The organism is Robertmurraya sp. GLU-23 (genome assembly GCF_052983275.1).
The window spans coordinates 1-55,569 of record NZ_JBRKCV010000023.1; the positions used below are offsets into that span (position 1 = coordinate 1).

The 55,569-nt window shown below is 39.9% G+C and carries 69 protein-coding genes, 1 rRNA gene and 2 other annotated features (1 of these 72 only partly in view); all 70 genes read left to right on the forward strand.

Features of this window, described 5'->3' with window-relative positions; translation table 11 throughout:
* The first annotated feature begins 9 nt into the window (after positions 1 to 9).
* Positions 10 to 125 (forward strand): 5S ribosomal RNA (gene rrf / locus ACVBAX_RS23070).
* A gap of 437 nt (positions 126 to 562) precedes the next feature.
* Positions 563 to 1,024, forward strand: coding sequence for a CtsR family transcriptional regulator (locus ACVBAX_RS23075; RefSeq protein ID WP_119706241.1), 462 nt, complete (start codon positions 563 to 565; stop codon positions 1,022 to 1,024).
* 52 nt (positions 1,025 to 1,076) lie between these two features.
* The gene (locus ACVBAX_RS23080; protein WP_447119158.1) at positions 1,077 to 1,631 is read left to right on the forward strand and encodes a UvrB/UvrC motif-containing protein; all 555 of its coding nucleotides are present in this window, start codon (positions 1,077 to 1,079) and stop codon (positions 1,629 to 1,631) included.
* A 4-nt stretch (positions 1,632 to 1,635) separates the two neighbouring features.
* Positions 1,636 to 2,700, forward strand: coding sequence for a protein arginine kinase (locus ACVBAX_RS23085; protein ID WP_430776936.1), 1,065 nt, complete (start codon positions 1,636 to 1,638; stop codon positions 2,698 to 2,700).
* Positions 2,701 to 2,722: 22 nt separating this feature from the next.
* A complete protein-coding gene (gene clpC / locus ACVBAX_RS23090; protein WP_447119161.1) occupies positions 2,723 to 5,158 on the forward strand; it encodes an ATP-dependent protease ATP-binding subunit ClpC in 2,436 nt (811 codons plus the stop codon).
* Between the two features lie 134 nt (positions 5,159 to 5,292).
* On the forward strand, positions 5,293 to 6,669 hold the full coding sequence (radA, locus tag ACVBAX_RS23095; RefSeq protein WP_447119163.1) for a DNA repair protein RadA: 1,377 nt from the start codon (positions 5,293 to 5,295) through the stop codon (positions 6,667 to 6,669).
* A gap of 196 nt (positions 6,670 to 6,865) precedes the next feature.
* The gene (locus ACVBAX_RS23100) at positions 6,866 to 7,957 is read left to right on the forward strand and encodes a PIN domain-containing protein (RefSeq protein ID WP_447119165.1); all 1,092 of its coding nucleotides are present in this window, start codon (positions 6,866 to 6,868) and stop codon (positions 7,955 to 7,957) included.
* Between the two features lie 20 nt (positions 7,958 to 7,977).
* Positions 7,978 to 8,676, forward strand: coding sequence for a 2-C-methyl-D-erythritol 4-phosphate cytidylyltransferase (ispD, locus tag ACVBAX_RS23105; RefSeq protein WP_430776940.1), 699 nt, complete (start codon positions 7,978 to 7,980; stop codon positions 8,674 to 8,676).
* Between the two features lie 5 nt (positions 8,677 to 8,681).
* Complete coding sequence (gene ispF / locus ACVBAX_RS23110; RefSeq protein WP_447119167.1) at positions 8,682 to 9,164, forward strand: 2-C-methyl-D-erythritol 2,4-cyclodiphosphate synthase; 483 nt, start codon at positions 8,682 to 8,684, stop codon at positions 9,162 to 9,164.
* A 68-nt stretch (positions 9,165 to 9,232) separates the two neighbouring features.
* Positions 9,233 to 10,693: a glutamate--tRNA ligase gene (gene gltX, locus ACVBAX_RS23115; protein WP_447119169.1), complete on the forward strand. Its 1,461-nt coding sequence runs from the start codon at positions 9,233 to 9,235 to the stop codon at positions 10,691 to 10,693.
* A 43-nt stretch (positions 10,694 to 10,736) separates the two neighbouring features.
* Positions 10,737 to 10,965 (forward strand) — a binding site (T-box leader).
* A gap of 64 nt (positions 10,966 to 11,029) precedes the next feature.
* The gene (gene cysE, locus ACVBAX_RS23120; RefSeq protein ID WP_447119171.1) at positions 11,030 to 11,698 is read left to right on the forward strand and encodes a serine O-acetyltransferase; all 669 of its coding nucleotides are present in this window, start codon (positions 11,030 to 11,032) and stop codon (positions 11,696 to 11,698) included.
* Complete coding sequence (gene cysS / locus ACVBAX_RS23125; protein WP_447119173.1) at positions 11,679 to 13,076, forward strand: cysteine--tRNA ligase; 1,398 nt, start codon at positions 11,679 to 11,681, stop codon at positions 13,074 to 13,076. The genes cysE and cysS overlap by 20 nt, the downstream gene beginning before the upstream one ends.
* Before the next feature lie 4 nt (positions 13,077 to 13,080).
* A complete protein-coding gene (locus ACVBAX_RS23130) occupies positions 13,081 to 13,485 on the forward strand; it encodes a Mini-ribonuclease 3 (protein ID WP_430776944.1) in 405 nt (134 codons plus the stop codon).
* Positions 13,486 to 13,501: 16 nt separating this feature from the next.
* Positions 13,502 to 14,245 (forward strand): 23S rRNA (guanosine(2251)-2'-O)-methyltransferase RlmB, encoded by a 744-nt coding sequence (rlmB, locus tag ACVBAX_RS23135; protein WP_447119175.1) that lies wholly within the window; start codon positions 13,502 to 13,504, stop codon positions 14,243 to 14,245.
* A 1-nt stretch (position 14,246) separates the two neighbouring features.
* Positions 14,247 to 14,753, forward strand: a complete 507-nt coding sequence (locus ACVBAX_RS23140; RefSeq protein ID WP_430776946.1) for an NYN domain-containing protein — start codon at positions 14,247 to 14,249, stop codon at positions 14,751 to 14,753.
* 123 nt (positions 14,754 to 14,876) lie between these two features.
* The gene (sigH, locus tag ACVBAX_RS23145) at positions 14,877 to 15,488 is read left to right on the forward strand and encodes an RNA polymerase sporulation sigma factor SigH (protein WP_285852393.1); all 612 of its coding nucleotides are present in this window, start codon (positions 14,877 to 14,879) and stop codon (positions 15,486 to 15,488) included.
* Between the two features lie 94 nt (positions 15,489 to 15,582).
* Complete coding sequence (rpmG, locus tag ACVBAX_RS23150) at positions 15,583 to 15,726, forward strand: 50S ribosomal protein L33 (RefSeq protein ID WP_119706256.1); 144 nt, start codon at positions 15,583 to 15,585, stop codon at positions 15,724 to 15,726.
* Positions 15,727 to 15,775: 49 nt separating this feature from the next.
* Positions 15,776 to 15,955 (forward strand): preprotein translocase subunit SecE, encoded by a 180-nt coding sequence (gene secE, locus ACVBAX_RS23155; protein ID WP_066058623.1) that lies wholly within the window; start codon positions 15,776 to 15,778, stop codon positions 15,953 to 15,955.
* A gap of 167 nt (positions 15,956 to 16,122) precedes the next feature.
* Complete coding sequence (gene nusG, locus ACVBAX_RS23160) at positions 16,123 to 16,656, forward strand: transcription termination/antitermination protein NusG (protein ID WP_447119178.1); 534 nt, start codon at positions 16,123 to 16,125, stop codon at positions 16,654 to 16,656.
* Between the two features lie 173 nt (positions 16,657 to 16,829).
* Positions 16,830 to 17,255, forward strand: coding sequence for a 50S ribosomal protein L11 (rplK, locus tag ACVBAX_RS23165; protein ID WP_066058614.1), 426 nt, complete (start codon positions 16,830 to 16,832; stop codon positions 17,253 to 17,255).
* A gap of 164 nt (positions 17,256 to 17,419) precedes the next feature.
* Complete coding sequence (gene rplA, locus ACVBAX_RS23170; RefSeq protein WP_447119181.1) at positions 17,420 to 18,118, forward strand: 50S ribosomal protein L1; 699 nt, start codon at positions 17,420 to 17,422, stop codon at positions 18,116 to 18,118.
* A gap of 57 nt (positions 18,119 to 18,175) precedes the next feature.
* Positions 18,176 to 18,322 (forward strand) — a sequence feature (ribosomal protein L10 leader region).
* Between the two features lie 32 nt (positions 18,323 to 18,354).
* Positions 18,355 to 18,855: a 50S ribosomal protein L10 gene (rplJ, locus tag ACVBAX_RS23175; RefSeq protein ID WP_119706259.1), complete on the forward strand. Its 501-nt coding sequence runs from the start codon at positions 18,355 to 18,357 to the stop codon at positions 18,853 to 18,855.
* A gap of 62 nt (positions 18,856 to 18,917) precedes the next feature.
* Complete coding sequence (rplL, locus tag ACVBAX_RS23180) at positions 18,918 to 19,280, forward strand: 50S ribosomal protein L7/L12 (RefSeq protein ID WP_119706260.1); 363 nt, start codon at positions 18,918 to 18,920, stop codon at positions 19,278 to 19,280.
* A gap of 114 nt (positions 19,281 to 19,394) precedes the next feature.
* Positions 19,395 to 19,997, forward strand: a complete 603-nt coding sequence (locus tag ACVBAX_RS23185; protein ID WP_447119183.1) for a class I SAM-dependent methyltransferase — start codon at positions 19,395 to 19,397, stop codon at positions 19,995 to 19,997.
* 317 nt (positions 19,998 to 20,314) lie between these two features.
* Entirely contained in the window at positions 20,315 to 23,884 is a 3,570-nt protein-coding gene (gene rpoB / locus ACVBAX_RS23190) for a DNA-directed RNA polymerase subunit beta (RefSeq protein ID WP_447119185.1), read from the forward strand.
* 165 nt (positions 23,885 to 24,049) lie between these two features.
* On the forward strand, positions 24,050 to 27,646 hold the full coding sequence (gene rpoC / locus ACVBAX_RS23195) for a DNA-directed RNA polymerase subunit beta' (protein WP_447119187.1): 3,597 nt from the start codon (positions 24,050 to 24,052) through the stop codon (positions 27,644 to 27,646).
* 148 nt (positions 27,647 to 27,794) lie between these two features.
* Positions 27,795 to 28,043, forward strand: a complete 249-nt coding sequence (locus tag ACVBAX_RS23200; RefSeq protein WP_430776950.1) for a 50S ribosomal protein L7ae-like protein — start codon at positions 27,795 to 27,797, stop codon at positions 28,041 to 28,043.
* A 106-nt stretch (positions 28,044 to 28,149) separates the two neighbouring features.
* Positions 28,150 to 28,572 carry a 30S ribosomal protein S12 gene (gene rpsL, locus ACVBAX_RS23205; protein ID WP_066058589.1) on the forward strand — a complete coding sequence of 141 codons (423 nt, stop codon included), beginning with the start codon at positions 28,150 to 28,152 and terminating at the stop codon, positions 28,570 to 28,572.
* Between the two features lie 50 nt (positions 28,573 to 28,622).
* The gene (gene rpsG / locus ACVBAX_RS23210; protein WP_119706265.1) at positions 28,623 to 29,093 is read left to right on the forward strand and encodes a 30S ribosomal protein S7; all 471 of its coding nucleotides are present in this window, start codon (positions 28,623 to 28,625) and stop codon (positions 29,091 to 29,093) included.
* A gap of 63 nt (positions 29,094 to 29,156) precedes the next feature.
* A complete protein-coding gene (fusA, locus tag ACVBAX_RS23215; protein ID WP_430776951.1) occupies positions 29,157 to 31,235 on the forward strand; it encodes an elongation factor G in 2,079 nt (692 codons plus the stop codon).
* Positions 31,236 to 31,366: 131 nt separating this feature from the next.
* Positions 31,367 to 32,554 (forward strand): elongation factor Tu, encoded by a 1,188-nt coding sequence (gene tuf / locus ACVBAX_RS23220; RefSeq protein ID WP_430776952.1) that lies wholly within the window; start codon positions 31,367 to 31,369, stop codon positions 32,552 to 32,554.
* A 169-nt stretch (positions 32,555 to 32,723) separates the two neighbouring features.
* Positions 32,724 to 33,443 carry a phosphoadenylyl-sulfate reductase gene (locus ACVBAX_RS23225; RefSeq protein WP_430776953.1) on the forward strand — a complete coding sequence of 240 codons (720 nt, stop codon included), beginning with the start codon at positions 32,724 to 32,726 and terminating at the stop codon, positions 33,441 to 33,443.
* Positions 33,444 to 33,456: 13 nt separating this feature from the next.
* Complete coding sequence (locus tag ACVBAX_RS23230; protein WP_447119191.1) at positions 33,457 to 34,536, forward strand: anion permease; 1,080 nt, start codon at positions 33,457 to 33,459, stop codon at positions 34,534 to 34,536.
* Between the two features lie 2 nt (positions 34,537 to 34,538).
* Positions 34,539 to 35,687, forward strand: a complete 1,149-nt coding sequence (gene sat, locus ACVBAX_RS23235) for a sulfate adenylyltransferase (protein WP_447119193.1) — start codon at positions 34,539 to 34,541, stop codon at positions 35,685 to 35,687.
* A 13-nt stretch (positions 35,688 to 35,700) separates the two neighbouring features.
* Positions 35,701 to 36,300, forward strand: a complete 600-nt coding sequence (gene cysC / locus ACVBAX_RS23240) for an adenylyl-sulfate kinase (protein WP_430776956.1) — start codon at positions 35,701 to 35,703, stop codon at positions 36,298 to 36,300.
* Positions 36,301 to 36,673: 373 nt separating this feature from the next.
* Positions 36,674 to 36,982, forward strand: a complete 309-nt coding sequence (gene rpsJ, locus ACVBAX_RS23245) for a 30S ribosomal protein S10 (RefSeq protein ID WP_009336571.1) — start codon at positions 36,674 to 36,676, stop codon at positions 36,980 to 36,982.
* A gap of 39 nt (positions 36,983 to 37,021) precedes the next feature.
* The gene (gene rplC, locus ACVBAX_RS23250) at positions 37,022 to 37,648 is read left to right on the forward strand and encodes a 50S ribosomal protein L3 (protein ID WP_119706272.1); all 627 of its coding nucleotides are present in this window, start codon (positions 37,022 to 37,024) and stop codon (positions 37,646 to 37,648) included.
* A 29-nt stretch (positions 37,649 to 37,677) separates the two neighbouring features.
* On the forward strand, positions 37,678 to 38,301 hold the full coding sequence (gene rplD, locus ACVBAX_RS23255; protein WP_447119196.1) for a 50S ribosomal protein L4: 624 nt from the start codon (positions 37,678 to 37,680) through the stop codon (positions 38,299 to 38,301).
* Positions 38,301 to 38,585, forward strand: coding sequence for a 50S ribosomal protein L23 (rplW, locus tag ACVBAX_RS23260; RefSeq protein WP_066058561.1), 285 nt, complete (start codon positions 38,301 to 38,303; stop codon positions 38,583 to 38,585). Before rplD ends, rplW begins: the two co-directional genes overlap by 1 nt.
* Before the next feature lie 31 nt (positions 38,586 to 38,616).
* Positions 38,617 to 39,447, forward strand: a complete 831-nt coding sequence (gene rplB / locus ACVBAX_RS23265; RefSeq protein WP_066058560.1) for a 50S ribosomal protein L2 — start codon at positions 38,617 to 38,619, stop codon at positions 39,445 to 39,447.
* 60 nt (positions 39,448 to 39,507) lie between these two features.
* Positions 39,508 to 39,786: a 30S ribosomal protein S19 gene (rpsS, locus tag ACVBAX_RS23270; protein ID WP_066058557.1), complete on the forward strand. Its 279-nt coding sequence runs from the start codon at positions 39,508 to 39,510 to the stop codon at positions 39,784 to 39,786.
* An 18-nt stretch (positions 39,787 to 39,804) separates the two neighbouring features.
* A complete protein-coding gene (rplV, locus tag ACVBAX_RS23275; RefSeq protein WP_119706273.1) occupies positions 39,805 to 40,146 on the forward strand; it encodes a 50S ribosomal protein L22 in 342 nt (113 codons plus the stop codon).
* 2 nt (positions 40,147 to 40,148) lie between these two features.
* The gene (gene rpsC, locus ACVBAX_RS23280; protein WP_119706274.1) at positions 40,149 to 40,805 is read left to right on the forward strand and encodes a 30S ribosomal protein S3; all 657 of its coding nucleotides are present in this window, start codon (positions 40,149 to 40,151) and stop codon (positions 40,803 to 40,805) included.
* A gap of 1 nt (position 40,806) precedes the next feature.
* The gene (gene rplP / locus ACVBAX_RS23285) at positions 40,807 to 41,241 is read left to right on the forward strand and encodes a 50S ribosomal protein L16 (RefSeq protein WP_119706275.1); all 435 of its coding nucleotides are present in this window, start codon (positions 40,807 to 40,809) and stop codon (positions 41,239 to 41,241) included.
* On the forward strand, positions 41,231 to 41,434 hold the full coding sequence (gene rpmC / locus ACVBAX_RS23290) for a 50S ribosomal protein L29 (RefSeq protein WP_430776957.1): 204 nt from the start codon (positions 41,231 to 41,233) through the stop codon (positions 41,432 to 41,434). The genes rplP and rpmC overlap by 11 nt, the downstream gene beginning before the upstream one ends.
* A gap of 20 nt (positions 41,435 to 41,454) precedes the next feature.
* On the forward strand, positions 41,455 to 41,718 hold the full coding sequence (rpsQ, locus tag ACVBAX_RS23295; protein WP_066058542.1) for a 30S ribosomal protein S17: 264 nt from the start codon (positions 41,455 to 41,457) through the stop codon (positions 41,716 to 41,718).
* Between the two features lie 42 nt (positions 41,719 to 41,760).
* Positions 41,761 to 42,129 carry a 50S ribosomal protein L14 gene (rplN, locus tag ACVBAX_RS23300; RefSeq protein WP_066058539.1) on the forward strand — a complete coding sequence of 123 codons (369 nt, stop codon included), beginning with the start codon at positions 41,761 to 41,763 and terminating at the stop codon, positions 42,127 to 42,129.
* Positions 42,130 to 42,164: 35 nt separating this feature from the next.
* Positions 42,165 to 42,476, forward strand: coding sequence for a 50S ribosomal protein L24 (gene rplX / locus ACVBAX_RS23305; RefSeq protein WP_119706277.1), 312 nt, complete (start codon positions 42,165 to 42,167; stop codon positions 42,474 to 42,476).
* A 24-nt stretch (positions 42,477 to 42,500) separates the two neighbouring features.
* Positions 42,501 to 43,040: a 50S ribosomal protein L5 gene (gene rplE, locus ACVBAX_RS23310; RefSeq protein WP_066058530.1), complete on the forward strand. Its 540-nt coding sequence runs from the start codon at positions 42,501 to 42,503 to the stop codon at positions 43,038 to 43,040.
* A 25-nt stretch (positions 43,041 to 43,065) separates the two neighbouring features.
* Positions 43,066 to 43,251: a 30S ribosomal protein S14 gene (gene rpsN, locus ACVBAX_RS23315; protein ID WP_001085700.1), complete on the forward strand. Its 186-nt coding sequence runs from the start codon at positions 43,066 to 43,068 to the stop codon at positions 43,249 to 43,251.
* 30 nt (positions 43,252 to 43,281) lie between these two features.
* The gene (gene rpsH, locus ACVBAX_RS23320; protein WP_066058527.1) at positions 43,282 to 43,680 is read left to right on the forward strand and encodes a 30S ribosomal protein S8; all 399 of its coding nucleotides are present in this window, start codon (positions 43,282 to 43,284) and stop codon (positions 43,678 to 43,680) included.
* Positions 43,681 to 43,711: 31 nt separating this feature from the next.
* Positions 43,712 to 44,248: a 50S ribosomal protein L6 gene (gene rplF / locus ACVBAX_RS23325; RefSeq protein WP_119706279.1), complete on the forward strand. Its 537-nt coding sequence runs from the start codon at positions 43,712 to 43,714 to the stop codon at positions 44,246 to 44,248.
* 33 nt (positions 44,249 to 44,281) lie between these two features.
* Positions 44,282 to 44,644, forward strand: a complete 363-nt coding sequence (gene rplR / locus ACVBAX_RS23330) for a 50S ribosomal protein L18 (RefSeq protein WP_066058521.1) — start codon at positions 44,282 to 44,284, stop codon at positions 44,642 to 44,644.
* Between the two features lie 24 nt (positions 44,645 to 44,668).
* Complete coding sequence (rpsE, locus tag ACVBAX_RS23335) at positions 44,669 to 45,169, forward strand: 30S ribosomal protein S5 (protein WP_066058517.1); 501 nt, start codon at positions 44,669 to 44,671, stop codon at positions 45,167 to 45,169.
* Between the two features lie 14 nt (positions 45,170 to 45,183).
* Positions 45,184 to 45,366: a 50S ribosomal protein L30 gene (gene rpmD, locus ACVBAX_RS23340; protein ID WP_119706280.1), complete on the forward strand. Its 183-nt coding sequence runs from the start codon at positions 45,184 to 45,186 to the stop codon at positions 45,364 to 45,366.
* 34 nt (positions 45,367 to 45,400) lie between these two features.
* Complete coding sequence (rplO, locus tag ACVBAX_RS23345) at positions 45,401 to 45,841, forward strand: 50S ribosomal protein L15 (protein WP_066058511.1); 441 nt, start codon at positions 45,401 to 45,403, stop codon at positions 45,839 to 45,841.
* A complete protein-coding gene (gene secY, locus ACVBAX_RS23350) occupies positions 45,841 to 47,133 on the forward strand; it encodes a preprotein translocase subunit SecY (protein WP_430776958.1) in 1,293 nt (430 codons plus the stop codon). Before rplO ends, secY begins: the two co-directional genes overlap by 1 nt.
* A gap of 58 nt (positions 47,134 to 47,191) precedes the next feature.
* The gene (locus tag ACVBAX_RS23355; RefSeq protein ID WP_447119206.1) at positions 47,192 to 47,842 is read left to right on the forward strand and encodes an adenylate kinase; all 651 of its coding nucleotides are present in this window, start codon (positions 47,192 to 47,194) and stop codon (positions 47,840 to 47,842) included.
* Positions 47,843 to 48,589 (forward strand): type I methionyl aminopeptidase, encoded by a 747-nt coding sequence (gene map / locus ACVBAX_RS23360; protein WP_447119208.1) that lies wholly within the window; start codon positions 47,843 to 47,845, stop codon positions 48,587 to 48,589.
* A 203-nt stretch (positions 48,590 to 48,792) separates the two neighbouring features.
* Positions 48,793 to 49,011 (forward strand): translation initiation factor IF-1, encoded by a 219-nt coding sequence (infA, locus tag ACVBAX_RS23365; protein WP_019157108.1) that lies wholly within the window; start codon positions 48,793 to 48,795, stop codon positions 49,009 to 49,011.
* 36 nt (positions 49,012 to 49,047) lie between these two features.
* On the forward strand, positions 49,048 to 49,161 hold the full coding sequence (rpmJ, locus tag ACVBAX_RS23370; RefSeq protein ID WP_000868344.1) for a 50S ribosomal protein L36: 114 nt from the start codon (positions 49,048 to 49,050) through the stop codon (positions 49,159 to 49,161).
* Between the two features lie 23 nt (positions 49,162 to 49,184).
* The gene (gene rpsM / locus ACVBAX_RS23375) at positions 49,185 to 49,550 is read left to right on the forward strand and encodes a 30S ribosomal protein S13 (protein ID WP_160547957.1); all 366 of its coding nucleotides are present in this window, start codon (positions 49,185 to 49,187) and stop codon (positions 49,548 to 49,550) included.
* Positions 49,551 to 49,571: 21 nt separating this feature from the next.
* Positions 49,572 to 49,961 carry a 30S ribosomal protein S11 gene (gene rpsK, locus ACVBAX_RS23380; protein WP_160547956.1) on the forward strand — a complete coding sequence of 130 codons (390 nt, stop codon included), beginning with the start codon at positions 49,572 to 49,574 and terminating at the stop codon, positions 49,959 to 49,961.
* A 171-nt stretch (positions 49,962 to 50,132) separates the two neighbouring features.
* Positions 50,133 to 51,077, forward strand: coding sequence for a DNA-directed RNA polymerase subunit alpha (locus ACVBAX_RS23385; RefSeq protein ID WP_066058497.1), 945 nt, complete (start codon positions 50,133 to 50,135; stop codon positions 51,075 to 51,077).
* Between the two features lie 77 nt (positions 51,078 to 51,154).
* The gene (gene rplQ / locus ACVBAX_RS23390) at positions 51,155 to 51,517 is read left to right on the forward strand and encodes a 50S ribosomal protein L17 (protein ID WP_066058495.1); all 363 of its coding nucleotides are present in this window, start codon (positions 51,155 to 51,157) and stop codon (positions 51,515 to 51,517) included.
* Between the two features lie 380 nt (positions 51,518 to 51,897).
* The gene (locus ACVBAX_RS23395) at positions 51,898 to 52,746 is read left to right on the forward strand and encodes an energy-coupling factor ABC transporter ATP-binding protein (protein WP_447119214.1); all 849 of its coding nucleotides are present in this window, start codon (positions 51,898 to 51,900) and stop codon (positions 52,744 to 52,746) included.
* Complete coding sequence (locus ACVBAX_RS23400; protein ID WP_447119216.1) at positions 52,722 to 53,588, forward strand: energy-coupling factor ABC transporter ATP-binding protein; 867 nt, start codon at positions 52,722 to 52,724, stop codon at positions 53,586 to 53,588. The genes ACVBAX_RS23395 and ACVBAX_RS23400 overlap by 25 nt, the downstream gene beginning before the upstream one ends.
* Entirely contained in the window at positions 53,589 to 54,383 is a 795-nt protein-coding gene (locus ACVBAX_RS23405; protein ID WP_430776963.1) for an energy-coupling factor transporter transmembrane component T family protein, read from the forward strand.
* 13 nt (positions 54,384 to 54,396) lie between these two features.
* On the forward strand, positions 54,397 to 55,137 hold the full coding sequence (truA, locus tag ACVBAX_RS23410) for a tRNA pseudouridine(38-40) synthase TruA (RefSeq protein WP_447119218.1): 741 nt from the start codon (positions 54,397 to 54,399) through the stop codon (positions 55,135 to 55,137).
* Positions 55,138 to 55,388: 251 nt separating this feature from the next.
* Positions 55,389 to 55,569, forward strand: partial view of a 50S ribosomal protein L13 gene (gene rplM / locus ACVBAX_RS23415; protein ID WP_066058483.1) — the 5' end (the start) only. 257 nt of this gene lie beyond the right edge of the window; the window shows 181 of its 438 coding nt (coding positions 1-181); it begins with the start codon at positions 55,389 to 55,391; its stop codon lies off the right edge, out of view.

A 55,569-nucleotide genomic window follows, 5' to 3' on the forward strand; every position in this document is an offset into this window, starting at 1 on the left:
GAATACTGGTCTAGTGGCGATAGCGAAAAGGTCACACCCGTTCCCATACCGAACACGGAAGTTAAGCTTTTCAGCGCCGATGGTAGTTGAGGGTTTCCCTCTGTGAGAGTAGGACGTCGCTAGGCAAAGAAAAAAGCACCTGAATGGGTGCTTTTTTTGTTGTGTATATTTTTTATTGTTAAGTAATCACTTTTATGACTTTAAGTACCATTTATTCCACGCAAAAACGTCATAAACTATTTTTTATGACGTGCAGTACCACTTTATCCTCGCATATAAGTCATAAACCAACTATTATAACCTACCAGCTACACAAATCCCACAGCAACGAGTCATAAACTTGCTTTTATGATCTGACCAGCCCTTTTTTCTCTGTTCCTCAGTGATCCTGTCTTAAATTTAACTAATTCTCTATTTTATAGAATTATATTTATGAATTCTTTCCTAGTTTGAGAGCACGAAATTTGGGGAAAAATTTATAAGGTGTTGTTCATTGCATGTAACTACGTTCATCATGTATAATTAATGTCAAATATAGTCAAAGTCAGAGAGGGGGGATATGGTGAGGAACATCTCCGATATCATTGAGCAGTACTTAAAGGAAGTACTCGAGATGAGTGAAAGAGAGCTCGTTGAAATTAAGCGTAGTGAAATAGCTGATAAGTTCCAGTGTGTACCATCACAAATCAACTATGTAATAAACACGCGATTTACCATTGAAAAAGGGTATGTTGTAGAAAGTAAACGAGGTGGTGGTGGATATATTCGAATTATGAAAGTTCAATCACACGATAACGCTCACCTTATTGACCAGCTGCTAACTGTGATCTCTTCTAGAGTGTCACAAAGTAGTGCGGAGCACGTGATCTTCAGACTAGTTGAGGAAGATGTGATCTCAACGAGAGAAGCAAAAATAATGCTCAGTGTCATTGATCGCTCCGTCCTGTATATTGACTTACCATATCGTGATGAACTTCGTTCGAGAATGCTAAAGGCTATGTTAACAACATTAAAATATAAGTGAAAAAATTCCACGCCTTTAGAAAAGAGTAAAGCCATTTATTGAGGTGAGTAACATGATTTGTCAGGAGTGTAATGAAAGGCCTGCTACCCTTCATTTTACAAAAATTAATAATGGTAAAAAATCTGAGTTTCACTTATGTGAGGTTTGTGCTCAAGAAAAAGGAGAGCACTTTGTAGTCACGAATACATCAGGTTTTTCCATTAACAATCTATTGGCTGGGCTATTAAACTTCGATCATAACTACCAGCTTGCTCAACAGAAAGCTTCACTTTATGATCAACAACAAGTATTGCAATGTGAAGGCTGTTCGATGACATATAAGCAATTCATTCAAGTCGGACGGTTTGGATGTGCTCATTGCTATGAAACGTTTAGGGATCAGCTTCAACCGATATTACGACGGCTCCATAGTGGTAATTCCACTCACAATGGAAAGATACCTAAGCGAATAGGTGGAAACATTCACTACAAAAAGAAAATAGAAGAACTAAAGGTTGATTTAAAGTCTGCAATCGAAAACGAAGAGTTTGAACAAGCAGCCATAGTAAGAGATGAAATTAGAGAAATTGAAAAGTTGTTACGCAGTGAAAGTGAAGGAGAGGAATAGGTACATGTCTCTTGAAAAATTTATTAATCAAGCCATAAGCTCCTGGATGAGTGCAGAAGGGCCTGATTCAGACATTGTTCTAAGTTCTCGAATTCGGCTCGCGCGGAATATAAATGAATATAAGTTCCCAACCCTTTTCTCTAATGAGGAAGCACATGAAGTTATACAGACAATGGAGAAGGCATTATTAAATCATACCATTCCTAACTTAAGTCAATTAGAGCTCCTAAGAATGGAAGAACTTCAGCCAATACAAAAACGAGTATTAATGGAAAAGCATTTAATCAGCCCTCATCTAGTTGAAAACTCTGCTCTCGGTGCCTGTCTTTTATCCGAAAATGAAGAAGTTTGCATTATGGTTAATGAAGAAGATCATATCCGAATTCAATGCTTATATCCTGGTTTCCAGGTAAGTGAGGCGTTAACACTGGCAGATCGGATCGATGATGAATTAGAAGAGCATATCAATTATGCATTTGATGAAAAGGTAGGATACTTAACGAGCTGTCCGACAAATGTAGGGACAGGGATGCGGGCTTCAGTGATGATGCATCTACCAGGTTTGACATTAACGCAACAAATGAATCGTATAATTCCTGCCATCAATCAACTTGGTCTTGTCGTTAGAGGAATGTATGGAGAGGGTAGTGAGGCGCTAGGTAACATCTTTCAAATATCCAACCAGATCACGTTAGGTAAATCTGAAGAGGATATTGTTGAGGACCTAAAGGGCGTTGTCAGCCAACTAATTGCCCAGGAAAGATCAGCTCGTGGGGCATTAGCAAAAACTTCTAACATACAATTAGAAGATAGAGTTTTTCGTTCCTTAGGTGTTCTCACACATAGTAGAATTATTGAAACAAAGGAAGCAGCCAACTGTTTATCTGATGTAAGATTAGGGATAGATATGGGTTATATTGAAAACATATCAAGAAATATTTTAAATGAATTAATGATATTAACACAACCTGGATTTCTCCAACAATACGCGGGAGGACCACTAAGACCCAACGAGCGTGATATTCGTCGCGCCTCTTTAATAAGGGAAAGAATAAAAATGGAAAATTAACCTTAGTTAGGAGGATGTTCACATGATGTTTGGACGTTTTACAGAGAGAGCTCAAAAGGTACTTGCACTAGCCCAGGAAGAAGCTATTCGTTTAGGTCATAACAATATTGGAACAGAGCATATTTTACTTGGGTTAGTAAGAGAGGGCGAAGGTATCGCTGCAAAAGCATTATATGCTTTAGGATTAGGTTCAGAGAAAATACAAAAAGAAGTAGAAAATCTGATTGGTCGTGGGCAAGATGCTTCACAGACGATTCACTATACGCCAAGAGCAAAAAAGGTAATTGAACTTTCTATGGATGAAGCAAGAAAACTTGGTCATTCATATGTAGGAACAGAGCATATTTTGCTAGGTCTTATTCGTGAAGGTGAAGGAGTAGCAGCAAGGGTATTAAACAACTTAGGGGTCAGCTTAAATAAAGCAAGACAGCAGGTGCTTCAACTGTTAGGTAGTAGTGAGTCAAGCAATCATCAAGGTGGAACAGCAGCAAGCGCTAATACGCCTACCTTAGATAGCTTAGCACGAGACTTAACATCTATTGCCAGAGAAGGTAGTCTTGACCCGGTTATTGGAAGAGCTAAGGAAATTCAGCGTGTGATCGAGGTATTAAGCCGACGAACGAAAAATAATCCAGTGTTAATTGGGGAGCCTGGAGTTGGGAAAACAGCGATTGCTGAAGGTTTAGCCCAACAAATTGTAAACAATGAGGTTCCTGAAACATTAAGAGATAAGCGTGTTATGACGCTTGATATGGGTACAGTTGTAGCAGGTACAAAGTATCGAGGTGAATTTGAAGACCGCTTAAAGAAAGTAATGGATGAAATCCGACAAGCAGGAAATATCATCTTATTCATCGATGAACTCCATACACTTATCGGTGCGGGTGGAGCAGAAGGTGCGATTGATGCTTCAAATATCTTAAAGCCTTCCCTAGCTCGTGGGGAACTTCAATGTATTGGGGCAACGACCCTTGATGAATACCGTAAATATATTGAAAAGGATGCAGCTCTAGAAAGACGTTTCCAGCCAATCATGGTAGATGAGCCGACAGCGGATGAATCTGTTCAAATCTTAAAAGGATTGAGAGATCGTTACGAAGCACATCATAGAGTATCCATTACGGATGAAGCAATTGAGGCAGCTGTCAAATTGTCCGACCGTTATATTTCGGATCGTTTTCTTCCTGATAAGGCCATTGATTTAATTGATGAAGCAGGATCAAAGGTAAGACTTCGCTCTTACACAACACCTCCAAACTTAAAGGAGCTTGAAGCAAAGCTTGAAGAGGTTCGTAAGGAAAAGGATGCTGCTGTTCAAAGCCAAGAATTTGAAAAGGCTGCATCATTACGAGATTCAGAGCAAAGACTTCGTGAACAACTAGAAGAGACAAAGAAAACATGGAAAGAGAAGCAAGGACAAGAGAACTCAGAGGTTACTGTCGATGATATTGCTACAGTTGTAGCTAGTTGGACTGGAATTCCTGTATCACGCCTGGCACAAACAGAAACAGATAAGCTATTAAAGCTTGAAGAAATTCTTCATTCTCGTTTAATCGGTCAAGAGGAAGCTGTAAAGGCAATATCAAAAGCTGTACGTCGTGCTCGTGCTGGTTTGAAAGATCCAAAGCGCCCTATCGGATCGTTTATTTTCCTTGGTCCTACAGGTGTTGGTAAAACGGAGCTTGCACGTGCATTAGCAGAGGCCATGTTTGGTGACGAGGAAGCAATGATTCGCGTTGATATGTCGGAGTATATGGAAAAACATTCAACTTCCAGACTAGTAGGTTCTCCTCCAGGTTATGTAGGATATGATGAAGGTGGACAATTGACAGAAAAGGTTAGAAGAAAACCATACTCTGTTATTTTATTAGATGAAATTGAAAAGGCGCATCCAGATGTATTTAATATTTTGCTTCAAGTCCTAGAAGATGGTCGTCTAACAGACTCAAAAGGAAGAAGTGTTGATTTCCGTAATACAGTTGTTATCATGACTTCTAACGTTGGAGCAGAAGCGTTAAAGCGTAATAAGTATGTTGGCTTTAACATTCAAGATGGAGAACAGGACTTTAAAGATATGAAGGGCAAGGTAATGGAGGAGCTGAAAAAGGCATTCCGTCCCGAGTTCCTCAACCGTATCGATGAGATCATTGTTTTCCATTCATTAGAGAAAAAGCACTTAAAACAGATTGTTACATTAATGTCTGATCAGCTAATTAAACGATTAGATGAACAAGATATTACGTTAGAGCTAACAGATGCTGCAAAAGACAAAATTTCTGAGGAAGGGTATGACCCTGAATACGGTGCACGACCTTTAAGAAGAGCAATTCAAAAGCATATTGAGGACCGTTTATCAGAAGAGTTATTAAGAGGAACGGTTCTAACAGGACAAAAGGTTGTCATTGATTATGTGGATGGAGATTTTGCTGTAAGAGCAGGAGAACCGATTCATAAATAATCGTAAAAAAAGGGAGCACACGTAAGAGATTACGTGTGCCTTCTATTTTCTATTGGGAAATACTTATCACTGCAATGAATTTATAAGATGTCTTATAATGAGAGAGTACGGCATGGAAGAAGGGGGATATAATTTTGGCAAAAGTAAAAACAAAATTCATGTGTAATGATTGCGGCTATGAATCTCCCAAATGGATGGGGAAATGCCCTGGGTGCGGACAATGGAATACGATGGTGGAAGAAATAGAAAAAAAGGTATCTAATCATCGTGCGACCTTTGCTCATTCAGTAGGTTCAACAACCATGTCAAAGGCAACACCAATTACCTCAATTGAAACGATGACAGAGCCCCGTATACAAACGGATTTGGTCGAGTTAAATCGTGTGTTAGGTGGAGGAATCGTAAAGGGTTCCCTAGTATTAATAGGTGGTGATCCCGGAATTGGAAAATCCACTTTGCTATTACAGGTTTCCTCTCAACTGGCAAAAAAACAACATTCCGTTCTTTATATTTCAGGGGAAGAGTCAATGAGACAGACGAAGCTAAGAGCAGATCGACTAGGAGTAACATCAGAAAACTTACTTGTCTACTCTGAAACAGATCTAGAAGAGATCAGTCGAACGATTGAAAAGGAAAACCCAAGTTTCGTCATTGTTGATTCGATCCAAACCATCTTCCATCCTCAGGTAACCTCTGCCCCAGGAAGTGTCTCTCAAGTAAGAGAATGTACAGCTGAGCTTATGAGAATAGGTAAGACAAAGGGTATTGCGATATTCATCGTAGGTCATGTGACAAAAGAAGGCTCGATTGCAGGTCCTAGACTTCTCGAACATATGGTCGATACGGTTCTCTATTTTGAAGGGGAGCGCCACCATACGTATCGGATTGTCCGAGCGGTAAAAAACCGTTTTGGTTCCACCAATGAAATGGGAATTTTTGAAATGAAGGAATTTGGATTAGAAGAGGTTCAAAATCCATCTGAAATATTCCTTGAGGAGCGATCTCAAGGTGCAGCAGGATCGACAGTAGTTGCTTCAATGGAAGGTACTCGACCGGTTTTAGTAGAGATACAAGCACTTATTTCACCGACAAGTTTTGGAAATCCTAGGAGGATGGCTACAGGCATTGATCATAACAGAGTGTCACTACTCATGGCTGTGTTAGAGAAAAGAGTTGGGTTGCTGCTTCAAAACCAGGATGCTTACTTAAAGGTTGCTGGTGGAGTGAAGCTGGATGAACCAGCTATTGATTTAGCTGTAGCTATTAGTATTGCTTCAAGTTTCCGCGATAAGCCAACTAGAGCAACGGATTGTATTATAGGGGAAGTAGGTTTGACAGGGGAGATAAGAAGGGTATCAAGAATAGAACAGCGTGTACAAGAAGCTGCCAAGCTAGGGTTTGAACGAGTCATTATTCCTGCCAGTAACATAGGTGGTTGGTCAGCCCCAAAAGGGATTCAGTTAATAGGAGTTTCTACTGTAGCGGATGCACTAAAAGCGACATTTGAATAAGTGAAAGATAAAGGGTAAAAAATTGACACCAATATTTGCTAGGTGCTACCCTTAGTAATAATAAACATGTGAAATCACCCGCAATTATACTAATATAACAAAGAGATTACAGGATAATAACAAACAATAATTTTCTATGTAATATTACGTTTCAATTTATGGAAATTGTTTATAATGTATAAAAGGAGGTGAAGGAATGTTAAAGCGAATTGTTCAAGCCTGTTTCTTAATTACAGGTGGTACTTTAGGGATCTTTTTAATCTCTGATTTATTAACACTTATATCATTAGACGACATTCCTCTGATAAATAATCATTATGTTACCGCTATTTTAGGTGCCATTATTTTTTATCTTATTACTTTTTGGGCGGTCGATTATGTCGTCAATTTCGTGAAATGGGTAGAAGAATCTCTTGTTAAAGTACCTATAACAGATATTATCTTTGGTAGCGTAGGATTAGTATTTGGATTAATTATTGCCTTTTTAGTTGGTTATGCATTAACGGGTATTGAAGTACCTATATTAAATACAGTAGCTCCCGTACTATTGACACTTCTATTTGGTTATTTAGGTTTCCAGGTGGGTTTTAAAAAGAGAGACGAGTTATTATCCCTTTTTACGAAATCAAAAAAGAAGTCTGGTGAGGAAGAGTTAGAGGCTGAGAATACAAATGCCAAAAATGAATTAAAAATATTAGATACGAGTGTTATTATTGATGGACGTATTGCTGATATCTGTCAAACAGGATTTTTAGATGGAACCATTGTCATTCCACAATTTGTCCTTGAAGAATTGCAGCATATTGCGGATTCCTCTGATGTATTAAAGCGAAACCGTGGTAGAAGAGGTCTTGATATTTTAAATCGAATTCAAAAAGAACTAGCTATGAATGTTGAGATATATGAAGGCGACTTTGAGGATGTACAAGAAGTAGACTCAAAACTTGTTAAGCTTGCAAAGTTAACTAGTGGAGTAGTCGTAACCAATGACTTTAATCTTAATAAAGTATGTGAACTTCAGAAGGTTGCTGTATTAAACATTAATGACTTGGCAAATGCCGTTAAGCCAGTTGTATTGCCTGGGGAAGAAATGAATGTCCAAGTTATAAAAGATGGCAAGGAGCATAACCAAGGCATTGCTTATCTCGATGATGGCACGATGATTGTTGTTGAAGATGGAAGAGACTATATTGGAAAGCAGCTTGATGTATTGGTAACAAGTGTACTGCAAACATCAGCTGGTCGAATGATTTTTGCTAAACCGAAATTATTAGAAAAAGCATTATAGAAATAGTTAGGGGATATCTTATGTCTTACCAAGTGATTATCCCTGCAGCAGGACAAGGGAAAAGAATGCGGGCAGGCAAAAATAAGGTGTTGCTTCAGCTAAAGGATATTCCTATATTAATTCATACACTCAAGGTATTTGAATTGGATGAGGCATGTGAAGGAATTATTTTAGCTATTTCAGCCGGAGATGAAGATCATTTTTCCAGCCTTTTAAAAAAGTATCGTATCAAAAAGGTTACTTCTCTTGTTGCTGGTGGGAATGAAAGACAGCACAGTGTGTATAATGGGTTACAAGCCGCAAAGAAAGAGGGAATTGTACTCGTTCATGATGCAGCTAGGCCATTTATTGAAAAAAGAGTAATCCATGAATTAGTATCGGTAGCAGAAAAGGATGGAGCGGCTGTCGTAGCAGTCCCTGTTAAGGATACGATTAAGAAGGTAAATAATTTTGAAGTAGTTGAGACGATTGAGCGTTCAAGCTTGTGGGCTATTCAAACCCCACAAGCTTTTCGCGTGTCGTTGCTAGAAGAGGCTCATAACCTAGCGTTGGCACAGAATTTTTTAGGGACAGATGAGGCAAGTTTAGTAGAACGACTACATGTCCCTGTTAAAATTGTTGAGGGTGACTACGATAATATTAAACTGACGACACCAGAAGATTTGTATTTTGCAGAGGCAATTATTAAGCAACGTGACTACCAAAAGAGGGGACTTTAATAACGATGTTTAGAATTGGACAAGGATTTGACGTTCATCAGCTCACAGAAGGTAGACCATTAATTTTAGGAGGAATAACGATTCCTTATGAAAAAGGATTGTTAGGGCATTCAGATGCAGATGTCCTTCTTCACACGGTAACAGATGCGGTTTTAGGAGCGATAGGTGAAGGAGATATTGGGAGACACTTTCCTGATACGGATCCAGAGTTTAAGGATGCCGATTCAGCAAAGCTTCTTGAACATGTATGGTCATTAGTTGAGAATCGAGGATATGAGCTAGTGAATGCGGATTGCACCATTATTGCACAAAGACCGAAGATGGCGCCATATATTGAGCAAATGAAGAACCGGATCGCTGAATTACTGAAAGCAACACCAGATCAAGTGAATGTTAAAGCAACAACAACAGAAAAGCTTGGGTTTACCGGAAGAGGAGAAGGAATTGCTTCTCAAGCAGTTGTGCTCTTAAAAAAGAAAGAGCTCTAGGAATTGCCTTTTCACAATGGTAAAATAAATGTCAAAAATAGATTGAACTCTTTAGGAGGAAAAATAGAATGTCTAACACTGTACGTGTTCGTTATGCACCAAGTCCAACGGGGCATTTACATATTGGAAACGCTCGTACTGCGCTATTTAACTACTTGTTTGCGCGTCATCAAGGTGGAAAGTTTATTATCCGAATTGAAGACACCGATAAGAAGCGTAATATTGCTGGCGGGGAAGAAAGTCAACTCAAATATTTAAAATGGTTAGGAATAGATTGGGATGAGAGCGTTGATGTTGGTGGATCGTACGGTCCATACAGACAATCAGAACGTAATGACTTATATGAAGTGTACTATAAGCAACTTCTTGAAGAGGGCAAAGCGTATAAATGCTATTGTACGGAGGAAGAACTAGAAGCAGAACGTAATGAGCAAGCGGAGAAGGGTGAGATGGGTGGCTATTCAGGGAAATGCCGTCATCTAACGAATGAGCAGCGCGAAGCTCTAGAAAAAGAAGGAAGACAACCAAGTGTTCGCTTTTTGGTTCCTAGCGAGAAGGTTTTCAGCTTTAACGATATGGTTAAAGGCGATGTTTCGTTTGAAGCAGATGGAATCGGTGGAGATTTTGTCATTGTAAAAAAAGATGGAACACCTACGTATAATTTTGCTGTTGCTGTTGATGATCACTTGATGGAAATTACACATGTATTACGTGGAGATGACCATATTTCTAATACTCCGAAGCAAATGATGATTTACGAAGCATTAGGTTGGGAAACACCGGTATTTGGACATATGACATTGATTGTGAACGAAAGCCGAAAGAAGCTAAGTAAACGAGATGAGTCCATTATCCAGTTCATTGAACAGTATGAGGAATTAGGCTATCTTCCTGAAGCATTATTTAATTTTATTACCCTACTTGGCTGGTCGCCATCTGGAGAAGAAGAGATTTTCTCGAAGGAAGAACTGATTTCCATTTTTGAAGCGAACAGACTTTCGAAATCACCAGCTCTATTTGATAAGCAAAAACTTACATGGATGAATAACCAGTACATGAAGAAACAAGAGGTTGACGTCGTGTATCAACTTGCTCTGCCGCATCTTCAAAAGGCGGATCTTGTTAGTGAGGCAATGACTCCAGAGGAAGTGGAATGGACGAAAAACCTCGTAGCGCTTTATCAAGATCAGTTGAGCTATGGAGCTGAAATTGTCGAGCTATCAGAGTTATTCTTCAAGGAGGAACTAGAACTAGAAGAAGAAGCAAAGGCGGTTCTTCAAGAGGAAGGCGTGAAGGAAGTATTATCTGCTTTTGCGAGTGAGATTGAAAAGCTTCCAAGCCTCCAACCAGAGGATGTTCAAGCGAGTTTGAAGAGCGTTCAAAAAGCAACAGGACAAAAGGGTAAGAAGCTCTTTATGCCGGTTCGTGTGGCTGCTACTGGTCAAACACACGGTCCAGATCTACCTAAAGCCATTGCATTAATTGGTAAAGAAAAAATATTACAACGAATTGTGAGCATTACTAGTTAACAGATTGGAAAAAATGTAATATAGTAAAGATAATTATATAATTTAGAAAATGTTGAAGAGGAAAAGTAAAAAAGCAATGCTTTCAAGAGAGAACCATCATCGGCTGAAAGTGGTTTAAGCCCCTTGTTTTTTGAAGTGCCCCTCTGAGTCCTGATTCGAAACAGGGTTATTCCCTTAGTAGAATGAGGCGGATTTCTTCCGTTACAAGAGTTGAGTTGAAGTAATCTTGGTTACTTAAACAGAGTGGAACCGCGCATATAAGCGTCTCTGTCATTTTGACAGGGGCGTTTTTTATTTTTACGAAATAAACAGCATTTACGTTTAGGGGGAACGATAATGTTTAAAATGCTAAGGGAAGATGTTGAAGTAGTTTTTGAACAAGATCCAGCGGCAAGGACGTATTTTGAGGTTATCTTAACATATTCAGGTTTGCATTCCATCTGGGCTCATCGAGTGGCACATGCTCTATATAAGAGAAAATTTTATTTTATGGCAAGGGTTATATCGCAGGTAAGTCGCTTCTTCACAGGGATAGAAATTCATCCAGGTGCAACTATCGGAAGACGGTTTTTTATCGATCATGGCATGGGGGTTGTCATTGGTGAAACATGTGAAATTGGTGACAATGTGACTGTGTTTCAGGGAGTTACACTAGGAGGAACGGGAAAAGAGAAAGGAAAGCGACATCCAACTATAAAGGACAATGCTCTTATTGCAACGGGTGCAAAAGTATTAGGATCGATTACGGTTGGTGAAAATTCTAAGATAGGAGCAGGTTCTGTCGTACTAAAGGATGTCCCTCCAAATTCGACAGTAGTTGGGATTCCTGGGAAAGTGGTAATAAGGGATGGAAAGAAAGTAGAGAAAGATTTAAATCACTGTGATCTACCAGATCCAACTGGTGATCGTTTTAAAGCATTAGAATCTGAAATTCACAATTTAAGAAGACAACTAGAACAGGTAGAGAAGGAAAGGAGCTACGAGCGTGAGCATTCAAATATATAATACATTGACTCGTTCAAAAGAGCCGTTCATCCCTCTTGAAGAGGGTAAAGTAAAAATGTACGTTTGCGGTCCTACAGTTTATAACTATATCCATATAGGAAATGCAAGACCACCCATTGTGTTTGATACAGTAAGAAGATATTTAGAGTACAGAGGCTATGAGGTTCAATATATCTCGAATTTCACTGATGTGGATGATAAGCTTATTCGGGTAGCAAATGAGCTTGGAGAAGATGTCCCAACGATTGCTGATCGTTTTATTAAAGCATACTTTGAAGATGTAACAGCACTCGGATGCAGAAAAGCAGATGTTCATCCCCGAGTAACAGAAAGTATGGATATTATCTTAGACTTTATTTCTACATTGATTGAAAAGGGATATGCCTATGAGTCCGAGGGCGATGTATACTATCACACACGTAAATTCAAGGAATATGGGAAATTGTCTCACCAATCGATTGATGAACTGAGACTAGGTACAAGAATTGCCATCGGTGAGAAGAAACAAGATTCTTTAGACTTTGTGCTTTGGAAGGCAGCCAAGCCGGGTGAAATTTTCTGGGAAAGCCCATGGGGCAAAGGAAGACCAGGTTGGCATATTGAGTGCTCTGCTATGGCGAAGAAGTATTTAGGTGATACGATTGACATTCATGCAGGAGGTCAAGATCTGGCTTTCCCTCATCATGAGAATGAAATAGCGCAATCAGAAGCGTTAACAGATAAAACATTTGCGCGCTATTGGATGCATAACGGGTACATTAATATTGATAATGAAAAAATGTCAAAATCACTAGGAAACTTTGTACTCGTTCACGATATTATCAAAAAACATGATCCGCAAGTACTACGTTTCTTCATGTTAGCGGTACATTATCGCAATCCCATCAACTATACAGATGAGCTATTAGAAAATACAAAGGCAGGACTTGATCGATTAAAAACCTCTTACCAAAACCTTAAACATCGACGTGAGGCTAGCGCCAATTTAACGGAAAATGATCAAGAATGGTTAACAAAGGTTACTACCTTACATGATGAGTTTGTTCGTGATATGGATGATGATTTTAATACGGCGAATGGAATTTCTAAGTTATTCGACCTTTCTAAGATGGCTAATATGTATCTTATTGAAAAGAACACATCTATCACTGTTATTGATGCATTTATGAGTGAGTTTGAAGTGTTATTTGGAATCTTAGGGTTAACTCTTGAAGCAGATCAACTGCTTGACGAAGAAATTGAAGCGTTAATCGAACAACGTATTCAGGCTAGGAAAGATCGGAATTTCCAGTTATCTGACCAAATTCGTGATCAGTTAAAAGATATGAACATTATTTTAGAAGATACGCCTCAAGGCACAAGATGGAAAAGAGGCTAAAAATATGCTCCGCTTTGAAAATACGATAGATGTGAAACAACTGAATAGCCTTGCCTTAGCTTATATTGGTGATTCTATCTTTGAGGTATATGTTCGAAGATACCTTCTTCAATCAGGGAAAGTACGTCCGAATCAGCTTCATAAGGAGTCGACCAAATATGTTTCAGCAAAAGCTCAGTGTCAATTCATCCATCACTTTTTGGATTCGAAGCTCTTAAGTGAGGAAGAAGAGGCAGTCGTTAGAAGGGGCCGAAATGCAAAATCTGGAACAGTGCCAAAGAACACAGATGTACAGACATATCGATATGGTACAGCATTTGAAGCATTGATCGGATATCTATATTTGCTAAACAGAGAGGAGCGACTTGATGAATTGATCGAAGTTGCCCTCTCTCAAGTTGGAGAATGAAAGGAGGAACAATAAGATGAGCCAAGACTTTATTATTGGGAAAAATCCAGTTATTGAAGCACTAAAGTCAGAACGCGATGTGAATAAAATATTTATCGCAGAAGGTTCCCAAACGGGTCAAATGCAACAGGTAATAGGGCTAGCAAAAGCACAAAATGTCATCGTTCAATTTGTTCCTAAAAAGAAAATCGACCAGATGGTAGAAGGAAATCACCAGGGGGTTGTAGCGGCAGTAGCTGCTTATCAATATGCGGAACTTGATGACTTGTTTAAGGCGGCAGAAGCAAAAGGTGAAACACCATTTTTCCTATTGTTAGACGAAATTGAGGATCCGCATAATCTAGGATCCATTATGAGAACAGCGGATTCCACTGGTGCACACGGAATTATCATTCCGAAACGAAGAGCAGTAGGATTAACGGCAACTGTTGCAAAAGCCTCAACGGGTGCTATTGAATATGTTCCTGTTGTCCGAGTGACGAATATGGCTCAAACCATTGATGAACTTAAGGAACGAGGTTTATGGATTGCAGGAACAGATGCTAAGGGTAAACAGGACTTTCGTTCGCTAGATGGTGCTATGCCCCTGGGCCTTGTGATTGGTAGTGAAGGAAAAGGAATGGGAAGACTCATCCGTGATAAATGTGACTTTTTGGTTAGCCTGCCAATGAAAGGACATGTCACCTCTTTAAATGCTTCGGTAGCGGCAGCCCTTTTAATGTATGAGGTGTATCGAAAACGATATCCACTAGAGGGATAAAATGGACATTCTGTTAGTGGATGGATACAATATCATTGGAGCTTGGCCTGAGCTTCGAGAGCTAAAAAATAAGGATTTAGCAGCAGCTCGGGACCGTTTAATTGAAAGGATGGCCGAGTATCAAGCTTACTCAGGTTATCGTGTTATTGTTGTATTCGATGCCCATTTTGTAAAAGGGACAGAAAAAAAGTATAAGAATTATAAAGTCGAAGTAATATTCACTAGAAATAATGAAACAGCGGATGAATGCATTGAAAAACTGGCGATCTCTTTAAATAATAGAAAAACTCAGATTCATGTGGCAACCTCTGATTTTACGGAACAATGGGCCATATTTGGACAAGGTGCACTAAGAAAATCAGCACGAGAGTTACTAATAGAGATGGACTCGGTTGAAAAGAAGATAGAAAAGAAGGTACAAAACATTCAGGAAAATAGCCCTACGTCAAAAATTCCATTAAGCAGAGAAGTGGCAGAAATTTTTGAAAAATGGCGAAGAGGAAAGTAATGACTGGGTTGACGCTTTAAAAAAGGCTACTGTATAATATTTCTATCTATGCTTGTTCGGTCGGGGGGATCCGAAGTGAATGCTGACTACAAGACAACAAAAACCAACGATAATTTACATTTCATGCAGCTAGAAGATGAAGAAATAGTTGATTTAGTGCACAAAGGTGATAGTGAAGCATTAGATTACTTGATTCATAAGTATCGAAACTTCGTTAGAGCCAAAGCTAGATCCTATTTCTTAATCGGTGCTGACAAAGAGGATATTGTTCAAGAGGGAATGATCGGTCTTTACAAAGCGATCCGAGATTTCCGAGAGGACAAACTCACCTCTTTTAAAGCGTTTGCAGAACTGTGTATTACGAGACAAATTATTACCGCGATTAAAACAGCAACGAGACAAAAGCATATTCCGTTGAATTCTTATGTGTCGTTGGACAAGCCGATCTATGATGAAGAATCCGATCGAACGTTAATGGATGTTATTTCTGGAGCTAAAGTGTTAGATCCGGAGGAACTCATTATTAACCAAGAGGAATTTGATCATATTGAGGTGAAAATGTCAGAGCTTCTAAGTGATTTAGAGCGGAAAGTGCTAGCTCTTTACTTAGATGGTCAGTCATATCAGGAAATATCAGAGGAACTCAATCGTCATGTGAAATCGATTGATAATGCGCTCCAACGTGTGAAAAGGAAGCTTGAGAAATACCTTGAGGTGAGGGAACTCACACTGTAATATGACAGGGTATATGGTAATAGAGCTCTGTTGACATTGATAAGTGTCCATGATACAGTTTTATGGACAAAATAGTAAGTTAGAGGTGGCATTTTTGACAAAAAAGGTAGTTTTGGCCTGTGTAACTTGCGGTTCGAGAAACTATTCAACGATGAGCAATAAAGAGTCGGAAAGGTTAGAGCTGAAGAAGTTTTGTAGAACATGCAGTGCTCATACCATCCACCGTCAAACAAAGTAGTAGGCACCACCTATAGATAGAGTAAGACAAGGAAGTTGGGGGTATACACATGCAGCGCGTAGTCAATTTTTTTAAAGATGTCAGCCGTGAAATGCGCAAGGTTAGTTGGCCAAAGCGTAAGGAATTGACAAACTACACAGTTACGGTATTAGCTACGGTTATATTTTTTGCTCTTTTCTTTGCTGTTATAGATTTAGGGATTTCAGAATTAATTCGTTTAATTCCTTGAATAACACCCGTAACATAATGGTATAATGGTAACAAACATAGGAAACTTTTAGCAAAGCCCGGCAACGGGTTTTTTCATTTGTAAAAAAATAAAAGGCTAACAATGCTTTCTAGTTTAATAAAATGGATATTTTCATATAGGGAGGGAAGGACAATTCGTCCTCGATAATGGAAAAGAATTGGTATGTAGTTCATACTTACTCGGGTTATGAGAACAAGGTAAAAGCAAACCTTGAAAAACGTGTAGAGTCTATGGCGATGCAAGATAAAATCTTTCGCGTGGTAGTGCCTGAAGAAGAAGAAACAGATATTAAGAATGGTAAAAAGAAAGTAGTTAAAAGAAAGGTGTTTCCAGGTTACGTATTGGTTGAAATCGTAATGACCGATGACTCTTGGTATGTGGTTCGAAATACACCTGGAGTAACTGGTTTCGTAGGTTCGGCTGGATCTGGCTCTAAGCCAACTCCTTTGCTACCGGAAGAAGTGGATTTCATCCTTAAACGTATGGGACTTGAGCAAAAGCGTGTGGATGTAAACTTTGAACTTGGAGAAATGGTACAAGTCAAGGAAGGACCATTTTCGAACTTTACTGGATCTATTGAAGAAATTGATAAGGACAAATCTAAAGTCAAGGTTCTTGTAAATATGTTTGGTCGAGATACCCCTGTAGAACTTGAATTTACACAGATTGAAAAAATATAACCTGAAAAAACTTGAAATAGGTTTCGAAAAGTGGTAATATTTCAAAGGTCAGTATGTCTCAAACTTTGAGACCGGACAAAAGGAAACAGTTCTTTATTTTTATAAAGACTATTATATGAGTGGGAGGGGAAAATCCCCTATTACCACATCACGGACTTAAGGAGGTGTGTCTCGTGGCTAAAAAAGTAATTAAGATTGTTAAGTTGCAAATCCCTGCTGCTAAAGCTAATCCAGCACCACCAGTTGGTCCTGCACTAGGTCAAGCCGGTGTTAACATCATGGGATTCTGTAAAGAGTTCAACGCTCGTACAGCTGAACAAGCTGGCTTAATCATTCCTGTTGAGATTACGGTTTTTGAAGACCGTTCATTTACATTTATTACAAAAACTCCTCCTGCTGCAGTTCTTCTTAAGAAGGCGGCTGGTATCGAGTCTGGTTCTGGTGTACCGAACCGTAATAAAGTAGCAACAGTCAAGCGTGACAAGGTGCGCGAGATTGCTGAAACAAAAATGCCTGATCTAAATGCGGCTAGCGTTGAAGCAGCTATGCGTATGGTTGAAGGTACTGCACGCAGCATGGGTATTGTTATCGAAGACTAATTCATGCTCGAATTTTTCTTTAGTTAAGGGGTTGCGGTGTTGAATTTGGTTTCACGCGCAACCTTTCTTATGTCTAGCGATTGTGCGATATGCACAGTGCTGTTATTCGTGGGAGGTTAGTTAAGAACTTTTCCGCTAAAACCACAATCTAGGAGGAAATAAAAATGGCTAAAAAAGGTAAGAAGTTTTTAGAAGCTTCAAAGCTTGTTGACCGTACAAAAGCATATCCGGTTGAAGAAGCTATTGAACTTGCTAAAAAGACAAACTTTGCAAAGTTTGACGCATCTGTAGAAGTTGCTTTCCGTCTTGGAGTAGATCCAAAGAAAGCTGACCAACAAATCCGTGGAGCAGTTGTGCTTCCAAACGGAACTGGTAAAACACAACGTGTACTTGTATTTGCTAAAGGTGAAAAGGCGAAAGAAGCTGAAGCAGCTGGCGCTGATTATGTAGGAGATGCAGACTACATCAACAAGATCAACCAAGGTTGGTTTGAGTTTGACGTAATCGTTGCTACACCTGACATGATGGGTGAAGTTGGTAAGCTTGGTCGTGTATTAGGACCTAAAGGCTTAATGCCAAACCCTAAGACTGGTACAGTTACATTTGATGTAACTAAAGCAGTTAACGAAATCAAAGCTGGTAAAGTTGAATACCGTGTTGATAAAGTTGGAAACATCCACGTACCAATCGGGAAAACTTCTTTCGAAAACGAAAAGCTTGTTGAGAACTTCACTACAATTTTCGAAACAATGCTTAAAGTGAAGCCTTCTGCTGCAAAAGGAACTTACATGAAGAACGTAACTGTTACTTCAACAATGGGACCTGGAGTAAAAGTAGACCCTTCAACTGTAAATGCAAAGTAATTTGAAAATATAATTGACAACAGAATGAAATTCTACTAGAATAGATTTTGTTGTGAAAATAGAATAACATTTGTACCGCAGACAGTAGGTGCCTTTAAGGCTTAATTTCCTACCGAGGTCATACGATAGATTGAACAGTTCGTGTAAACGACTATTGTATACTTCCTCCATGTCTGCAAGGCATGGAGGTTTATATTTTCCGGTATAAATGTAGTAAATCTACAGGAGGTGTAAGGATGAGCAACGCTATCGAAACTAAAAAAGTAATCGTAGACGAAATCGCTGATAAGTTAAAAGCTGCTAAAACAACAGTTGTTGTTGACTATCGCGGTTTAAATGTTTCTGAAGTAACAGAACTTCGTAAACAACTTCGTGAAGCTGGTATTGAGTTCAAGGTTTACAAAAACTCTTTAACTCGTCGTGCTGCTGAAGCTTCTGAACTTGCTGGCCTTAACGACGCTCTTACAGGTCCTAACGCTATTGCATTCAGTAACGAAGATGTAGTTGCCCCAGCTAAAATTTTAAATGACTTCGCTAAAAAGCATGAAGCTCTTGAAATTAAAGCAGGTGTAATTGAAGGGAACGTTGCATCATTAGAAGATATTAAGGCTCTTGCTGAACTACCATCACGCGAAGGCTTACTATCTATGCTACTCAGCGTACTTCAAGCTCCAATCCGCAACCTTGCTCTTGCTACAAAAGCTGTTGCAGATCAAAAAGAAGAACAAGGCGCGTAAGTTAGAAATATCGTTCGTGAAATAAACTAAATCAAACACAATTTTAAGGAGGAACTTTTATCATGACTAAAGAACAAATCATTGAAGCAGTTAAAAGCATGACTGTTTTAGAACTTAACGACTTAGTAAAAGCTATCGAAGAAGAATTTGGTGTAACTGCTGCTGCTCCTGTAGCTGTAGTTGGAGCTGCTGGCGGAGAAGCTGCAGCTGAGAAAACTGAATTTGACGTTGTTCTTGCTTCTGCAGGCGACCAAAAAATCAAAGTTATCAAAGTTGTACGTGAAATCACAGGTCTTGGACTTAAAGAAGCAAAAGAACTTGTTGACAACACTCCAAAAGCTATCAAAGAAGGCGCTTCTAAAGAAGAAGCTGAAGAAATCAAAGCTAAGCTTGAAGAAGTTGGAGCAAACGTTGAAGTTAAGTAATCATGATATTGAAAGGCTCGCTGCATAAGCGAGCCTTTTGCTTTTTAAAAAAGGTTCAATTATAATTCTTTTCGTATAAGTTTTCCCTACTAAAAATTCATGGAAGTGGTATGAATGGCAGAGCATTATTTTTCCCGGGAGCAAAGGGTTGAGAGTAATCGAAAGACGTGGAGCTTTACTCTTAGAAATAATAATCTATCTTTTATTACGGATAATGGCGTATTTTCTAAAAGTGAAGTAGATTTTGGTTCGAGGTTACTAATTGAGGCATTTCAATTTCCGAGCGTTGATGGCCCGATCCTTGATGTTGGTTGTGGTTATGGTCCAATTGGGATTTCTCTAGCAAAAGAACAAGTAACCAAAGAGATACATATGGTAGATGTGAATGAGCGAGCGATTGGACTAGCAAAGGATAATGCAGCTCTAAATAAAGTATCAAATGTAACTATTTACGAGAGTGATCGGTTAACTCAGGTCAAGCGCGACGGATTTGCGGCAGTTTTGACCAATCCCCCAATTCGTGCAGGTAAGCAAGTCGTTCACGATATATTCGAACAAAGTTTTGAGCATCTTGCTCCTAATGGTGAGCTGTGGGTGGTGATCCAAAAAAAGCAGGGAGCTCCTTCTGCGGTTGAAAAATTAAATGAATTATTTGGATCGGTTGAAACCGTTGAAAAGAAAAAAGGGTATTTTATTTTAAAAGCCAAAAAGATTTGACTTGACATTTTGGCTATGTTAATATTATAAAATGCCAACATGATATATTGTGTAAAATTGCTAAATTCAACTGTAGTTGTATAAATCTGGCAATTTAAGGCGATGCTAATAAAATAATAGTAGAAAATTGGAGAATGTGGTTTTTAAGAAAAAACCCTTTTTCTTTTTGTCTTATGAAAGAAGATTCATGTAAGCGTGAAGCCTTGAGTTGAGCGGTCAAGTAGGAAAATCCTCCTGTCTGGACAAAAGCGTCACGTTTTCCTATCTATTTTTTATAAGAAATTTATAGAAGTTATCACAAAAGCTTGATTTGAGGGGTGAATCTGTTGACAGGTCAACTAGTTCAGTATGGACGACACCGCCAACGAAGAAGTTATGCGAGAATCAGTGAAGTTTTAGAATTACCTAACTTAATTGAAATTCAAACAGCTTCCTATCAGTGGTTCCTTGATGAAGGATTGCGTGAAATGTTCCAGGATATTTCACCGATTGAAGATTTCACAGGTAATTTGTCATTAGAATTTATTGATTATAGTTTAAGTGAGCCAAAGTATTCTGTTGAGGAATCCAAGGAACGAGATGTTACATACTCTGCTCCACTTCGTGTAAAAGTGCGTCTTGTTAATAAAGAAACTGGGGAAGTAAAAGACCAGGATGTTTTCATGGGTGACTTCCCGCTTATGACAGAAACAGGTACATTCGTTATTAATGGTGCCGAGCGCGTTATCGTATCTCAGCTTGTACGTTCACCAAGTGTTTATTATAGTGGAAAACTAGATAAAAACGGAAAACGAGGATATACAGCAACTGTAATCCCGAACCGTGGTGCTTGGTTAGAATATGAAACAGATGCGAAGGATGTTGTGTACGTTAGAATAGATCGTACGAGGAAATTACCCGTTACGGTTCTTTTGCGTGCATTAGGATTCGGTTCAGACCAAGAAATTATTGAGTTAATTGGAGATAATGAGTACATTCGTAATACGCTTGAAAAAGATAATACGGAAGGTACGGAGAAAGCTCTATTAGAAATATATGAGCGTCTTCGTCCAGGTGAACCACCAACGGTTGAAAATGCAAAAAGTTTACTTGTTTCTAGATTCTTTGACCCTAAGCGCTATGATTTAGCGAATGTAGGTCGTTACAAAATTAACAAGAAGCTGCATATAAAGAATCGTCTATTTGGTCAACGCCTTGCAGAAACATTGGTTGATCCTGAAACGGGAGAAATTATTGCTGAAAAAGGTGTGCTTTTAGACCGTCGTACGTTAGATCGTATTCTTCCACAATTAGAAAAGAATATTGGCTTTAAGACGTTTACTCCAGTTGGAGGAGTAGTCCAAGAAGATATTCTTTTACAATCTATTAAGATTTTTGCTCCAAATGAGGATGGCGAGAAAGCTATCAATGTTATTGGAAATGCATATGTACCTGAAGCAGTTAAGAATATTGACCCTTCTGATATCATTGCTTCCATTAGCTATTTCTTTAATCTTCTTCATTCAGTAGGAGATACAGATGACATTGACCACTTAGGAAATCGTCGTCTGCGCTCAGTAGGAGAATTACTTCAAAACCAATTCCGTATTGGGTTATCAAGAATGGAAAGAGTTGTTCGTGAAAGAATGTCCATTCAAGATACAAATACGATTACACCACAGCAATTAATTAATATACGTCCTGTAATTGCGTCGATTAAAGAGTTCTTTGGTAGTTCTCAGTTATCGCAGTTCATGGATCAAACAAACCCATTAGCTGAGCTTACTCATAAGCGTCGTTTATCAGCATTAGGACCTGGTGGTTTAACACGTGAACGTGCTGGATTCGAAGTGCGTGACGTTCACTACTCTCACTATGGTCGTATGTGTCCAATCGAAACACCGGAAGGTCCGAACATTGGTCTAATCAACTCGCTATCTTCCTTTGCAAAAGTAAATCGATTCGGCTTTATCGAAACACCATATCGTCGTGTAGATCCTGAGACAGGAAAAGTTACAAGCCATATTGACTACTTAACTGCCGATGAAGAAGATAACTATGTAGTAGCACAGGCAAATGTGAAACTAGGAGAAGACGGATCTTTCATAGAAAACGATATTATTGCTCGTTTCCGAGGCGAAAACACGGTTGTAAATCGTGAGCGTGTAGACTACATGGACGTTTCTCCTAAACAAGTAGTTTCGGCTGCGACAGCATGTATTCCGTTCCTTGAAAATGATGACTCAAACCGTGCACTTATGGGTGCAAACATGCAACGTCAGGCTGTACCATTGATGCAACCAGAAGCCCCTCGTGTAGGAACGGGAATGGAATATGTTTCTGGTAAAGACTCTGGAGCAGCAGTAATCTGTAAACACGATGGAATCGTGGAGCATGTTGAAGCTCGACAAGTGTGGGTAAGAAAAGTGACTCTAGTAGATGGCCAAGAAGTAAAGGGCGATCTAGATAAATATAGAATGCAAAAATTCATTCGTTCAAACCAAGGTACTTGCTATAACCAAAGACCGATCGTGGCTGTTGGTAACCGTGTAACAAAAGGAGAGATCCTGGCAGACGGACCATCCATGGAGCTTGGAGAACTTGCTCTAGGCCGTAACGTTCTTGTTGCCTTCATGACTTGGGATGGTTATAACTATGAAGATGCTATTATCATGAGTGAAAGACTTGTTAAAGATGATGTGTATACTTCTATCCATATCGAAGAATACGAATCAGAGTCACGTGATACAAAGCTTGGACCAGAGGAAATCACTCGTGATATTCCAAACGTAGGGGAAGATGCTCTTAGAAATCTCGATGAGCGTGGAATCGTACGTGTCGGAGCAGAAGTGAAGGACGGAGATTTATTAGTTGGTAAAGTAACGCCTAAAGGTGTAACGGAACTAACAGCTGAAGAACGCTTATTGCATGCCATCTTCGGTGAAAAGGCACGTGAAGTAAGAGATACATCTCTTCGTGTACCTCACGGTGGTGGCGGTATTGTCCTAGATGTGAAAGTGTTTAACCGTGAAGATGGAGACGAATTACCTCCAGGTGTTAACCAACTTGTACGTGCTTATATTGTTCAGAAGCGTAAGATTTCTGAAGGGGACAAGATGGCCGGACGACACGGGAATAAAGGGGTTATCTCACGTATTCTACCGGAAGAGGATATGCCTTTCTTACCAGATGGAACACCGGTTGACATCATGTTAAACCCATTAGGGGTACCATCACGTATGAACATCGGGCAGGTACTTGAGCTTCATCTTGGTATGGCTGCAAGAGCACTAGGTATTCATGTTGCTTCTCCGGTATTTGATGGAGCGCGTGAAGAAGATGTTTGGTCAACTATCCAAGAAGCAGGTATGGCTCGTGACGCGAAAACAGTACTTTATGACGGTCGTTCTGGTGAACCATTCGACAATCGAGTTTCTGTCGGCGTAATGTACATGATCAAACTTGCTCACATGGTTGATGATAAGCTACATGCTCGTTCAACTGGACCATACTCACTTGTAACGCAACAACCACTTGGTGGTAAAGCACAATTTGGTGGACAGCGTTTTGGTGAGATGGAGGTTTGGGCATTGGAAGCATACGGTGCTGCATATACGCTTCAAGAGATCTTGACGGTTAAGTCAGATGACGTTGTAGGACGTGTGAAGACGTATGAAGCAATCGTTAAAGGTGAGAATGTTCCAGAACCTGGTGTACCAGAATCATTCCGCGTATTAATGAAAGAACTTCAAAGCTTAGGTATGGATGTTAAGATCCTCTCAGGCGATGAGCAAGAAATCGAAATGCGCGATTTAGAAGATGATGATGATGTACAACAAGCTGATGCTTTGACGGTTTTGCCTGATTTTGAAGAGTCTGAATCAGAAAAAGTAGGTACAAAAGAGTAATCAACTGACATATATAAAAGCCATCTCCTTGACGGATAAGGTTTTAGGAGATGGACTGATTTTTCAAGGAATCATTCCCTAACATATTGTTGGCATAGAGACTTATTGGAATCTAGGCCTTTCGTATAAGGGTAAAACCCGTAGATCAAAAGGGAGGTAGGCCCCTTGCTAGATGTTAATAATTTTGAGTTTATGAAAATTGGTCTTGCTTCACCAGATAAGATTCGTTCATGGTCTTTTGGAGAAGTGAAAAAGCCAGAAACAATTAACTACCGTACACTTAAACCTGAAAAAGATGGTTTATTCTGTGAACGTATTTTCGGGCCGACTAAGGACTGGGAATGTCATTGTGGTAAGTACAAGCGTGTAAGATATAAAGGTGTAGTCTGTGACCGCTGTGGAGTGGAAGTAACTCGTGCAAAAGTACGTCGTGAGCGTATGGGTCACATTGAATTAGCTGCACCTGTATCTCATATTTGGTACTTCAAAGGGATCCCAAGTCGTATGGGTCTTGTTTTAGATATGTCTCCTCGTGCACTTGAAGAGGTTATCTATTTTGCTTCTTATGTAGTTACAGATGCTGGTGATACAGCATTAGAAAAGAAGCAGCTCTTATCTGAGAAGGAATATCGTGCATACCGTGACAAGTACGGTAATAAGTTCCAAGCATCAATGGGTGCTGAATCCATTAAAAAGCTTCTATCTGATATTGATTTAAACAAAGATGTTGAAGCGTTAAAGGAAGAATTAAGAACCGCACAAGGACAACGTCGTACAAGAGCAATTAAGCGTCTAGAAGTTCTAGAAGCATTCCGTAACTCAGGCAATGAACCATCTTGGATGATCCTTGATGTTCTTCCAGTAATTCCGCCAGAATTACGTCCAATGGTACAATTAGATGGAGGGCGTTTTGCTACTTCTGACTTGAACGATTTATATCGTCGTGTTATCAACCGTAACAACCGTCTGAAGCGTCTATTAGATTTAGGAGCTCCAAGCATTATCGTACAAAACGAAAAGCGTATGCTTCAAGAAGCAGTAGATGCTCTAATTGATAATGGTCGTCGTGGACGTCCGGTAACAGGACCAGGTAACCGTCCTTTAAAATCTCTTTCACATATGTTGAAAGGAAAGCAAGGTCGTTTCCGTCAAAACCTACTAGGTAAGCGTGTTGACTATTCTGGTCGTTCCGTTATCGTTGTAGGACCAAACTTAAAGATGTATCAATGTGGATTACCAAAAGAAATGGCACTAGAGCTGTTTAAGCCATTCGTTATGAAGGAATTGGTTGAAAAAGGTCTAGCGCATAATATCAAATCAGCTAAGCGAAAAATTGAACGAGTTCAGCCAGAAGTATGGGATGTACTTGAAGAAGTAATTAGAGAGCATCCGGTTCTTCTTAACCGTGCACCGACTCTTCATAGACTTGGTATCCAAGCATTTGAGCCAACGCTAGTAGAAGGTCGTGCGATTCGTCTTCATCCGCTTGTATGTACGGCATACAATGCTGACTTTGACGGTGACCAAATGGCCGTTCACGTTCCGCTTTCTTCTGAAGCTCAAGCAGAAGCAAGATTATTAATGCTTGCCGCTCAAAACATCCTTAACCCGAAGGATGGAAAACCTGTAGTTACTCCGTCTCAGGATATGGTATTAGGAAACTATTACTTAACTCTTGAACGTGCAGGTTCTGTTGGGGAAGGTATGGTTTTCAAGGATACAAATGAAGCGATCTTAGCTTATCAAAATGGCTATGTACACTTACACACTCGTGTAGCTGTGCATGCAGGTTCATTGAATAACGAGACGTTCACTGAAGAGCAAAATAAAAAGCTTCTATTAACGACGGTTGGAAAACTGATCTTTAATGAAATTTTGCCTAGCTCATTCCCTTACATCAACGAGCCTACAAAATCTAATCTTGAAGTAGAAACACCTGCAAGATTCTTTGTAGAGCCTGGTACGAATGTAAAACAAGTAATTAGCGAAATGGATGTTGTAGATCCATTCAAAAAGGGGATTCTAGGAAACATCATTGCGGAAGTATTTAAGAAGTTTAAGATTACTGAAACTTCAAAGATGCTTGACCGAATGAAGGACCTAGGGTTTAAACACTCTACAAAAGCTGGTATTACAGTTGGGGTTGCAGACATCGTTGTATTAGGTGAAAAGCAAGAAATTATTGCTGAAGCACAAACAAAGGTAGATAATGTTCAAAAGCAATTTAGACGTGGTTTAATCACAGAAGATGAGCGTTATGATCGTGTTATCTCCATCTGGAGTGCTGCGAAGGATGTTATCCAAGCAAAGCTAATGAAATCACTAGATAAAACAAACCCAATTTTCATGATGAGTGACTCTGGTGCCCGTGGTAACGCATCTAACTTTACGCAGCTTGCTGGTATGCGTGGTCTAATGGCCAACCCGGCTGGTCGAATCATTGAATTACCGATCAAATCAAGTTTCCGTGAAGGCTTAACCGTATTAGAGTACTTTATCTCTACTCACGGTGCGCGTAAAGGTCTTGCCGATACAGCACTAAAAACGGCTGACTCTGGATACTTAACTCGTCGTCTCGTTGACGTAGCACAGGACGTTATTGTTCGTGATGATGATTGCGGTACGGATCGTGGATTGCATATTGCTGCCCTAAGAGACGGAACAGAAATCATCGAGTCTCTAGAAGAACGTTTAATCGGACGTTATGCAAGAAAAGCAATTAAAAACCCTGAAACAAAAGAAGTAATGGTCCGTGAAAATGAATTAATTACAGAAGACCTAGCAGCTGAAGTGGCTAGCGCTGGTGTTGAAGATGTATGGATTCGTTCTGCGTTTACATGTAATTCTCGCCACGGTGTATGTAAGAAATGTTATGGTCGTAACCTAGCAACTGGTCAAGAGGTAGAAGTGGGAGAAGCGGTTGGTATCATCGCAGCTCAATCTATCGGTGAACCAGGAACTCAGTTAACGATGCGTACATTCCATACAGGTGGGGTTGCCGGAGATGATATCACACAAGGTCTACCTCGTATTCAAGAGATATTCGAAGCGCGTAACCCGAAAGGTCAAGCGGTCATCTCTGAAATTGAAGGTGTGGTTGTTGGTATTAACGAAGGTCGTGACCGACAGCATGAAATTATCGTACAGGGTGAAGTAGAGTCAAGAACCTACACAGCTCCATACACGGCACGTCTTAAGGTCAGTGTAAACGATAAGGTTGAACGTGGTGAAGAACTGACAGAAGGTTCGATCGATCCTAAGGAATTAATCAAGGTGAAAGACGTAACAGCTGTTCAAGAGTATTTGCTTCGTGAAGTTCAAAAAGTATACCGTATGCAAGGGGTAGAAATTGGTGACAAGCACGTAGAAGTAATGGTACGACAAATGCTTCGTAAGGTTCGTGTTATCGATGCAGGTGAAACAGAAGTATTACCTGGATCACTTCTTGATGTTCACCAATTCAGAGATGCGAATGAAAAAGCGTTGCTTTCTGGCAAGATGCCTGCAACAGGACGTCCTGTATTGCTTGGTATTACCAAGGCTTCACTTGAAACAGATTCCTTCTTATCTGCTGCTTCATTCCAAGAAACAACAAGAGTACTTACAGACGCCGCTATTAAAGGTAAACGAGATGAGTTACTCGGTCTGAAGGAAAATGTAATTATTGGTAAGCTCGTTCCAGCTGGAACTGGTATGCAACGTTATCGTAAAGCTGAGCCAGTTACAAACATAGAACAAGAAGAAGTATTAACTGTAGAATAATCATTTATGCGGCACTCTACCCTGAGTGCCGCACATTAAATGAATACCTCTTTTAATAAAAAAAACCGATAGGTGTTGACAGCGAGTTTTATAGGTGTTAATATATCAAAGGTGCTCCTATTAACCTGTTACTTTGGAGGATGCAATCATGTCTTATGAAAAAGTAATGCAGGCAAAGCGATTTATCGTAGGAACAAAGCAAACAGTAAAAGCCATTAAAGGCGGTACTATTTCTGAAGTGCTAGTAGCCAAGGATGCTGAACCTCGTGTGACAGCAAAGGTGATTAGTACAGCACAGGAATTAGGCGTGCCAATTATATATGTAGATTCTATGAAAAAGCTTGGTAAAGCTTGCGGGATCGAAGTAGGTGCTTCTACTGTAGCAATAACTTTTTAAAAACTGTTTTTATAGAAAGATATCTATAAAGACTTTGTTTTTTGTTTCAAAATGAACCACCTGGATGTGTGGGCTTTGAAATAGTAGATGAAGGGAGGAAAAAGAAATGCCTACAATTAATCAATTAGTGCGTAAGCCACGTTCTTCGAAAGAGGAAAAGTCTAAATCACCTGCACTAAACAAAGGTTACAACAGCTTCAAAAAATCACAAACGAACGTATCTTCACCTCAAAAGCGTGGGGTATGTACGCGTGTTGGTACAATGACTCCGAAGAAGCCGAACTCAGCATTACGTAAATATGCTCGTGTACGCTTAACTAACGGAATTGAAGTAACAGCATACATTCCTGGGATTGGTCACAACCTACAAGAGCACAGCGTAGTACTTATTCGCGGTGGTCGTGTAAAGGACTTACCAGGGGTACGTTATCATATCGTTCGTGGTGCACTAGATACAGCTGGTGTAAACAACCGTATGCAAGGTCGTTCTAAATACGGAACTAAGAGACCAAAAGCAGCTAAGAAATAATGATCATTACAAAAAACTAAAATCACACTTCTGTGAAAGGAGGAACAAACATGCCTCGTAAAGGTCCTGTAGCAAAGAGAGACGTATTACCAGATCCGTTATATAACTCAAAGCTAATCACTCGTCTGATCAACAAAATGATGATCGACGGTAAAAGAGGAAAGTCACAAGCTATCCTTTACTCTGCATTCGAACTTATTCGTGAGCGCAGTGGTAAAGAACCAATCGAAGTATTCGATGCAGCACTAAAAAATATCATGCCAGTTCTTGAAGTTAAAGCACGCCGTGTAGGTGGTTCTAACTATCAAGTACCAGTAGAGGTGCGCCCAGATCGCCGTACAACTCTAGGTCTTCGTTGGTTAGTTAACTACTCTCGCCTTCGTGGAGAAAAGACGATGGAAGAGCGTTTAGCTAACGAAATCTTAGATGCAGCGAATAACACTGGTGCATCAGTTAAAAAGCGTGAAGATACTCATAAAATGGCTGAAGCAAACAAAGCATTTGCTCACTATCGTTGGTAGAATTTACTTTTACTCTAATATAAAAATAAACTAAAACACTCATACGAGAAAGGAGAAATACCAATGGCAAGAGAGTTCTCCTTAGCAAATACAAGAAATATCGGTATCATGGCTCATATTGATGCTGGTAAAACAACAACAACTGAGCGTGTACTTTATTACACTGGTCGTATTCATAAGATCGGTGAAACACATGAAGGTGCATCTCAAATGGACTGGATGGAGCAGGAACAAGAGCGCGGAATTACGATTACTTCCGCTGCTACAACTGCTCAATGGAAAGGCCACCGAGTAAACATCATCGATACACCAGGACACGTAGACTTCACAGTTGAAGTAGAACGTTCCCTACGTGTACTTGATGGTGCAGTTGCTGTACTTGATGCACAGTCTGGTGTTGAGCCTCAAACTGAAACAGTTTGGCGCCAAGCAACAACATACGGTGTACCACGTGTTGTATTTGTAAACAAGATGGACAAAATTGGTGCTGATTTCAAGTATTCAATTAAGACAATTCACGATCGCTTACAAGCAAATGCTGCTGCAATTCAACTTCCAATCGGTGCTGAAGATCAATTCTCAGCAATCATTGACCTAGTTGAAATGAATGCAACATTCTATGGTAACGATCTTGGAACGGATATTGAAGTTCGTGAAATCCCTGAAGAGTACCGTGCTGAAGCAGAAGAATACCGTGAAAAGTTAATTGAAGCGGTATCTGAGTTTGATGAAGACTTAATGGAAAAATACCTTGGTGGTGAAGAAATCACTGCTGATGAGCTGAAAGTAGCGATTCGTAAAGGTACTGTTAATGTTGAATTCTATCCGGTAATCTGTGGATCAGCATTTAAAAACAAAGGTGTTCAAAAAATGCTTGACGCTGTAATTGCTTACCTTCCATCTCCATTAGATGTACCTGCAATCAAAGGTACACTTCCTGATAGTGATGAGGTAGTTGAACGTCACTCAAGTGATGAAGAGCCATTCTCAGCTCTAGCGTTCAAAGTTATGACTGACCCTTATGTTGGTAAATTAACGTTCTTCCGTGTATACTCTGGTACATTAAACTCTGGTTCTTACGTTCAAAACTCTACTAAAGGCAAGCGTGAGCGTGTAGGTCGTATCCTACAAATGCATGCTAACAGCCGTGAAGAGATTTCGATGGTATACGCTGGTGACATCGCTGCAGCTGTAGGTCTAAAAGATACTACAACTGGTGATACACTATGTGATGAAAAGAACCTAGTTATCCTAGAGTCAATGGAATTCCCAGAGCCAGTTATTCAATTATCTATCGAGCCTAAATCAAAAGCTGACCAAGATAAGATGACTACTGCTCTTCAAAAGCTTCAAGAAGAGGATCCTACATTCCGTGCGCATACTGACCAGGAAACTGGACAAGTTATCATTGCGGGTATGGGTGAGCTTCACTTAGATATTCTAGTAGACCGTATGCGTCGTGAATTCAAAGTAGAAGCTAATGTTGGTGCTCCTCAGGTTGCTTACCGTGAAACAATCCGTTCTTCTGCTAATGTAGAAGGAAAGTTTGCACGCCAATCTGGTGGACGTGGACAATTCGGACATGTTTGGATTGAATTCTCTCCAAACGAAGAAGGAAAAGGATTTGAATTCGTAAACGGAATCGTTGGTGGTGTTGTTCCTCGTGAATACATCCCAGCTGTACAAGCAGGTCTTGAAGACTCACTTGACAGAGGTATGGTTGCTGGATTCCCTGTTGTAGATATCAAAGCTAGATTATTTGATGGATCTTACCATGATGTTGACTCATCTGAAATGGCGTTTAAGATTGCGGCGTCTATGGCACTTAAAGCTGCAGCTTCTAAGTGTAACCCTGTTATTCTTGAACCTATCATGAGAGTCGAAGTTATCATTCCTGAAGAGTATCTTGGTGATATTATGGGTAACGTAACTTCACGTCGTGGTCGTGTAGAAGGTATGGAAGCACGCGGAAACGCTCAAGTTGTTCGTGCAATGGTTCCACTTTCTGAAATGTTTGGATATGCAACTAGCCTTCGTTCTAGTACGCAAGGTCGTGGAGTATTCTCTATGCATTTTGATCACTATGAAGAGGTTCCAAAATCAATCTCTGAAGAAATCATCAAAAAAAATAAAGGCGAATAATTGATTTTCGCACTTTTTTAAAGTATAACTACTTATGTAAGTGTGGACATTGGTAGGTGCTGGCAACAGCAACCTCTCTGTCCATAAATATACTTAGACTATTTTTTATATATTAAAGGAGGATTTTTCTAATGGGAAAAGCTAAATTTGACCGTTCAAAGCCACACGTTAACATCGGTACAATTGGTCACGTTGACCATGGTAAAACAACTTTAACAGCTGCTATCACTTCTGTACTTGCAAAAGTAGGTGGAGCAGAAGCTCGTGCATATGATCAAATCGATGGAGCTCCAGAAGAGAGAGAGCGTGGTATCACAATCTCTACTGCTCACGTTGAGTACGAAACTGCTAGCCGTCACTATGCACACGTTGACTGCCCAGGTCACGCTGACTACGTTAAGAACATGATCACTGGTGCTGCTCAAATGGACGGCGGTATCCTAGTAGTATCTGCTACTGATGGTCCAATGCCACAAACTCGTGAGCACATCCTACTTTCTCGTCAGGTTGGTGTACCTCACCTTGTAGTATTCATGAACAAGTGTGATATGGTAGATGACGAAGAGCTTCTTGAATTAGTAGAAATGGAAATCCGTGACCTACTTTCTGAGTATGAGTTCCCTGGAGATGACATTCCTGTAATTAAAGGTTCTGCTCTTAAAGCTTTAGAAGGTGAAGCTGAATGGGAAGAGAAAATCAACGAGCTTATGGCTGCTGTTGATGAGTATGTTCCAACACCAGCTCGTGACACTGAAAAGCCATTCATGATGCCAGTTGAGGATGTATTCTCAATCACTGGTCGTGGAACTGTTGCTACTGGACGTGTTGAGCGTGGAGTAGTTAAAGTTGGGGACGTTGTTGAAATCGTTGGTTTCACTGAAGAGCCTAAATCTACTACTGTAACAGGTGTAGAAATGTTCCGTAAGCTTCTTGACTATGCAGAAGCTGGAGACAACATCGGTGCACTACTTCGTGGTGTATCTCGTGAAGAAATCGAGCGTGGACAAGTTTTGGCTAAGCCAAAATCAATCACTCCACACACAAAGTTCAAAGCGGAAGTTTATGTTCTTTCTAAAGAAGAAGGTGGACGTCATACTCCATTCTTCACTAACTACCGTCCACAATTCTATTTCCGTACTTCTGACATTACAGGTATCTGTAATCTTCCAGAAGGCGTAGAAATGGTTATGCCTGGTGACAACATCGAAATGACTGTTGAGCTTATCGCTCCAGTTGCTATCGAAGAAGGTACTAAGTTCTCTATCCGTGAGGGTGGACGTACTGTTGGTGCTGGCGTTGTTGCGTCAATCCAAGAATAATTAATAAATATCAAAAGCAGATGGGTAATCCATCTGCTTTTTTCTATGTCTTTTTTTCTAAAGTCATTGACAATTTGGCTTTGAGTTGATAAATTAAATTAAACCTATCTGTTAAGTTGGAATTAAAAAAATTCATGATATAGATGAAAATGTTAGGAGTGGTAGTTATATGGTGCAAACTAAGTTGACTTTTTCTGAATATGATCATTATTCGTTTCCTAGCTTTGATATAGATAATGAAACAAAAGGTGCGCTTGATACCTTGCGTTGGAGCTACGAACATTATGATGAGAATGAAATTGTATACGCATGTAGTTTTGGGATTGAAGGTATGGTCATGATTGATCTAATTACGAAAGTTAAGCCTGACGCTAAGGTAGTTTTCTTAGATACAGGTCTTCATTTTAAAGAAACGTATGAATTGATTGATAAAGTTAAGGAGCGTTATCCTCAATTGCAAGTAGAATTAAAAAAACCGTCTTTAACTTTAGAGGAACAAGCAGAACAACACGGGGATGAACTTTGGAAAACAACTCCAAATAAATGCTGTGAAATAAGAAAAATTATTCCGTTAAGAGAAGCTTTGTCTGGTGCAACGGCATGGATAAGCGGATTAAGAAGAGAGCAATCAGAAACGAGAAAGAATACTCAGTACTTCAATAAGGATAATAAATTTGAATCGATAAAAGTATGTCCTCTCATTCACTGGACGTGGAAGGATGTATGGAGATACGCACATAAGAATGACCTTCCTTATAATGTTCTTCATGATAATGGGTACCCTAGTATTGGGTGTGCACCATGTACTTCTCCTGCATTTAACGCAGATGATATGAGATCAGGCCGATGGACAGGAACAGGAAAGACAGAATGCGGATTACACCAATAGGAGGGCATTGCCCATGGTTATAACATATACAGCTGTTATCGTTGCTCTCTTTTTGGCAATGAATATTGGTGCAAGTGGTGCTGCAGCTTCCATCTCTATCGCTTACGGTTCAGGTGCTCTTCCAAAGAAGAAAGTGGCTTTGCTTGTTTGTGGAGTGGCGATATTTTTAGGTGCTGTACTTGGTGGTAGTGAAGTTGTTAAAACAATTGGATCAAATATAGTGCCTTCATCAGTACTTGATGAAAAAGTAGTTCTCATTATTCTATCTTCAGCTGCCCTTTCTTTATTTATTGCTAATTTAATGGGCATTCCTTTGTCCACGAGTGAGATTACAGTTGGATCTGTTGTAGGGGTGGGTGTTGCTTTTAAGGCTCTATTTGTTAAGAATATTTTAGTTATAGTTGCTTTCTGGTTTATCATCCCAATTGTTGCATTTACATTGGCACTTATGTGGGGTAGAGGAATTAAGTTACTAGAAAAGAAATTTCCTGCATTAAAAAATGGGAAATATAATAAACCAATCACAATCTTTGTTATTGTTGTTGGGTTTTTTGAAGCTTTTTCAGCTGGAATGAACAATGTAGCAAATGCTGCAGGTCCACTAGTAGGTGCAGGAGTAGTCTCTATTACAACTGGAGTTTGGGTTGGTGGATTATTCATTGCGTTAGGGGCTGTATTCCTCGGAGGAAGAGTACTTCAAACAAACGGGAAAAAAATAACGAGCTTTTCCTTACTTGAAGGTGGGGCGATCTCAAGTACAGGTGCCATGTTGGTAATATTAGCTTCTGTATTTGGTTTGCCGGTACCGTTAACTCAAGTTACTAGTACAGCAATCATTGGAATAGGTTTTGCTCAAAGAGGAAAGTCAATATTTCAACAAAGTATTATCAACAAGATTCTCAAGGTATGGGTTGTATCTCCTATACTATCACTTGTCCTATCTTATGGACTTGTAAAGATCTTTATTGATACTGATATGTATACTGTTGTTGTGTTGTTTAGTGTAAGTATTGCCACTTTAGGTACACTATCCTTGGCAAATACGATAAAGAAAGAGAACCGAACATACTTTGAAAATAGCGGAGGTATTTAACTATGACACTTAGTACGCCACATGGAGGAAAACTTATTAATCTATGGGAGCCTGAATACAAGGTTGAAAGTATCGAGCTTTCTATTGAGTTAGATAAGACAGCATTAAGTGATTTAGAACTTATTGGGAATGGAGCTTATAGTCCAATCACTGGATTTTTCAATAAAAAGGATTATGAATCAGTGGTGAATAACTTACGCTTGGCTGATGGTCATGTATGGAGTATACCGATTACTCTTCCTGTAGACGAGGCAAAAGCTACTACTTTATCAATCGGTGCAGAAGCTAAACTTGTTTTTGAAGGCGAAGTATACGGAGTCATCACTATAAATGACATCTATACTCCGGATAAGGAAGTTGAGGCAAAAGCTGTTTATCAAACAGAGGAACTAGCCCATCCGGGTGTACGAAAGTTATTTGAAAGAAAGAATGTTTACGTAGGTGGACCAATTAAGGTCGTAAAGCGTCTAGAAAGAGAAAGATTTGACGAGTACTATCTGGATCCAGCCGAAACAAGAAGTATTTTCGCTGAATACGGTTGGAAGACAGTTGTAGGTTTCCAAACGAGAAATCCTGTTCATCGTGCACACGAATACATTCAAAAGTCAGCGCTTGAAATCGTTGATGGACTATTCTTAAATCCGTTGGTAGGAGAAACAAAGTCTGATGATATTCCAGCAGATGTAAGAATGAAGAGTTATCAAGTGCTATTAAAGAACTACTATCCAGAAGATCGTGTATATCTTGCTGTATTCCCAGCAGCCATGCGTTATGCGGGCCCTAGAGAAGCTATTTTCCATGCGATGGTTAGAAAAAATTATGGTTGCACGCATTTTATTGTAGGTAGAGATCACGCAGGTGTGGGAAATTACTACGGAACATACGATGCACAAAAGATTTTTGATCAATTCTCAAAAGAGGAACTAGGTCTAACACTTTTATTCTTTGAACATAGCTTTTACTGCAAAAAGTGTGGAAACATGGCATCGACAAAAACTTGCCCACATTCAAAAGAAGATCATGTCATTCTTTCTGGAACAAAGGTAAGAGAAATGCTTCATAATGGTGAAGTGCCACCAAGTGAGTTTAGCCGTAAAGAAGTGGTAGAAGTCCTAATTGAAGGCTTAAAATCTCACAGTGTGAAGGCATAGGTGGAGGAATATTATGAGTACAAATATTACATGGCATGAAGCTTCATTAAACAAAGAACTAAGAAGAAAGCAGTTCGGACATCATAGTTTTGTTCTATGGTTCACGGGCTTATCTGGCTCAGGGAAGTCCACAGTAGCCAATGCTGCTGCTAAGGCACTTTTTGATCAAGGGTTAAATCCTTATGTATTAGATGGAGATAATATTCGCCACGGATTAAATAAGGACCTGGGTTTCTCTGAAGAGGATCGTACAGAAAACATTCGTAGAATTGGAGAAGTATCAAAGCTATTTGTAGATAGTGGTCAGATTGTATTAACGGCATTTATTTCTCCATTTATCAAAGATAGAGAACTTGTGCGTGAGCTACTAGAAGCTGATGAGTTTATTGAAGTATATATTAAGTGCCCAGTAGACGAGTGCGAAAAGAGAGATCCGAAGGGTTTATATGAAAAAGCAAGAAAAGGACTTATTCGTGATTTCACAGGTATCGATTCACCTTATGAAGAACCGGTGAACCCAGAAATCGTAGTAGAGACGGATAAGTATTCTATAGAAGAAAGTGTGGAGCAAATTCTTCAACACTTAAAATCTAAGGGATATATTAAAGAATAAGTATTAGATAGAAGAAAATAAAAGAGCCGGTACAAAGAATCCATCCATGATTCTTTGTACCGGCCTTTTTATTGGCATGTTTCAAAATTGTAATGTTGGAGAGAGTGGAATTATTTCACACAAAGTTTATTGTTCATCCTGGTTGAAATGAGTAAGTGTAACAGCTATAATAGGAAAAGTGTTCGAAACATAAACAAAAAAACATATTTATGTTGCAATTGCTTTATCGTTTCAGTATAATAGACAATGTTGGTCTTTGACTGCGATGAAGTGAAAGGTTGCTGACACACCCGGCCGCTTTGCCATGGCGAGTGTGTGGGAAATTTTCACGGAGAATGTCTATTTTTAATATAGGCGAAAAGGAGGGAAAATAATGGCAAAACAAAAGATTCGTATTCGTTTAAAAGCTTATGATCACAGAATTCTTGATCAATCAGCTGAGAAGATTGTAGAAACTGCAAAGCGTTCTGGTGCGGCTGTATCTGGTCCGATTCCATTACCAACTGAAAAGTCAATTTACACAATCCTTCGTGCGGTTCATAAGTACAAAGATTCTCGTGAACAATTCGAGATGCGTACTCATAAGCGTCTAATCGACATCGTGAATCCAACTCCACAAACAGTTGATTCATTAATGCGTTTAGATTTACCATCTGGTGTAGATATCGAAATCAAACTTTAATGAAATAAAAATAATAAACTTTCAGGAGGTGTGACTTTAATGACCAAAGGAATCTTAGGAAGAAAAATTGGTATGACTCAAGTGTTTGCTGCAAACGGTGATCTTATCCCTGTAACTGTAGTAGAAGCAGCTCCAAACGTTGTTCTTCAAAAGAAAACGTCTGAAACTGATGGATATACTTCAATTCAATTAGGTTTTGAAGACAAGCGTGAAAAGCTTTCTAACAAACCTGAAAGAGGACACGTTGCAAAAGCTAACACTGCTCCTAAGCGCTTCGTTCGTGAATTACGCGACGTAAACGTAGATGAGTATGAGGTTGGTCAAGAAGTCAAAGTAACAATTTTCGCAGAAGGCGAAATCGTAGATGTAACAGGAATTTCAAAGGGTAAAGGTTTCCAAGGTGTTATCAAACGCCACGGACAATCTCGCGGGCCAATGGCACACGGTTCACGTTACCACCGTCGCCCAGGTTCAATGGGTCCTGTAGCTCCAAACCGTGTATTCAAAGGTAAATTATTACCTGGACGTATGGGTGGAGAGCAAATCACTGTACAAAACCTTGAAATCGTAAGAGTAGATGCAGAACGCAACCTACTATTAATTAAAGGTAATGTACCAGGAGCTAGAAAAGCTCTAGTAAAAGTTAAAAGTGCGGTAAAAGCATAAATACTTAAGTCAGAAAGGAGGAAATAAGAATGCCGAAAGTAGCATTGTTAAACCAAACTGGATCACAAGTTGGCGAAATCGAACTTAATGATTCAATCTTTGGTATCGAGCCTAATAACCACGTTCTATTCGAAGCGGTTATTATGCAAAGAGCTTCTTTACGTCAAGGAACTCACAAAACAAAAATTCGCTCTGAAGTAGCTGGCGGTGGACGTAAGCCATGGCGTCAAAAGGGTACTGGTCGTGCTCGTCAAGGTTCAATTCGTTCTCCACAATGGCGCGGAGGTGGTACTGTATTTGGTCCAGTTCCACGTAGCTACAGCTATAAATTACCTAAAAAGGTACGTCGCTTAGCGATTAAATCTGCATTATCTACAAAGGTTTTAGAAGAAAACATTTTAGTACTTGAAAACCTTGCTTTCGAAACTCCAAAAACTAAAGACTTTAAAGGTGTATTAGCAGGATTATCTGTTAATTCAAAAGCACTTATCGTAACTGCTGACCTTGATGAGAACGTAGCATTATCTGCACGTAACATCCCTGGTGTTACTGTTGTATCTGCTAACGGAATTAGCGTATTGGATGTTTTAAATCATGAAAAGTTAATCATGACTAAAGCAGCGGTTGAAAAAGTAGAGGAGGTGCTTGCATAATGGATGCACGCGATATCATTAAGCGCCCCGTTATCACTGAACGTTCTACTGACCTAATGGCTGAAAAGAAATATACTTTTGAAGTTGATGTTAGAGCTAACAAAACTCAAGTTAAAGACGCTGTAGAAGAAATTTTTGGTGTCAAAGTTGATAAAGTTAACGTACAGAACTACAAAGGTAAGTTCAAGCGCATGGGTAAATTCGGAGGCTACACGAACAAGCGTCGTAAAGCAATCGTTAAATTAACAGCTGATAGCAAAGAAATCGAATTATTCGAGGTTTAATTTAGAATAGAAGAAGAGGAGGGAAAAAATTATGGCGATTAAAAAGTATAAACCTACCTCTAACGGTCGTCGCGGTATGACAGTTTCTGATTTTGCTGAAATTACAACAAGCACACCAGAAAAGTCTCTACTTGCTCCTTTAAAAAGAAAAGGTGGACGCAACAACCAAGGTAAGTTAACAGTACGTCATCAAGGTGGCGGCCATAAGCGTCAATATCGTATTATCGATTTTAAACGTAACAAAGATGGCATTCCAGGACGCGTTGCTACAATCGAGTACGATCCAAACCGTTCTGCAAACATCGCATTAATTAACTACGTAGATGGAGAAAAGCGTTATATCTTAGCTCCTAAGAACTTAGTAGTTGGAACAGAAATTATGTCAGGTCCTGAAGCGGATATTAAAGTAGGTAACGCATTACCACTAGCGAATATTCCAGTTGGTACAGTTATCCACAACATCGAGTTAAAACCTGGTAAGGGCGGACAATTAGTACGTTCTGCTGGTACTTCTGCACAGGTTCTTGGTAAAGAAGGTAAGTACGTATTAGTACGTCTAAACTCTGGTGAAGTTCGTATGATTCTTGCAACTTGCCGCGCGACTGTAGGTCAAGTTGGTAACGAGCAACACGAACTAATCAACATTGGTAAAGCTGGACGTTCTCGCTGGTTAGGCAAGCGCCCAACAGTACGTGGTTCTGTAATGAACCCTAACGATCACCCACACGGTGGTGGAGAAGGACGCTCACCAATCGGACGTAAGTCTCCAATGACTCCATGGGGCAAACCAACTCTTGGATTCAAGACTCGTAAGAAAAAGAACAAATCAGATAAATTCATCGTTCGTCGTCGTAAAAAATAACGGGATTGTACTACGGTTCCAGCATAGAACCGTAGAGCAGTCACGAAGGGAGGTTCAGACATGGGTCGCAGCTTAAAAAAAGGACCTTTTGTTGATGAGCATTTAATCACAAAGATCGAAAAGTTAAATGAAACTGAAAGCAAGCAAGTTACTAAAACTTGGTCTCGCCGTTCTACGATCTTCCCGCAATTCATCGGACACACGATTGCTGTATATGATGGTCGTAAACATGTTCCTGTATATGTCACTGAAGACATGGTAGGTCATAAGCTTGGAGAATTCGCTCCAACTCGTACTTACAAAGGTCATGCAAGTGATGACAAGAAAACAAGACGTTAATGAGAGGAGGGCATTCTAATGCAAGCTAAAGCTGTATTAAGAACAGTACGTATTGCTCCTCGTAAAGCTCGTTTAGTCGTAGATTTAATTCGAGGTAAGCAAGTAGGAGAAGCGGTAGCAATCTTAAAGCATACACCAAAAACTGCTTCACCAGTTATTGAAAAATTACTAAACTCTGCAATTGCGAACGCAGAACATAATTATGAAATGGACGTTAACAGCTTAGTAGTATCTCAAGCATTCGTTGACGAAGGACCAACTTTAAAACGTTTCCGTCCTCGTGCAATGGGTCGTGCAAGTGCTATTAACAAGCGTACTAGCCATATTACTATCGTATTAACAGAGAAGAAGGAGGGATAATAGTGGGTCAAAAAGTTAATCCAGTCGGCTTGCGTATTGGTATCATCCGTGATTGGGAATCCAAATGGTTCGCAGGAAAAGACTATGCTGATCTTTTACACGAAGACCTTAAAGTACGTGAGTACATTACAAAGCGTCTAAGCGATGCTTCTGTATCAAAAGTAGAAATCGAGCGTGCAGCTAATCGCATTAACATCACTATCCACACTGCAAAGCCAGGTATGGTTATTGGTAAAGGTGGTACTGAGGTTGAAGCACTTCGTAAAGCTCTTAACTCACTTACTGGCAAGCGTGTACACATCAACATTCTTGAAATCAAAAAAGCAGACATCGACGCTAAGCTTGTAGCGGAAAACATTGCTCGTCAATTAGAAAACCGCGTATCTTTCCGTCGTGCTCAAAAACAAGTTATTCAACGTGCAATGCGCGCTGGTGCAAAAGGTATCAAAACAATGGTATCTGGTCGTCTAGGCGGTGCAGACATCGCTCGTTCGGAGTCTTACAGTGAAGGAACTGTTCCACTTCATACTCTTCGTGCTGACATCGATTACGCTACAGCAGAAGCAGATACAACTTACGGTAAGTTAGGTGTAAAAGTATGGATCTACCGTGGAGAGGTCCTTCCTACTAAGAAGAAATCTGAGGAAGGAGGCAAATAATATGTTAGTCCCTAAACGCGTTAAGTATCGCCGTCAACACCGTGGAAAAATGCGCGGAATGGCTAAGGGTGGTACAGAGGTTAACTTCGGTGAATTCGGTCTACAAGCTATTGAAGCTTCTTGGATTACAAACCGCCAAATTGAAGCTGCTCGTATCGCAATGACACGTTATATGAAACGTGGCGGTAAAGTTTGGATTAAAATATTCCCTCATAAGCCTTATACAGCTAAGCCTCTAGAAGTCCGAATGGGTTCTGGTAAAGGTGCTCCTGAAGGATGGGTAGCAGTTGTTAAGCCTGGGAAAGTAATGTTTGAAGTTGCTGGTGTTTCTGAAGAAATCGCACGTGAAGCATTACGTTTAGCAGCACACAAACTTCCAGTAAAATGTAAGTTTGTAAAACGAGAAGAAATTGGTGGTGAATCAAATGAAAGCTAATGAACTTCGTGACCTTACCACTGCCGAAATAGAACAAAAAGTTAAGTCTTTAAAAGAAGAGCTTTTCAACCTTCGCTTTCAATTGGCGACTGGACAACTTGAAAATACAGCTCGCATTCGTGAAGTACGCAAAGCGATTGCTCGCATGAAAACTGTAGTTCGTGAAAGAGAAATCGGCGTTAACAATCGATAATTGAAGGAGGTTTGCGAAAGATGAGTGAACGCAACCAACGCAAAGTTTACACTGGACGCGTTGTTTCTGACAAAATGGATAAAACCGTTACTGTCTTAGTTGAAACATACAAAAAGCATCCATTATACGGTAAACGCGTTAAGTACTCTAAAAAGTTCAAGGCTCATGATGAGCAGAACGTTGCAAAAATCGGCGATGTTGTTCGTATTATGGAAACACGTCCGCTTTCTGCTACGAAGCGCTTCCGCCTTGTTGAAGTAGTAGAAACAGCAGTAATTATTTAATTATGATCGGAAATAGCTACATCCCGAAGGGAGGTTACACACATGATTCAACAAGAAACACGTTTAAAAGTTGCTGACAATTCAGGTGCTCGTGAAGTACTTACAATTAAAGTTCTTGGTGGTTCAGGCCGCAAGACTGCTAATATTGGTGACATTATCGTTGTTACAGTGAAACAAGCAACACCAGGTGGCGTTGTTAAAAAGGGTGACGTTGTAAAAGCGGTAGTTGTTCGAACTAAAAGCGGCGTTCGTCGTGCAGATGGAACATACATTCGTTTCGATGAGAACGCTTGTGTAATTATCCGTGACGACAAGAGTCCACGCGGAACGCGTATCTTCGGACCTGTTGCTCGTGAACTTCGCGACAGCAACTTCATGAAGATCGTATCATTAGCTCCAGAAGTACTATAATCTTAAAATATATGCCTTTAAGGAGGTGCGAACAGATGCATGTGAAAAAAGGTGACAAAGTTATGGTCATCTCTGGTAAGGATAAAGGCAAAACAGGTGTTATCTTAGCTGCTTTCCCTAAACAAAGCCGTGTGCTAGTTGAAGGTGTGAACATTGTAAAGAAGCACTCTAAGCCATCCCAAGTGAATCCACAAGGTGGAATCATTAACCGAGAGGCACCTATTCATGTATCAAACGTCATGCCTATCGATCCTAAGACTGGTACGCCAACTCGTGTAGGGTTTAAAGAGGTTGACGGTAAAAAAGTACGTGTTGCAAAAAAATCCGGTGAAGTTCTAGATAAATAAGTCTAAAAGAAGGGAGGTACAAAAATGAACCGCCTAAAAGAAAAATATGTTAAAGAAATTACTCCTGCTCTTGTGAGCAAGTTTAACTATAAATCAATTATGCAAGTACCGAAGCTTGAAAAGATCGTTATCAACATGGGTGTTGGTGATGCAGTACAAAACGCGAAAGCACTTGATAACGCGGTAGAAGAACTAGCAGCTATCTCTGGTCAAAAGCCAGTTGTTACTCGTGCAAAGAAATCTATCGCTGGTTTCCGTCTACGTGAAGGAATGCCAATCGGTGCGAAGGTTACTCTTCGTGGAGAGCGTATGTACGAATTCTTCGACAAGTTGGTTTCTGTATCTCTTCCACGTGTACGTGACTTCCGCGGAATTTCTAAAAAGTCTTTCGACGGACGTGGAAACTACACATTAGGTGTAAAAGAACAGTTAATCTTCCCTGAAATTGATTACGATAAAGTAAGTAAAGTTCGTGGTATGGATATTGTTATCGTTACTACAGCTAATACTGATGAAGAAGCTCGTGAACTGTTAACTCAATTTGGAATGCCATTCCAAAAGTAATCGGTAAATAGAGGGAGGCGAAAACGTGGCTAAAAAGTCAATGATTGCGAAACAAAAACGCACGCCTAAATTCAAGGTTCAAGAATACACACGTTGCGAACGTTGCGGACGTCCACATTCTGTATACCGTAAATTTAAGCTTTGCCGTATTTGTTTCCGTGAATTAGCATACAAAGGGCAAATTCCTGGTGTGAAAAAAGCTAGCTGGTAAAACTAGAGTTTGGGAAGGAGGTAAAAAACAATGGTCATGACAGATCCAATTGCAGATTTGCTAACTCGCATCCGTAATGCGAACATGGTTCGTCACGAAAAATTAGAAGTTCCTGCTTCTAACACGAAGAAAGAAATCGCTGAAATCTTAAAGCGTGAAGGCTTCGTGCGTGATGTTGAATATATCGAGGATAACAAGCAAGGAATCATCCGTATCTTCTTAAAGTACGGTTCGAATAACGAACGTGTTATTACTGGTCTTAAGCGTATCAGTAAGCCTGGTCTTCGTGTATATGCAAAAGCTACAGAGGTTCCACGTGTACTTAACGGTCTTGGAATCGCATTAGTATCTACTTCTCAAGGCGTTCTTACTGATAAAGAAGCTCGCGCAAAGCAAGTAGGCGGAGAAGTACTAGCATACGTTTGGTAATAGAGTTTCTTAAAGAATGGAGGTGCACTAAATGTCTCGCGTAGGTAAAAAACCAGTTGAAATTCCATCTGGCGTTACAGTAACAGTTGATGGAAGCAACGTAACAGTAAAAGGTCCTAAAGGTGAACTAAGTCGTTCATTTAATCCAGATATCGAAATTAAGGTAGAGGAGAACGTAATTAACGTTTCTCGTCCATCTGATGCGAAGGAACACCGCGCATTGCACGGTACTACTCGCGCATTACTTTCAAACATGGTTGAAGGTGTATCAAAAGGGTTCGAAAGAACACTTGAATTAATCGGGGTTGGTTACCGTGCTCAAAAGCAAGGTACGAAGCTTGTATTAAACGTTGGTTACTCTCATCCAGTAGAAATCGAACCTGAAACAGGTATCGAGATCGAAGTACCTTCAAATACACGTGTAATCGTAAAAGGTACAAACAAGGAGCGCGTTGGCGCACTTGCTGCTAACATTCGTGACGTTCGTCCTCCAGAGCCTTACAAAGGTAAAGGAATCCGTTATGAAGGCGAATTCGTTCGTCGTAAAGAAGGTAAGACAGGTAAGTAATGCCCTAAGGGGTAAACGAAAGGAGTGACCAAAATGATTACGAAGGCTGACAAAAATGCAACGCGTAAGAAAAGACACGCACGTGTGCGTTCAAAACTTAGCGGTACTGCAGCTCGTCCTCGTCTAAATGTGTTCCGTTCAAGCAAGCACATTTATGCACAACTAATTGACGATGTAAGTGGAGTAACTTTAGCGAGTGCTTCAACTTTAGATAAAGAAATCGGTCTTGAATCTACTGGTAACGTTGATGCAGCGGTTAAGGTCGGAGAATTAGTTGCAAAGCGTGCTGTAGAAAAAGGCGTTAAAGCTGTTGTTTTCGATCGTGGAGGATACTTATATCATGGACGCGTGAAAGCACTAGCAGATGCTGCTCGTGAAAACGGCTTAGAATTTTAATAGACAAAGGAGGGACACAAAAAGATGCGTCGTATTGATCCAAACAAACTTGAACTTGAAGAACGCGTAGTTACGGTTAACCGTGTTGCGAAAGTTGTTAAAGGTGGACGTCGTTTCCGTTTCTCTGCTCTAGTAGTAGTAGGTGACAAAAACGGCCACGTTGGCTTTGGTACTGGTAAAGCACAAGAAGTACCAGATGCAATCCGTAAAGCAATTGAAGATGCTAAGAAAAACTTAATCGAGGTACCAATGGTAGGTACTACGATTCCTCACCAAGTAATCGGACACTTCGGTGCTGGTGAAATCCTTCTAAAGCCTGCTTCTGAAGGTACTGGGGTTATCGCTGGTGGTCCAGTTCGTGCGGTACTAGAATTAGCTGGTGTAGCTGATATCTTATCAAAATCTTTAGGTACAAACACACCAATTAACATGGTTCGTGCAACTTTGGACGGTTTAAAACAACTAAAACGTGCTGAAGACGTAGCTAAATTGCGTGGAAAATCAGTAGAAGAACTGTTAGGTTAAGGGAGGGAAAGATAATGGCTAATAAATTAGAAATTACCCTCACTCGCAGTGTGATTGGTCGTCCACAAGATCAAAAAGAAACTGTTAAAGCACTTGGTTTACGTAAAATTCACCAAACTGTTGAGCAACAAGATAATGCTGCTATTCGCGGTATGATCAATAAAGTTGCCCACCTTGTAACAGTTGTAGAAAAATAAATTGATTTTTTTCTTTTAATAAGGAGGTGCCAATATGAAACTTCATGAATTAAAACCTGCAGAAGGTTCTCGTCGTGAGCGCAAGCGTCTTGGACGCGGTATCGGTTCTGGGCAAGGTAAAACTGCTGGTAAAGGTCATAAAGGTCAAAATGCTCGTTCTGGTGGCGGTGTACGTCCTGGCTTCGAGGGTGGTCAAACACCTTTATTCCAACGTTTACCTAAACGTGGATTTACCAACATCAACCGCAAGGAATACGCTATTGTAAACCTTGATGCACTAAACCGTTTTGAAGACGGAACTGAAGTTACTCCAGAACTTCTTATTGAAACTGGTGTGGTTAGCAGTGAAAAAGCAGGAATCAAGATTCTTGCTAAAGGCAATGTTGAGAAAAAGCTTACTGTAAAAGCTCATAAATTCTCCTCTGCTGCAAAGGAAGCTATCGAAGCTGCCGGCGGTCAAACTGAGGTGATTTAATGTTTCAGACAATCTCCAATTTTATGCGCGTGGGTGATATAAGACGAAAAATCATATTCACCCTTTTAATGTTGATTGTATTTAGAATCGGGACATTTATTCCTGTTCCACATGTAAATACCGATATTTTAAAAGCACAAGATCAACTTAGTGTATTTGGAGTACTGAATACATTTGGTGGGGGAGCACTTAGTAACTTCTCTATCCTTGCTATGGGGATCATGCCGTATATTACAGCGTCTATTATCATTCAACTTTTACAGATGGATGTAGTACCGAAATTTACGGAGTGGTCAAAGCAAGGAGATGTAGGTCGTCGTAAGCTTGCTCAGTTTACCCGCTACTTTACGATCGTACTTGGATTTATTCAAGCGTTCGGAATGTCTTATGGTTTTAATAATCTTGCTGGTGGATTATTGATTGAGAAGCCTGGGATCGGAACTTATCTTTTAATCGCAACTGTATTAACAGGCGGTACGGCTTTCCTTTTATGGTTAGGTGAACAAATCACTTCAAAAGGAGTCGGAAATGGTATTTCGATTATCATCTTTGCTGGTATCGTTGCTAGTATTCCGAATATAGCCAACCAAATTTATGCACAGCAGTTTCAAGATGCTGGTGACCAGCTTTTCTTAAATATCGTAACAGTCCTGTTGATTGTTTTAGCAGTAATTGCGATTATTGTAGGAACTATCTTTATTCAACAAGCTTTACGTAAAATCCCAATTCAATATGCAAAGAAAATGACTGCTGGCACATCGCCTGCGGGACAATCCACTCACTTGCCTTTAAAGGTAAATGCGGCTGGAGTTATCCCTGTTATCTTTGCAGTATCGTTTATTATTACTCCTAGAACGATTGCACAGTTCTTCGAGCAAAATAGCGTAACAATTTGGATTGAACGAATTTTTGATTATACACATCCAATTGGAATGGTGATCTACTGTGCGCTAATTATTGCGTTCACCTATTTCTATGCATTCATTCAAGTAAACCCAGAACAAGTGGCTGAGAACTTGAAGAAGCAAGGTGGGTATATTCCAGGAATTCGTCCAGGTAAGAACACTCAAGAATATTTAACGCGTGTATTATACCGCTTAACTTTTGTTGGTGCGCTGTTCTTATCAGCTATTGCCATTCTTCCAGTCTTTTTTGTGAAGTTTGCGGGTCTTCCGGAATCTGCTCAAATTGGTGGAACGAGCTTGCTTATCGTTATCGGGGTTGCCCTCGAAACAATGAAACAGCTTGAAGCTCAACTTGTTAAGCGTCACTATAAAGGATTTATAAAATAATTCGGATTTGGGGACATATGTTCCCAAACGCCGTTTTAGAGACTGAGGGGGAGCCAGAGTGAATTTAGTTTTGATGGGGCTGCCAGGTGCGGGAAAAGGCACTCAAGCTGAAAAAATCGTTGAAAAATATTCTATCCCTCATATCTCGACAGGAGATATGTTCCGTGCTGCAATGAAGGAAGGAACAGAGCTAGGTTTAAAAGCAAAATCTTTCATGGATCAAGGAGCGCTTGTTCCTGATGAAGTAACAATCGGTATTGTTCGTGAGAGATTAAGTAAAGATGACTGTCAAAAGGGATTCTTACTTGATGGTTTTCCTAGAACTGTTGCTCAAGCAGAAGCGCTAGAGAATATGCTTACTGATTTAGATAAGAAAATTGACTACTGTTTAAATATTGATGTAGACCATAATATTCTGATGGAACGTTTAACTGGTCGTCGAATTTGTAAAGATTGTGGAGCTACTTATCACTTGGTTTTCAATCCTCCTGCAAAGGATGGAACATGTGACCGTTGTGGTGGAGAGCTTTATCAGCGTGCAGATGATAACGAAGAGACGGTTCATAACCGCTTAGAAGTAAACATTCAACAATCAGAACCTTTGCTTCATTTCTATGAAACGAAAGGTTATCTGAAAAATATAAACGGTCAGCAAGATATTCATGATGTATTCAAAGATATTGACAGCCTTCTTCGGGAGCTTGCGTAAATGATTATTTGCAAGACTCCGCGTGAGATTGAAATAATGCGTGAAGCTGGTCGCATCGTTGCACTTACGCACCAGGAGTTAAAAAAGCATATCGTTCCCGGTATAACTACGAAGGAACTGGATAAAATTGCTGAAGCTTTTATAAGAAAGCATGATGCGAGTCCGTCCTTTAAAGGCTATAACGGATTTACCGGCAGCATCTGTGCTTCCGTAAATGAAGAACTGGTGCATGGTATTCCTGGAAATCGTGTTTTGAACAATGGTGATATTATCAGTATTGATATCGGTGCTGAATATAATGGCTATCATGGTGATTCAGCTTGGACTTATGCCGTAGGTTCTATTGATGAGGAGACACAGCGTCTATTAGATGTTACGGAGGAATCCTTATACAAGGGACTTAACGAAGCTAAGCCAGGTGATCGTCTGTCGAACATCTCCCACGCGATTCAAACTTATGTGGAAGCAAACGGGTTTTCAGTTGTGCGCGAGTATGTAGGGCACGGAATAGGGCAAGACTTACATGAGGATCCTCAAATTCCCCATTATGGTCCACCTAATAAAGGCCCGCGTTTAAAACCTGGGATGGTACTAGCGGTTGAGCCGATGGTGAATGCAGGAAGTCGTTATGTTAAGACATTAGCTGACGATTGGACCGTTGTTACAGTCGATGGGAGAATGTGTGCTCACTTTGAACATACAATTGCTATCACTGAAGCGGGTTTTGAAATTCTTACAAAAGCTTAACTTGTAAAGCCAAGGGAACTGTCAAGAGTTTAGTAATATTTTTGTTATTAAAATTGGGCAAATCCTTTTTAATATGCTATAATTATAAGGTTGCTAGAAAATTGTAGTGTATTAACCGGTCGTGTTGCATTGGAAAGCTACGATTTCTTTCAGTAAGTATTTAATGGATCATGTAACTGATGAGTAGAAGGGAGACTAGTTCTATGGCGAAAGATGATGTAATTGAAATTGAAGGTACGGTTCTTGAAACTTTGCCTAACGCTATGTTTAAGGTAGAATTAGAAAATGGTCATACAGTACTAGCTCATGTTTCCGGTAAAATTCGTATGCACTTCATCCGTATTTTGCCTGGTGACAAAGTAACTGTTGAGCTATCCCCATATGACTTAACACGCGGAAGAATTACTTACCGCTTTAAATAATCTGTTGCACTCCGTAATATCAAGGAGGTTAGGATAATGAAAGTGAGACCATCTGTTAAGCCGATCTGCGAAAAGTGTAAAGTTATCCGTAGACGCGGCAAAGTTATGGTTATTTGTGAAAACCCTAAGCATAAACAAAAACAAGGCTAATAATGAGGGAGGTGCTCTAGTAAATGGCACGTATTGCAGGTGTTGATATTCCACGTGAAAAGCGTGTAGTAATCTCATTAACTTACATCTATGGTATTGGTAAAAATACTGCACATAAAGTATTGGCTGAAGCTGGTGTTTCAGAAGAGACTCGTGTGCGTGATTTAACGGAAGAAGAGCTTAACAAAATCCGTGACATCGTTGATAAATTAAAGGTTGAAGGTGACCTTCGTCGTGAAATTTCTTTAAACATCAAGCGTTTAATGGAAATCGGTTCATACCGTGGTCTTCGTCATCGTCGTGGATTACCAGTTCGCGGACAAAACACGAAGAACAATGCACGTACTCGTAAAGGTCCACGTAAGACTGTAGCTAACAAGAAGAAATAATCGGTAAAGGAGGTACTTTAAATGGCTCGTAAAACTAATACTCGTAAGCGTCGTGTAAAAAAGAATATTGAACAAGGGATTGCTCATATCCGTTCTACATTCAATAACACGATTGTAACAATCACAGATGTTCATGGAAATGCTCTTTCATGGTCAAGTGCTGGTTCATTAGGATTTAAAGGTTCTCGTAAATCTACTCCTTTTGCAGCGCAAATGGCAGCTGAAACAGCAGCTAAATCATCTATGGAACATGGAATGAAAACTTTAGAAGTAACAGTTAAAGGACCTGGTGCAGGACGTGAAGCTGCTATCCGTGCTCTTCAAGCTGCTGGTCTAGAAGTTACTGCTATTAGAGACGTAACTCCAGTTCCTCATAACGGATGTCGTCCACCAAAACGTCGTCGTGTATAATTTTTCTGTATAGAAAAAAAATCCCTGTCTATAATGGGATATGATAAGAACTTTATACGTTTATACAGGATCATTTTTCCAGTTGTTGTGCACAAGCGGGAACGTATACAGGGGGAATTTCGGTTAAACACACTAACCGAGGTTTCGACGTTTTGAAGGAGGGTATATTTGATGATCGAAATAGAAAAACCAAAAATCGAAACGGTTGAGATCAGCGATGATGCCAAGTACGGGAAGTTCGTCGTAGAACCACTAGAACGTGGATATGGTACTACTTTGGGTAACTCCTTACGTCGTATCCTATTGTCGTCACTCCCAGGTGCGGCGGTCACATCGATTCAAGTCGATGGGGTGCTTCATGAATTCTCAACAATTGAAGGCGTCGTAGAAGATGTTACTTCTATTATTTTAAATATTAAGAAACTGGCACTGAAAATCTACTCTGATGAAGAGAAGACGCTTGAAATTGATGTGCAAGGTGAGGGAGTAGTGACTGCGGCTGACGTAACTCATGACAGTGATGTCGAGATATTAAACCCGGATCTACACATTGCGACCCTTGGTTCGAACGGCAATCTTCGCATGCGCTTAACTGCTAAGCGTGGAAGAGGGTATACACCTGCTGATCAGAACAAGAGAGAGGATCAACCAATCGGTGTTATTCCTATCGACTCCATCTACACTCCAGTTTCACGTGTTGTCTACCAAGTAGAAAACACTCGTGTCGGTCAAATGACTAACTATGATAAGTTAACTTTCGATGTATGGACTGATGGAAGCACTGGTCCTCAAGATGCTGTTGCACTTGGAGCGAAAATCTTAACTGAGCATTTAAATATCTTTGTTGGTTTAACTGATGAAGCACAAAATGCTGAGATCATGGTTGAAAAAGAAGAAGATCAAAAAGAAAAAGTACTTGAGATGACGATTGAAGAATTGGATTTATCCGTTCGTTCATACAACTGCTTAAAGCGTGCTGGCATCAATACTGTTCAAGAGCTTGCTAACAAGACAGAAGAGGACATGATGAAGGTACGTAACTTAGGTCGTAAGTCTCTTGAGGAAGTAAAACACAAACTTGAAGAGCTTGGATTAGGATTACGTAAAGACGATTGATCTTAGGTCAAACCTTTTACCATTCCAAGTCTTAAGCAACTAGAGATAAATGACTTCAACAAAGGAGGGAAACTTTCATGGGATACAGAAAGTTAGGACGCACTAGTGCTCAACGTAAGGCTATGTTACGTGATTTAACAACAGACTTAATCATTAATGAGCGTATTGAAACAACTGAAGCTCGTGCTAAAGAACTTCGTTCAGTAGTTGAGAAAATGATTACTCTTGGTAAGCGTGGGGACCTTCATGCTCGTCGTCAAGCATCTGCTTACGTTCGTCACGAAGTAGCTAACGCTGAAACTAACCAAGATGCTGTTCAAAAATTATTCAGTGACATCGCTGGTCGTTACGAAGAGCGTCAAGGCGGTTACACTAGAATCATGAAACTTGGACCACGTCGTGGAGACGGAGCTCCAATGGTTATCATCGAATTAGTTTAATAGCTAGTACAGACAACAAGGGTGAAGGACAGTTTACACAGGAACTTGTTCTCTGCCCTTTTGCTGTAATGAGCCGTTGACTATCTAAAGTTTTAAGCCCAACGAGTGTTACGATGAGGGTGTATGTATATGTTTTCACTTCTCGTCTAGCTCATGCGCCTTGCTCTCATTTGGAATGAAGAGGAGGCGCAGGCTTTATTTAGGAAAGAGCATTGAAATAAGAAGTCAATGAGACATTCATTCATGCCATCATACATATTATTTTTTATATTTTTACGGTGAATGGTCCGTGTCTTCACTTTCAAAGCTCGCCAAGATTGGCGAGTTTTCTTTATAATATTGGGTTTTTCTTATAGATATGAAATGGTAGTTGAGAGGAGATGAGTAATTTGGTAGCATCCATCGTTCAGATTGAGAATGTCTCTTTTAAATATGATCTTCAAGAGGAGTACGCCTTAAATGATGTCTCCTTTAACATAAATAAAGGCGAATGGCTTGCCATTGTAGGTCATAATGGATCTGGTAAGTCAACGCTTGCGAAGCTTTTGAATGGGCTTCAATTTGCCGAAAAAGGTTCCATTACAATTGGTGGAACGAAGATATCAGAAGAAACGGTTTGGGAAACTAGAAAAATGGTCGGTATGGTCTTTCAAAATCCGGATAATCAGTTTGTTGGTACTACCGTTCAGGATGATGTAGCATTTGGACTTGAGAATCATGGTGTTCCTCGGGAGGAAATGATTGTCCGTGTTCAGGAAGCATTAGAGCAAGTGAAGATGAGTCAGTTTTTATCACAAGAACCTCATCATCTATCAGGTGGACAAAAGCAGCGAGTAGCTATAGCTTCTGTATTAGCTCTAAAACCGGCTATTATCGTTTTAGACGAAGCTACCTCTATGCTCGACCCAAAAGGGCGTGAACAGGTTTTAGAAACGATTCGAGAGCTTAAAAGTGATAATGATTTAACTGTTGTATCTATTACGCATGATTTAGAGGAAGCTGCCAAGGCTGACCGAATGATTGTTATGAATAGAGGGCAGGTGTATAAAGAAGGCAGCCCAAAGGAAATTTTTCAACTCGAAGAAGAGCTTATTTCATTAGGGCTGGATATTCCTTTTTCCGTAAAATTGAGCAAGAAGTTAAAAGAGTTAGGCATGACCTTAGATAAACATTATCTATCAGAAGAAGAGTTGGTGAAACAATTATGGACATCTCACTCCAAGAAGTAGAATACAAATATTCAGCAAATACACCCTTTGAACGTCTTGCTTTAGTAGATGTTTCCATTGAAATAAAAGCAGGAACTTTTTTGGCGATCATTGGGCATACGGGTTCTGGAAAATCCACGGTTATTCAGCATTTAAATGCTCTATTAAAACCGACGAATGGCAAGGTTGTCATTGGTGATCGAGTCATCACTAGCGATAAAAAGCAAAAGAACCTTAAAGAAGTTAGAAAAAGGGTCGGTATTGTTTTTCAATTCCCAGAGCATCAGCTGTTTGAAGAAACAGTAGAAAAGGATATATGCTTTGGCCCAATGAATTTTGGTGTTTCTGAATCAGAGGCCAAGGAACGAGCAAGGATTGCGATACGCCAAGTAGGCTTACAGGAGGGGGTTCTTCAAAAGTCTCCTTTTGACTTATCAGGCGGACAGATGAGAAGGGTAGCTATTGCCGGAGTCCTTGCGATGCAACCGGATGTTATTGTATTAGACGAGCCAACTGCAGGTTTAGACCCTCGTGGTAGAAAAGAAATAATGGATATGTTTTATTCCTTACATAAGGAACGAAGCCTTTCTACGATTCTTGTTACTCATAGTATGGAGGACGCAGCCCTTTACGCTGACCAGATTGCGATAATGCATCAAGGTCGTGTATACAGGAAGGGAAATCCAACGGAGATTTTCAGTGACCCTGAAGGACTATTTGAGCTTGGACTTGATGTTCCAGAGGTGGTACGCTTCCAGAGAAAGTTTGAGGCTGAATTTGGACAATCACTAGGGAAAACATGTTTAACCATCGAAGAGTTATCTGAAATGATGGTCAAACATTTGCAGGGAGGATTTAAATAGATGGATAAAATGATATTTGGTCGTTATATTCCTGCAGATTCTGTGTTGCATCGGATGGATCCTCGTTCAAAACTAGTTCTCATCTTTTTATTTGTTTGTGTGGTGTTTTTAGCAAACAATGCCCTAACGTATGGAACGCTACTATTGTATACGATTATCATGCTTTCTTTATCAAAAATTTCTATTCGGTTTATCATGGCTGGCTTAAAGCCGGTATTGTGGTTAGTTGTTTTTACCTTGTTTCTTCATCTTTTTTTAACCAAGGAAGGGAATCTTCTTTTTCAGTGGGGTTGGATAGAAGTATATGAAGAAGGAATCAAGCAAGGCCTTTTTATTTCCGTGCGATTCTTTTTGCTTATTCTCATGACTTCACTTCTAACGTTAACAACCACACCTATTGAGATAACAGATGGATTAGAAGAGCTTCTTGGGCCGTTAAAGAAAGTTAAATTTCCGGTTCATGAACTTGCGTTAATGATGTCCATATCCCTAAGGTTCATTCCTACTCTTATGCAGGAGACAGACAAAATTATGAAAGCACAGTCTGCCCGCGGTGTTGACTTTACTGGAGGACCTGTAAAAGACCGTGTAAAGGCAATTATCCCATTACTTATCCCATTGTTTATTTCATCGTTTAAACGGGCGGAGGAACTCGCTATTGCGATGGAGGCAAGGGGATACCGTGGCGGTGAGGGAAGAACGAAGTATCGGCAATTGAGCTGGGGCGCCAGAGATACATCCATGCTATTGGCCTTAGGGCTAGTTACGGCTCTATTAACGGTACTACGAGCGTAAAGGTGTGATTTCCATGAAGAGATATAAGTGTAAAATATCTTATGACGGGACAGCATTTCATGGCTATCAGGTACAGCCTAATAAGCGTACCGTACAATCAGAGCTAGAGGCAGCCCTTGCAAAGCTTCACAAAGGCAGACAAGTAAAGGTGACAGCTTCTGGTCGTACAGATGCAGGAGTACATGCAAAGGGGCAAGTTATTCATTTTGACTCGAATCTAAACATCCCTTTACCCAAGTGGCAATTAGCATTACATGGAGTTTTGCCAAGTGAGATTGCGATTTTAGCGATCGAGGAAGTGGATCATGACTTTCATGCGCGTTTTGATGCAGGGGGGAAAGAGTATCGATATTTTATTGATAACCGGAAAATTCGTGATCCATTTCAAAGAAACTATTCGTATCATTTTCCTTACCCGTTAGACCTAGATAGCATGAAAGAGGCTAGTGCCTACTTTATTGGTGAGTACGATTTTACGAGCTTCTGTTCCGCAAAGACAGAAGTAGTGGATCGTGTAAGAACGATATACGATCTAGATATTTCTGGTGAGGGTGAACAACTAGTACTTCGCTTTCGTGGAAATGGGTTTCTTTATAATATGGTTCGGATCATTGTAGGCACTCTTATACAGGTCGGAAATGGAGAAATTACGCCTGGCTCTATCCCAGGGATAATTGAAAAGAAAGACCGAATCTTCGCAGGGAAAACTGCTCCTCCCCAAGGGTTATACCTTTGGGAAGTGTTTTATGAGTAAAATCATAGTTATAAAGTAGAAAAGATTATTTAAAAATTTTCTATGACAACTAATCCTGGTGTAACATTTCCTTGACATCAGGGCTGAAGCAGTATATGATATCAAATGTATGTATTTTAATCCCATGATAAGCCCCGTTAACTTATTATGTCGAGATATACGTAAATCATGACTGAACACATGTCGGAACACGTGTGGAAAGCATGCCAGAACAAATTTTATGAATGTATAATTTAGGAGGGAACTATTCAATGCGTACAACGTTTATGGCTAATTCAAACAATATTGAACGTAAATGGTACGTGATTGATGCAGAAGGCAAAACTCTTGGACGTCTTGCTTCAGAAGTTGCATCAATTCTACGTGGGAAACATAAACCAACTTTCACACCACATGTTGACACTGGTGATAACGTAATTCTAATCAATGCTT

What these genes read in the sequence shown, in the direction of transcription:
- rplL (WP_119706260.1), top strand. Translation starts at nt 18,918, where the DNA reads ATGACTAAAGAACAAATCATTGAAGCAGTTAAAAGCATGACTGTTTTA.
- infA (WP_019157108.1), top strand. Translation starts at nt 48,793, where the DNA reads ATGGCGAAAGATGATGTAATTGAAATTGAAGGTACGGTTCTTGAAACT.
- rplW (WP_066058561.1), top strand. Translation starts at nt 38,301, where the DNA reads ATGGATGCACGCGATATCATTAAGCGCCCCGTTATCACTGAACGTTCT.
- rplQ (WP_066058495.1), top strand. Translation starts at nt 51,155, where the DNA reads ATGGGATACAGAAAGTTAGGACGCACTAGTGCTCAACGTAAGGCTATG.
- rplR (WP_066058521.1), top strand. Translation starts at nt 44,282, where the DNA reads ATGATTACGAAGGCTGACAAAAATGCAACGCGTAAGAAAAGACACGCA.
- ACVBAX_RS23140 (WP_430776946.1), top strand. Translation starts at nt 14,247, where the DNA reads ATGGACATTCTGTTAGTGGATGGATACAATATCATTGGAGCTTGGCCT.
- ACVBAX_RS23395 (WP_447119214.1), top strand. Translation starts at nt 51,898, where the DNA reads ATGAGTAATTTGGTAGCATCCATCGTTCAGATTGAGAATGTCTCTTTT.
- fusA (WP_430776951.1), top strand. Translation starts at nt 29,157, where the DNA reads ATGGCAAGAGAGTTCTCCTTAGCAAATACAAGAAATATCGGTATCATG.
- secY (WP_430776958.1), top strand. Translation starts at nt 45,841, where the DNA reads ATGTTTCAGACAATCTCCAATTTTATGCGCGTGGGTGATATAAGACGA.
- rlmB (WP_447119175.1), top strand. Translation starts at nt 13,502, where the DNA reads ATGAGCCAAGACTTTATTATTGGGAAAAATCCAGTTATTGAAGCACTA.
- rpsM (WP_160547957.1), top strand. Translation starts at nt 49,185, where the DNA reads ATGGCACGTATTGCAGGTGTTGATATTCCACGTGAAAAGCGTGTAGTA.
- rplN (WP_066058539.1), top strand. Translation starts at nt 41,761, where the DNA reads ATGATTCAACAAGAAACACGTTTAAAAGTTGCTGACAATTCAGGTGCT.
- rplV (WP_119706273.1), top strand. Translation starts at nt 39,805, where the DNA reads ATGCAAGCTAAAGCTGTATTAAGAACAGTACGTATTGCTCCTCGTAAA.
- ACVBAX_RS23080 (WP_447119158.1), top strand. Translation starts at nt 1,077, where the DNA reads ATGATTTGTCAGGAGTGTAATGAAAGGCCTGCTACCCTTCATTTTACA.
- rpsS (WP_066058557.1), top strand. Translation starts at nt 39,508, where the DNA reads ATGGGTCGCAGCTTAAAAAAAGGACCTTTTGTTGATGAGCATTTAATC.
- rpsL (WP_066058589.1), top strand. Translation starts at nt 28,150, where the DNA reads ATGCCTACAATTAATCAATTAGTGCGTAAGCCACGTTCTTCGAAAGAG.
- sat (WP_447119193.1), top strand. Translation starts at nt 34,539, where the DNA reads ATGACACTTAGTACGCCACATGGAGGAAAACTTATTAATCTATGGGAG.
- ACVBAX_RS23100 (WP_447119165.1), top strand. Translation starts at nt 6,866, where the DNA reads ATGTTAAAGCGAATTGTTCAAGCCTGTTTCTTAATTACAGGTGGTACT.
- ACVBAX_RS23185 (WP_447119183.1), top strand. Translation starts at nt 19,395, where the DNA reads ATGGCAGAGCATTATTTTTCCCGGGAGCAAAGGGTTGAGAGTAATCGA.
- rplO (WP_066058511.1), top strand. Translation starts at nt 45,401, where the DNA reads ATGAAACTTCATGAATTAAAACCTGCAGAAGGTTCTCGTCGTGAGCGC.
- ispF (WP_447119167.1), top strand. Translation starts at nt 8,682, where the DNA reads ATGTTTAGAATTGGACAAGGATTTGACGTTCATCAGCTCACAGAAGGT.
- rpsQ (WP_066058542.1), top strand. Translation starts at nt 41,455, where the DNA reads ATGAGTGAACGCAACCAACGCAAAGTTTACACTGGACGCGTTGTTTCT.
- rpsE (WP_066058517.1), top strand. Translation starts at nt 44,669, where the DNA reads ATGCGTCGTATTGATCCAAACAAACTTGAACTTGAAGAACGCGTAGTT.
- rplC (WP_119706272.1), top strand. Translation starts at nt 37,022, where the DNA reads ATGACCAAAGGAATCTTAGGAAGAAAAATTGGTATGACTCAAGTGTTT.
- ACVBAX_RS23400 (WP_447119216.1), top strand. Translation starts at nt 52,722, where the DNA reads ATGGACATCTCACTCCAAGAAGTAGAATACAAATATTCAGCAAATACA.
- rpsJ (WP_009336571.1), top strand. Translation starts at nt 36,674, where the DNA reads ATGGCAAAACAAAAGATTCGTATTCGTTTAAAAGCTTATGATCACAGA.
- rpsG (WP_119706265.1), top strand. Translation starts at nt 28,623, where the DNA reads ATGCCTCGTAAAGGTCCTGTAGCAAAGAGAGACGTATTACCAGATCCG.
- ACVBAX_RS23225 (WP_430776953.1), top strand. Translation starts at nt 32,724, where the DNA reads ATGGTGCAAACTAAGTTGACTTTTTCTGAATATGATCATTATTCGTTT.
- ispD (WP_430776940.1), top strand. Translation starts at nt 7,978, where the DNA reads ATGTCTTACCAAGTGATTATCCCTGCAGCAGGACAAGGGAAAAGAATG.
- clpC (WP_447119161.1), top strand. Translation starts at nt 2,723, where the DNA reads ATGATGTTTGGACGTTTTACAGAGAGAGCTCAAAAGGTACTTGCACTA.
- rplF (WP_119706279.1), top strand. Translation starts at nt 43,712, where the DNA reads ATGTCTCGCGTAGGTAAAAAACCAGTTGAAATTCCATCTGGCGTTACA.
- ACVBAX_RS23085 (WP_430776936.1), top strand. Translation starts at nt 1,636, where the DNA reads ATGTCTCTTGAAAAATTTATTAATCAAGCCATAAGCTCCTGGATGAGT.
- ACVBAX_RS23405 (WP_430776963.1), top strand. Translation starts at nt 53,589, where the DNA reads ATGGATAAAATGATATTTGGTCGTTATATTCCTGCAGATTCTGTGTTG.
- ACVBAX_RS23230 (WP_447119191.1), top strand. Translation starts at nt 33,457, where the DNA reads ATGGTTATAACATATACAGCTGTTATCGTTGCTCTCTTTTTGGCAATG.
- map (WP_447119208.1), top strand. Translation starts at nt 47,843, where the DNA reads ATGATTATTTGCAAGACTCCGCGTGAGATTGAAATAATGCGTGAAGCT.
- rplJ (WP_119706259.1), top strand. Translation starts at nt 18,355, where the DNA reads ATGAGCAACGCTATCGAAACTAAAAAAGTAATCGTAGACGAAATCGCT.
- gltX (WP_447119169.1), top strand. Translation starts at nt 9,233, where the DNA reads ATGTCTAACACTGTACGTGTTCGTTATGCACCAAGTCCAACGGGGCAT.
- rpsK (WP_160547956.1), top strand. Translation starts at nt 49,572, where the DNA reads ATGGCTCGTAAAACTAATACTCGTAAGCGTCGTGTAAAAAAGAATATT.
- rpmC (WP_430776957.1), top strand. Translation starts at nt 41,231, where the DNA reads ATGAAAGCTAATGAACTTCGTGACCTTACCACTGCCGAAATAGAACAA.
- ACVBAX_RS23385 (WP_066058497.1), top strand. Translation starts at nt 50,133, where the DNA reads ATGATCGAAATAGAAAAACCAAAAATCGAAACGGTTGAGATCAGCGAT.
- truA (WP_447119218.1), top strand. Translation starts at nt 54,397, where the DNA reads ATGAAGAGATATAAGTGTAAAATATCTTATGACGGGACAGCATTTCAT.
- rplB (WP_066058560.1), top strand. Translation starts at nt 38,617, where the DNA reads ATGGCGATTAAAAAGTATAAACCTACCTCTAACGGTCGTCGCGGTATG.
- secE (WP_066058623.1), top strand. Translation starts at nt 15,776, where the DNA reads ATGCAGCGCGTAGTCAATTTTTTTAAAGATGTCAGCCGTGAAATGCGC.
- ACVBAX_RS23200 (WP_430776950.1), top strand. Translation starts at nt 27,795, where the DNA reads ATGTCTTATGAAAAAGTAATGCAGGCAAAGCGATTTATCGTAGGAACA.
- rplX (WP_119706277.1), top strand. Translation starts at nt 42,165, where the DNA reads ATGCATGTGAAAAAAGGTGACAAAGTTATGGTCATCTCTGGTAAGGAT.
- rplA (WP_447119181.1), top strand. Translation starts at nt 17,420, where the DNA reads ATGGCTAAAAAAGGTAAGAAGTTTTTAGAAGCTTCAAAGCTTGTTGAC.
- rpmJ (WP_000868344.1), top strand. Translation starts at nt 49,048, where the DNA reads ATGAAAGTGAGACCATCTGTTAAGCCGATCTGCGAAAAGTGTAAAGTT.
- cysC (WP_430776956.1), top strand. Translation starts at nt 35,701, where the DNA reads ATGAGTACAAATATTACATGGCATGAAGCTTCATTAAACAAAGAACTA.
- tuf (WP_430776952.1), top strand. Translation starts at nt 31,367, where the DNA reads ATGGGAAAAGCTAAATTTGACCGTTCAAAGCCACACGTTAACATCGGT.
- sigH (WP_285852393.1), top strand. Translation starts at nt 14,877, where the DNA reads ATGCAGCTAGAAGATGAAGAAATAGTTGATTTAGTGCACAAAGGTGAT.
- nusG (WP_447119178.1), top strand. Translation starts at nt 16,123, where the DNA reads ATGGAAAAGAATTGGTATGTAGTTCATACTTACTCGGGTTATGAGAAC.
- rplE (WP_066058530.1), top strand. Translation starts at nt 42,501, where the DNA reads ATGAACCGCCTAAAAGAAAAATATGTTAAAGAAATTACTCCTGCTCTT.
- ACVBAX_RS23130 (WP_430776944.1), top strand. Translation starts at nt 13,081, where the DNA reads ATGCTCCGCTTTGAAAATACGATAGATGTGAAACAACTGAATAGCCTT.
- rplP (WP_119706275.1), top strand. Translation starts at nt 40,807, where the DNA reads ATGTTAGTCCCTAAACGCGTTAAGTATCGCCGTCAACACCGTGGAAAA.
- rpsH (WP_066058527.1), top strand. Translation starts at nt 43,282, where the DNA reads ATGGTCATGACAGATCCAATTGCAGATTTGCTAACTCGCATCCGTAAT.
- rplD (WP_447119196.1), top strand. Translation starts at nt 37,678, where the DNA reads ATGCCGAAAGTAGCATTGTTAAACCAAACTGGATCACAAGTTGGCGAA.
- cysE (WP_447119171.1), top strand. Translation starts at nt 11,030, where the DNA reads ATGTTTAAAATGCTAAGGGAAGATGTTGAAGTAGTTTTTGAACAAGAT.
- rpmD (WP_119706280.1), top strand. Translation starts at nt 45,184, where the DNA reads ATGGCTAATAAATTAGAAATTACCCTCACTCGCAGTGTGATTGGTCGT.